Genomic DNA, 57,523 nt, shown 5'->3' on the forward strand with positions numbered 1-57,523 from the left:
ATGGTCTTGTGTGTGTGGGGGAGTACCACGTTCACCCTTCTAGTCATTTCCCTTGAAAATCTTGCGGAATTTGAGGATCCCTAGTCCGTTGATCGCGTATTCGTTGGTCCAGTTTCCTCCCATTTCGATGAAGCCAGCCATCGAATCATGTACATAGTTGCCTAAAAATTCTTCAATTTCCGGTGTCAAGCTCTGCGGACGTATGGCATCTGCCACCGTGTAAAGATGCTGCAACTGCTTCGCTTGCGGACCTTCCAGACGTACCGCCTGTGCCGACTTCCTATGCTGCGCAATGGCCTCAGCAAGGTTGAACTTTTCGTCGGAGGGCGGAATCCGATAACCTTTCAAGTGCTGCATGCGATCATTGAACGTATCGGTTGTGGCCTTGATGAATTTTTTGTGACTGGCGGACGCCCGCTGATAGAAGGGTAGAGAGTCGACGGCATTGCGGTACTTGTACCGATAGCTCAAGTACAGGCCCATATGCTGCCTGTGCATGTCCTCTACTTGACCCGCTTTTATATTAACGGCTTGAACATATGCGTTGAAAGCGGCGGCTGTTTTTGGCGCGACTGTTAGATCCGCCTGCAAGGGCGCCAGTAACTGATCCCAATTCACGAGCGGCATGCCTGCGAGCCGTGCCTCGCGGTACATCTGCGCTCCGGGGATTCTTGCCATCTCGTTTGCGTTTTCCGGTGCAATGCCGAGTGCATTGGACGCGTAGCCGCCCCCAAGGTCGGAATGGGCCCCTGGATACATCACCTCCCTTGCATTTCCCGGATAAACGCCACCTACCCTTACAGAATCGAGTGGAAACGACGCACGCACTTCGTGCCCAGCTACGAAGTGCATGCATTGCTCGACCGCTGGATGGATCTGCATATTGTTGTCCGCCCAGGACTGGTGCCCTTCTACAATTGAATTGCTGAAGGAATTCGGGATGCCAACAGAAGCCACCGTGTCGAATATCCCAAGAAAACTCAACCGAATCGGCATCCCTGCAAACTCCCATCCGCCACCAACTTGTTCGCATACCTCGAACAGCCAGTTGCAGAAGGCTCTGGCCTCTGCGGCTCCACGGGAAAAGCCAAACACCGATAAATTGATGAGCTCTATGCGTGGCTTTTTCCCTTTGAGATTGGATGCGAGAGCTTCCTGCCAGTGTCGCAACCCCTTGCGACGCATCGAGGCGAGATTCGTGATCGATGCCATGTTGTTGGATATACGTGCGGAGAGTTCGTCATCCAATAGAACGCTGTTGAGTACATATCGTTGTGGAGAGTTGAGTAGGCGAGTAAATGCCCATATGATGCGGTTTTCCCCATTCCAGCCAAACGCTCCACCTGCAGCAGGTCCCGAGTCGCCAATTTCAGGAAACGGCGTTCCCACACCTGGGATATAGTGGGAAAAATATCCATCACCGTTTCGATCGGGATATGTATTGAAAAGCTTCACAATATTGCTGTGCTTTCGGTCTGCAAGCTTGGGTTTCTTGTAATCGGCGATTAGATTATTCCCAGTGCCGTCAAAAAAAACTCCGACATTTAGCTGTCCCGTACAAGACGGTCGTCCTTTATTGACCAGCATACAATTCGACGCCTTGGCGCGTTGAATAATCTCCTTCGAGCTAAGTTTGCGAAGGCCGTTCTCTGGGAGTGGTTGCGGTGGAAGAGTGCTCATTATTTTGGCCTCGGGTACGGGTAACCGGGATAACGTGTCGTTTTTGATGTGACAAGTACTTTGACGCTGTCATCAGGGTAAAAATGAACAGCAAAGGCCCCGATATCTTCTTTTGTGTACTTTGGTATTTCTACAACGCGCTCTTTCCATGAATCCGGTAGGCGCTCATCGCCAGTCCACCGCACGGTGACTTTCATACCAGCATGCCATTTGCGCGGTATCGTAATGCAGCATACGAACGCTCCACCACCGCCGTTTGGTGAAATCCCATGCCCACCGTAATCATCGACAGCGAACATCGTTATCCACGCATTCGTGTAATTCAATCCCGATAACTCAATGCTGGTGTTGTCTGTACCGGAACATCCGGTTACCAATAAGGCCATAAGACAAATTGAAGTCCATGATCTCGTATTCACGAAACCTCCATTGATGTGCTGGTTTAAGATATTTGAAGGCCGTATCCAGCGGCAAGCTGTTGAAATGGCGCGGTGGAGGCGTGGACATCACTCTATTTGGGTCTCGGGTAGGGATAGTCCGGATGGCCTTCTATTTTCGAAGTTACAAGAACTTTGACTGTATCATCAGGATAAAAATGAACGGCAAATGCCCCCATATCCTCCTTCGTGTATTTGGGTATTTCTACCACGCGTTCCTTCCACGAATCAGGTATGCGCTCATCTTCAGTCCAGCGGACAGTGACTTTCATGCCAGCATGCCATTTTCTTGGCATGCTGATGCAGCATATGAACTTCCCACCTCCGCCATTCGGAAAAATGCTATGTCCACCATAACTATCCACAGCGAACATGGATATTCCCCTATCGGTATAATTTAATCCCGACAGCTCAATACTAATGTTGTCTGTTTCTGAACATCCGGTCAAAGCAAATGCAAGAAACAGAACTGACTTCCATGAATTCATGTTCATGAAAACTCCATCAGCGCGCCGGCTGTTCAGGTTGGTGGAGGAGAAGCGATATGAGATTAAATAGCATTAACGTATTCGCGCCATTTTTGGGAATATTTTCGTGCGCCTGTGTTACGTCCTAGTCAACAAAATTCGCCAAGTCATTGATCAGACTTCCTGCTGTCCATTGGGAGCGCAACAACATGTCGCTCAGCTTTGGATCTCTCAAGCCTTTCCCGTCATCCAAAAGCGCCAAGTAAGCGAGCGCAACAAGGTCAGGAAACGCTCGCACTTTGTGCTTCTCTGCAAAGGCGCAGGAGGTGGTCATCTTGTCGTAGATCGCCGCACGAGGCCCCTCGGGGAGTGCCTCGGGATTAGTTTCCGCGATGGCGTCGATAACGGCATCCGGCTCGCTACTCGTCACCAGACTTGCGAACTCGGACGGCGACAGTCGAAACTCGCCTTTCAATGCCATCCGGTTAGAACGTAGCGGCAGCGCCTGCGCTTTTCCTTCACGATCAATCAGAATCCAGTCGGCCAGCAAGCAGGTCATTCCGTCCCAATACGTCTGTCGCAGGGCATGCGGAAGGCCGGAAAGGACACGCGTGTCTGCAAAGCGAAGAAGAAACGCCTGATCGTCGTCTGTTACCGCATTGGCGAACAGGCGGAAATTCTCGTTGACGGCCGATACCGATGAGGAAGTGCCGATGAAGCTCAGCATCGGCCGTTCTCTCCGGTGTCGCACCAGAGTGGATAATTCAAGCCGTAGCTGGCTTACATCGTGTGTCGTCAGCACGAACAGGAACGGCGACGCGACAAGCAGGTCAGACATGCCGTCGCAGTCATAGAGGACATGCCGTTCGTTAGGCAAGGATAGACCGGCTTGACCATGATCGAATGCGCCGTCGACCAGGGCCAGCCATTGAAGTTCAGGCTGCATGCTGATTTTTTCAAAAAGCGCCGTGCATACAGCCGTGGTATGGGACGCGTCGGATGCAAAGTACATTCCATTGCCTCACTTTAGCGACAGGGCGCTCCCTGCCTTTAGCGCCTTCAACAGGCACTCGATGCAGACTTCCCGGGGCAGCTTTGGAAGCAGATATTCCATCTTTTGAGGACCGCTGAAGCTCTTCTTCCCGGCGTGAACCACAATTTTTCCCGGACATTGCACAGTGATGTTCCCGCCTTCGATCGTGATATTGGCGCCGCCGGCAGTTGACAGACTGATGCGCTTGGCGGCCGCCCAATCGATGTGGGCATTGGCGCTGATCACGTTCAGCGCATCACGTGCCTGGACGGCGAGAGTGTCCCGCAGCGCCTGAAACACGTTCGCCTCTTTCGCAGCGATCAACTGCAAGCCAAGCTTGGTTTCGCCAGCCTTCACTGCACCACCGAGGACGCCAATTGCCCGACCGGTGTGAATCTGCATTTGGCCACCTGTGACGAACTGCGTGTCCTCACCGCTCATCACAGTTACTGTTTCTCCATTAGCTAGTTGTAAGCTCTGGCTGGCATTCATTCCGAGGCCGGCCTGTGCAGAGATCGCAATGATTGGATCGCTTACATGTGGCAATTTGCCTTTTCCGGATGCGGTGCACTTTTCCGCAGCGTCGGCTTTTGCTGACTCGACGCTTTCGCCGCTGACCATTCCGGATGCTGCCGTAAGCAATGCCTGCAGCGGTGGCTCCGCAGGATTGAGGGCACTGGCATCCTGCTCGTGGGCGCCCGTATCAGCCGCGAAGGCTACGGTCTGGTGTGTAGCCGCGGCGGTGCTGAGTATCTTGCCAAGCTTGACTGCCTGCTCCAACATCGCGACTCCGGGTGCGTTGTCGCCTGCCGGATCGCGGTATGCCGCGCTATGGTTGACCTTGTAACTGTGAATGAGCAATCCGGCGCGGGCACGGACAGCGCCGTGGGCATCGCTGCGTAACTCGGCGCCACTCCCCCGAAAACTGCCGCGGTAGTTGTCCGGGGCATGGATCAAATGGCCCAGATTGAGCTCACTGGCAGCGTACGTACTTTTTAGCTGAATGCGCCCCTGCGCATCGGTGTCATCGAACAAGAGTTGGTTGTACCCTGAACCGCCAAATTCCTTGCTTCGTATGCCCCACTGAGAGGCGCCGTTACGATGGCCTGCAGTGTCGCTCGAAGCGCCATGCCATACAGGGCTGTTTCCACCCGCGACGTTGCCTTGTCCGGAGGGCATACGGTCATGCGCTACAGCGAAAACCGATGTATTGCTTTCGCCGAGATGGCGTCCACCTGGCGTTGGCGTAACGCCGCCTTCGCCTTGCCCGTTATACAGCGCACCAACAATGATCGGGCGGTCGATATCGCCTTCAAGGAATTTCACCAGCACTTCCGTTCCAATCCGCGGCAGGAACTGGAAGCCCATGCCACCGCCAGCAGATCGTTGCGCTACGCGAACCCAGCAACTGGAGCCATCCTCCTGCCAATGGAAACGAATGCGCACGCGGCCAAGGCGGTCACAATACAGTTCATTGGCCCCGGTCGGGCTGTCATTGCCATCGGCATCCACCACGATGGCAGTTTGCGAGCCCGGCGCGGTAGGGCGGCTATGACTACGGCCATCGCTGCCGGGCATCTGGGGCCGCCAGGGAACCTCGGCTTTTACGGCTTCAAAACAGTTTGCATAACCGGTCTTCAAGGCCTGTTCGACTGCCAGTGTAAAATCCATCGGTTCATTGTCGTGAACGGTTTGTCGCAACAATTCCGGGATGGGACCGAAAAGCTCCGCCAATGCGTGTTGTGCGGGCGTCGGCAGGTTGTTCACGCCCACGCTGACCACACGAAGTACCGTAAATGTCGGCGCACCGCCGAGCTGTTTCAACGGGGTGTCGAGAATTGTCAGACGCGTTCCAGCGCGTAAGGTACGTAAGGTCGAGCTACCACGCCATATCTGGCTGCGCGCTTCACGTCCCTCCATTTGCAGGTCCGCGTAGCGTCGCGCCTGGGATGCGTTGGCGTAGACAGCCTGGCCCGGCGCGTCGAAGGACTCAAGAGCGGGAAGCCTGCGGTTGTCGTGCAGGCGGGACGGCGAAGTCCCCGCCACTACTTTCTTTGACTCGTAGTCATAACTGAGCACTGTCGACAGTGACGGGGCCAGAGTGCGGTTCGACCGTAAAGTCTGTATGGTGTCCTGGCGTTCGCAGGCATGCGCGCCGTGAAAGCGAATGCCACCGTCGGCTTCGCTGCTGGGGTCTTCCGGGATTGCTGTCGGGTGGGTGCTGTCCCCAAACAACACCACGCCAAGACCATCTTCGCCCTGCTCGAAACGCCAGCCAAGGCCTTCTTCGGTCAACAACCTTTGCAAGAAGTCGAAGTCGGACTCCCGGTATTGGCAGCAATAGGCGCGCGGAGCTGCGTCGTTCATGAACTGCCCAACCTCGCGACTCCAGCGCCATCGTGCTAATGGCAAATAAGACTGGAACACCGAATCGACGATGTCGATAACGGTCCTGTCTTGCCATACCCGGCAGTTGTGTACTTGGCTCAACCGCCACAGCCATGGGGACAAGCGCAAACGATAGCGCGCAAACCCGCCATCACTGCCCAGCATCTCGATCCCGATGATGTCGCCAGCAAAGCTGGTGCGGCTGCCATTCGCCAAACTCACTTCCAGCGAGGCATACTGGCCGAGCAGCGGCTCGAGCTGAATATGCGCATTGGTCGATAGCACAATGATGTCGCGCCCGCCAATGCCCTGTACCTCGTCGTCAGCGGCAAAAGCTTCAACAAGCAGGGCATTCAAATTCAGGTTTGCATCGTCGATCTTGAGTTCGTATAGCCTGGACTCACTGAAAAATTGCGCCAATGTGGTAGTGATCTGTTCGATCAGGACAGCGCTCATACATGTCTTCAATACAGTTGAGTAATTAGACAGGACTTCTTCGAGGGAAGTCAGCGGTTGCCGGTTTTAAAAATCGGCAACCTGAACAGCTTACGAGCTTGCTCGTAAGCATTGTTGAGCTTGATTAAGACGCAGGTTCTGAGCTGCCATGTTCACGGTAGGCATGTGAACCATGCGGTGTTGCCGATCGCGTTCCAGAACCAGTAATTTTATTTACGGCTGCGATGGAGCGCATCCGTTGGTCCCGCCATAGTCAGCTGGCGGGACGGAAGTTTGATCGCTTGATCCTCCGCATGATCTTGACGATCTGGCTCAGCAGCGCTGGCAGGAAGCCGCGGCGCTGCTCGTTTTCCAGTAACTTCCATTTTTGCCGCTGAACCAGGTTGTCCAGCGCATTCCTGCCGACACGCTTGAAATACCGGCAGTAAAGCAAACGCGACCGGTAAACGTCCAGATTCGCCACATCACGCGCCACCCCCAGCAGCTTGAACTTGTACTGGTTCCGCCCCCACAGCAGATGCGCCTCCCTGGCGCCACGCTGGATCTTTTCGGTCATGGCCAGATAGCAGCACAGCATGCCCAGGCTGTATTTCGCGAACCGCGCATCGTAGCCGTTCAGCAGCGCGAAATAATGATCGCCAAGGCGAAAGCTCAAACTGCCGCCGCATACTTTGCCGTCCAGCAGGGCAAGGACCAGCAGCCCATTGGTCTTTGCCAGTTCGGTCAACCATGACGCTTCTTCCGGCTTGATGCCGAACTTGATGCGCTTTTCATTCATGTTGGCCCTTTTCAGCTCGATGAGGGCTGCCACATGGTGTGCGGCAATTGCATCGTTCTCATAGGTCTGGAAGGAAAACCCGGGAAAATCGGTGGCGATCGCTTTCATCTGGTACCGGATGTTGCGACGCGTCTTGGCGCCGAGGCCGGAAAAATAGGCGTCCAGGGTCTCGGGCAGACGCACCACGATATCCTCGGCCTGTCCGTATTGTTGCCAGGGCAGCGAAAGTGCCCCGATCTCCTTGCCGATCTTGGAAAAGGAGACCCGTGCGACGGACGGAAAGCGCTTGAAAATGTAGCTTGCAAACCGTTCGATTTCTTCGGGGGGAAGCTGCATCATTTCATTGAAGACCTCGACGCTTCGGTCTTCGCGCTGGAACAGGAAAATCGCCAGGGGCTCCGCACCCCGCCGCGCCACATAGGCATAGGCATTCCGCGCCCGGCGTGCCACGGCATGGTGGCAGAGCGAGGAGTTGATGTGGTGATATAACTGTTCGAGCTCCGCTTCAAGGGACGGCGGCACGGTGTCGTCGCATGAAATGACGACCTCGCCCTCCGGTGCCGGCTGATCGGATGGCTGCGGTGCCGGCGAGCGCTTCGCTTCAATGGGAACAGACGCATTCGACATGAAGTTTCACCTCGAAAGTGACAACACGAACGGCCGTCAAGCCCGCCGCGCCACGGATATTGGCGCGCCCGGCGTGCCGTCCACCTGACAGGCATATCCTCCGCCCTTTCCCGCCGCGGTGACTTCGACGTTATCAAGGACGAGGTGAACGAAGGCCCCCATCGTGACCGAACCTTCAGCCCCAGGCACCGCTCTAACACCTGCCCCGGAAATCACCCGGCGCCAGGAGCGAGCATGGCAGGCATCGTGCGTATCGACGACGAAGTCATCACCACCGACGACTTCATCCGTACACTGAAACTGAGCGGGCAATTCGAAGGCCTGGTCGAGCAGATGGTGCGCGACCGCCTGACCGCGCGCGCTGCGCGACAAGCCGGCGTGCAACTACAAGCCGAACAGATCCAGGAACGCGCCGACGCATTCCGCCGCGCCCTCGGCCTGCACCGCGCCGCCGACACCAATCACTACCTCGACGCGCTCGGCGTCTCGCTGGACGAGTTCGAAGCCTGGATCGTCGACGGCCTGTACCAGGAAAAGATGATGGAACAGGTTTGCAGCGAGCAAGCCGTCGCCCAATATTTCTCGCTCAACTCGCCGCGCTTCGACAGCGTCGAAGTCAGCCACATCGTGCTCGACAGCGAAGGCGCCGCGCGCGAGATGATGTCGGTGCTGGAGGAAGAGCCGGAATCCTTTGCCGAGATGGCGCGCGAACATTCGATCGACGATGGCACCCGCCAGCAGGGGGGCGTGATCGGCAAGGTGCTGCGCGGCGCGCTCAAGGGCGATATCGAGGCACGCGTGTTCCATGCGCGCGAAGGCGAACTGCTGGGTCCCTTTCCTTCACCCGACGGTGCCTGCTACGAGATCTTCTGCGTCAACGCCAGGCACCCGGCGGCCCTCGATGCCGACACTTCTGCCGAGGTGCGCCGCCTGCTGCGCGAGGAATGGCTGATGGCGCGCGCCCAGGAGCACGTGATCGAAGCGTGCGCACTGCCCTAAGCGGGCCTGGCCACGACGATGGAAACCCAGTCGCAAGCGCAGTCGCCGGCCCGCTTCCTGTCCTCGGTCGACATCTTGTCCCCCTTCACCGAAGAAGAGCTGGAGCAGCTGGCGGAGGCGATCCAGGTGCGCCATTACGCCTTCGGCGACACGGTCTGCAAGGCCGGCGAACCCGCCGAGGGCCTGTTTGTCGTGAAGGCCGGTTCGGTGCGCGTGTTCGCCGATGAGAACGGCAAAGAAGTCAGCATCGGCGTCAGGAAGAGCGGCGAGGTCATCGGCGACATCGCCATGTTGCGCGACGTCCACCACGAACTGTCGGCGCGCGCCTCCCTCAAAACCGAACTGTGGTTCATCCCGCGCAGCGCGATCGAGCCGGTGCTGGCGCGCAACCAGGTGGCGCGCGACTTCGTTACCAGCTATGTCGCGATCAGTTCGGCCGGCGGCCTGGTGGCGCGCCTGTTCGATTTGCGCGGCAAGGTCGGCAAGGAGGAGCTGGAAGAATTCGTGCGCAGCGTCGGCGTCAAGCGGGTCGCGGCCGGCAAGGAGATCCTTGCGCAGGATGGGCGCGAAGACCGCCGCCTGTACGTGCTGCGCCAGGGGCAGGTCAAACTGACTTACCGCGATGGCACCGAAGAATACACGCTGGCGACCCTGCAGGCGGGCGAGACCTTCGGCGAAAAAGCCTGTCTGATGCGCCAGGAACAGATGGCCTCGGCGGTGGCCGTCACACCCGCCACCCTGCTGGTGATTCCGGAAAAGACCGCGCACGCCATCCTCGAGCGCAACGCCGGCCTGCGCGAGGTGCTGGAAGACCGCATCCGTTTTATCGAACGGGAACTGGAGCGCCAGAAAAAGCTGGCCGAGCGCCGCAAGCGCCCGCTGCGCCTGGACCTCGATGCGAAGCCGGAATTCGGCGAAAAGGTGATCCGCCGCTTCGCCCTGGTCGAGCAGGCCGAGGAGATGGATTGCGGGGCCGCCTGCCTGGCCATGCTGTGCCGCCACTACGGCCTGCAGATCACCCTGGGTAAATTGCGCGAACTGGCGAATGTGACGACCCAGGGCGCGACCCTGGACAGCCTGGCGCGCGCCGGCGAGACCCTCGGCTTTTCCAGCCGCGGCGTGCAATGCACCTTCGACGCGCTGCAGGGTTTCGAGCTGCCCTTCATCGTGCACTGGGAGGGCTACCACTACGTGATCGTGTACGGCGTGTCGAAACGCCAGGTGTGGGTGGCCGATCCGGCACTCGGTTTCCGCAAGCTGTCGGTCGAGGCCTTCGAGCGCGGCTGGAGCGGCACCTGCCTAATCTTTACCCCCAGCCAGGACATGGCGCAGGCCGCCGTCGAACGTTCGCCCTGGCTGCGCTTCGTCGCCTATCTGCGGCCTTACCGCAGCATCCTGCTGCACCTGTTCCTGGCCACCTTCGTGATCCAGATGCTGGGCATCGTGCCGCCCCTGATCATCCAGAACATCCTCGACGGCGTGGTGGTGCACCAGAACGTGAGCCTGCTGCACTTGCTGATTACCGGCCTGATCATCGCCAACGTGTTCTCGCAGCTGATGGCCACCGTGCGCGCCTACCTGGCCAACTACATGGTGCGCAACCTCGACTTCTCGATGATGGCAGGCTTTTTCAAGCACACGATGTCGCTGCCCTTTTCCTTCTTCGCCAAACGTAAGACCGGCGACATCATCGCGCGCTTCCAGGAAAACCAGACCATCCGCGCCTTCCTGACGGAGTCGACCGTCACCACGATGCTGAACCTGCTGATGGTGTTCATCTATTTCAGCATCCTGTTCGTCTACAACGTCAAGCTGACCCTGCTGCTGATCGCCTTCGTCATCCCGATCATGGCGCTGACGATCCTGACCACCCCGCACATCAAGCAGTACGCGCGCGAGGTCTTCAATGCCTCGACCGATGCGCACGCTTTCCTGATGGAGGCGCTGGGCGGCGTCGAGACCATCAAGGGCATGGGCAGCGAGCGGCCGGTGCGCCTGAAATGGGAAAAGAAATACGTCAAGGCACTCGATACGCAATACCGTGCGCAGCAATTCAATATCCTGGTGGGCCTGGCCAGCCAGTTGCTGAATGCCGGCACCACGATCGCCATCCTGTGGGCCGGCGCCAGCCTGGTGCTCGAGCACGAACTGACAATCGGCCAGCTGATCGCCTTCAATGCGCTGATGGGCAGCGTGCTCGCACCGCTGATGGGCCTGGTCGCGCTGTGGAGCCGGCTGGCCGACGCCGGCGTGGCGATGGAGCGACTCGGGGACGTGCTCGACATCGAGCCGGAACAAAAGCCGCTTGATGCCGCCAGCCGGGTGGTGCTGCCCGACCTGCAGGGCGATTTGAAACTCGAGAACGTGTATTTCCGCTACGGCGGCGACGACACCGCCTACGTGCTGGACAACATCAACATCGACATCCGGCGCGGCGAGCTGATTGCGATCGTCGGGCGCAGCGGTTCCGGTAAAACCACGCTGGCCAAGCTGCTGGTCGGCTTTTATATGCCCAGCGACGGCAAGATTCTTATCGACGGCTACGACATGGCCGCCATCGACAAGGATTATTATCGCGCCCAGGTCGGCTACGTCATGCAGAGCAACCTGCTGTTTTCGGGGACGGTTGCCGAGAACATTGCCAGCGGCGACGAGAGCCCGGACCGCCGCCGCATCGAGCAGGTAGCGAAAATGGCGGATGCGCACGCCTTCATCAGCAAGATGCCGCTCGGCTACGAGCAAGTCGTGGGCGAGCGCGGCGTCGGCTTATCCGGGGGCCAGGTGCAGCGCCTGTGCATTGCGCGCGCCCTGTATCACGACCCGAGATTGCTGGTATTCGACGAAGCCACCTCGGCCTTGGACACCCAGTCCGAGAGCAATATCATCGCCAACATGCACGACATCCTGGCCGGGCGCACGGCCGTGATCATTGCGCACCGGCTCAGCACCATCATGCGCGCCGACAAGATTGTGGTGCTGTACGAGGGGCACATCGCCGAGCAGGGCCGGCATGAGGAATTGCTGGCGCGGCGCGGCATGTACTACGAACTCGTGCAGAAGCAATTGGCGGCTGCATGAAACTGTTCAACCAGAACCTGCCGCCGCGCGGCACCATGATGTCCTATGCCGGCCTGCTGGAGCGGCTCGAGATCCTGCGCTCGACGCTGCGCTGGGCGAACAGCCTGGACCGGCCGGAAATCGAGAAGCTGCTGCGCCAGGCGAATGCCGTGCGCGACGAGGTGATGCAGTTGTCGCACAAGGAGCGTTTCATTCAAGCGCTCGGCAGTCAGCCCGACAGGCAGCCTGACAGGCAGCCCGACCGGCAGCCTGCGGAACCGCTCGAACCGGCGCCGGGCGAACGCAAGCAGGCGCTGCTGGCGCGCAGCTTCGTATTCGAGGGCACTTTCGGCGACAACCCACGTCTGCTCGACGCGCTCGAGATCGCGGAAAAGGCGGCGCCGACCGACTTGCCGGTGCTGATCGACGGCGAGAGCGGCACCGGCAAGGAATTGATGGCCAAGGTTGTCCACGCCAACGGTTCGCGCGCCGATAAACCGTATATCTCCGTCAACTGCGGCGCGATTCCCGAAAGCCTGATCGAGTCCGAACTGTTCGGCCACAAACGCGGCGCTTTCACGGGCGCGGCCACCGACCGCAAGGGCAAGTTCGAAAGCGCGCATAAAGGCACGATCTTCCTCGACGAGATCGGCGAATTGCCGCTGCAGGGACAAGTCAAATTGCTGCGCGTGCTGCAGTCGCACGAGATCCAGCGTGTCGGCTCCGACGAGACCATTGCCGTCGATGCGCGCATCGTCGCCGCCACCAACAAAAACCTGCGCAAGCTGATCGAACAGGGACAGTTCCGCGAAGACCTGTTTTATCGCCTCAGCGTGATCCACGTGAGCCTGCCGCCGCTGCGCGAACGCAAGGACGAGATCCCGCTGCTGCTGGCGTATTACGGTGATGAGGCGGCCGAAGCACTCAAGCGGCGTCCGGTGGTGCTCAGTCCGCGCCTGCGCGACTTCCTGCTCACGTACGCCTACCCCGGCAACATCCGCGAGTTGCGCAACCTGATGTACCGCCTGTCCTGCCTGGCGGGCGAGGTCGCCGACCTGGCGCAGCTGCCGGAAGACATCCGCCCCGCCGCGCCGGCGCCGGCGCCGGTCTCCACCGCATCGATCGCAGTGCCGGTTTCAACTGCGATGGCGGCCCCGGCTGCCCCGCCGCCCTCGCTGGCCGAAGCCAAGCGCCAGGCGAGCGACGAAGCCGAGCGCGCCTGCCTGGAGCGTGGCCTGAAGGATGTCGGCGGCACCGTGGCCGAACTGGCGCGGCGCTGGGACATGAACCGCTCCCACCTGCAGATCTTGCTTAAGAAACATGGCCTGCATTCGAAGGATTTTCGGCAGCGCGACCCGAATGCCCATTGAGCTCATAGCGAAGGATTGAGCACCGTCTGGTCCGGCTCCACATCGTCCGCCCGCACCACCACCACCGAAATATTGTCGCGCCCGCCCGCGGCCAGGGCCAGCCGGATCAGCATATCGGCCGCCTGTGCGCAATCGCCGCCGGTCAAGGCACCGAACATGGCATCCACGCCGACCGCATTGCTCAAGCCATCGCTGCATAGCAAAAACATGTCGCCATCGCTGACCTGCACCTGCACCTCGTCCAGCTCCAGCGTCGTCGCCGCGCCGAGCGCGCGGGTGATCATGTTCGCGCCCGGATACGCAGACGCTTCCTCGCGCGACAAGTGGTTTTTGGCTTGCAGTTCCTCGAACTGGTTGTGGTCGCGCGTGAGCTGGTGCAGGCTGCCGCCGCGGCACAGATAAATGCGGCTGTCGCCGGCCCAGAGGCAGACGCCGGTGCGGCCGGATGCCAGCAGCAGCACCAGGGTGGTGCCGATCACCGGCACGTTGCGGGCGATCGCTTCAGTCACCAGCGCGCTGTTCACGCCAAGCAGGCACACGCGCGCCTGCGCGACCGCCTGCTGCAGCGGCTCGCCGGCCGGCAGCGCGTCCAGCGCCTCGACCGTCATCCGGCTTGCCACTTCGCCGTAGGCGTGTCCGCCCATGCCGTCGGCCACGGCCCACAGGCGCCGTTCCGGCCGGTTCAACAACATATCCTCGTTATTGCTGCGCACCAGGCCGATGTCGGTGCGCGCCGCCGAGGTCCAGCGAAGTTGCGCTTCTTCGCTCATGCCATCAAAGGGTTCCGTTATTGGTACTGCGCTCGTCCACGCCGACGGTGATGACCGCATTCGGCGCCGTGTTGCTGACCTTGACCGACTGGAACTGGTTGATCATCTGGTCGGCGTAATTGTTGATCTGGTAAAAATTGATGACCGGCTGTGCGCTGCGCGATTGGGCCGGCAGGTAGGGCTGGATCCAGCCGAAACACCAGCCCGCGCCATCGCCGCCGCGGATGCGGGCCATCGCTGGCGCATCCAGGGTCTGGTCGCAGCGAAGATCGTTGATGCGGATGTAAGCCATGATGGGAAGACAAGTCGAATGCAGCTTTGGTTCAATGTTTGGTGGAGGCCGCGAGGCGTGTCCGGCCTTCGGCCTCCACCGGTCAGGTTCAGCCAACCAGCAGGTTGTTCTGGCCGTACTGGTGGGTGTTGTTCTTCACATCCACGCAATCGATGAAGGCCGAGCCGTTGGCGGTCGCGTTGACGACCTTCTGCAGCTGGGTCAGGTCCTGGGATGCGTCCAGCGACGAGCTGACGTGCGCCGGTTGGGGCGACGGGAACCAGGGGCCGTAGCCGCCTTTGCCGCTGCCGTGACCGCCGCGTACGGCCGCCATGCCGGCATGGTCGAGTTCCTGGGTGCAGGCCAGATCTTTGATGCTCAGGTTTTTCATGATAATGCTCCTTGATAAATAAACGGTATAAACGATTTACAGCGGGATGGCAGCGTTGTTGGCTGCCCATTGCAGCGGGCTCAGGGTCACGTCGGGACCGACGAAGCCGGGACCGATCACGCCGTTGTTGTTCAGGACGTTGACCTTGATGTCCTGCACCTGGCCGATGCGCTGGTCGAGGTTCAGGTTGACGTTGACGTTGGGGCCGAAGCTGCCGACGCCTTTGGTACCGCCGCGCACCACGGACATCGAACGCTTGTCCAGTTCGCGTGTACGGGCCAGGTCTTGAATCACGATCGATGACATGCTGTTCTCCTTGCGTGGCCGGGTCAGCCGACCAGCAGGTTGTTCTGGCCGAACTGCGAGGTGTTGTTGGTCACATGCACGCCGGAGATGAAGGCCGAGCCGTCGGCAGTCTCGTTGACCACTTGCTGGGCCTGGCGCAAATCCTGCGAGGCATCGATCGATTTGTTATACGAAGGCGCCGTGAACAGCGCATACGAAGGCATCCCCATGTAGCCGCCGGCTTTGTGGCCGCCGCGCACGCCGGACATTTCTTGATGGCTGAGTTCGGCGGTGCAAGCCAGGTCTTTGATGGTCAAGGTGTTCATGTCGTTCTCCTAGGATGGGTTGAAGTGGGGCTGTTACAGCACGGCGATGTTGTTCTGGCCGAATTGATCGGTGTTGTTGGTGACGTGAACGCCGGACACGAAGGCCGAGCCGTTGGCGGTCAGGTTCTGCACGTCCTGCAGTTGCATCAGGCTCTGGTCGGTCTTGATCGACGAGTTATACGAGGGGCTGTAGACCGGCATCCACGGCATGCTCATGCTCTTGCCATGGCCGCCGCGCACGGCAGCCATGTCGTTGCGGTCCAGTTCGGCGGTACGGGACAGGTCTTTGATGATCAGGGTTTTCATTGCGTTTCTCCTTGCAGTGTGTATCGAGGTTTGGTTGGAAGAGCGCTTTGTTTTGCGCTCGATTAGGTATGAGCAGAATGCGTGCCAGGCCCTGAATCGCCTTGTCAGCGGCCTTTTGTTGACGGGCTGTCTTCGTTTTCGCACTGTGGACCGGCGATCTGGTGGGACAAGACCAACAGCCGTTTGCTGACTGTATGACGGGGCCCAACACCAGGCTGGAGCAGCGCAAAAAAAACGCCCGGTCTTGCGGACCGGGCGGCTTGGATGCAGCGGGCTAAACAATATAAACGGTTTATTTGTTTTGTTTGGTAGTGGCGTCGCGAGGCATGGCGCCGGTCTTGAAGTCGACGATGCGTGGCGCGGATGCCGGCGCAGTTCCGGCCGCCCGCACCTGCGAACGCAGCCGCGAACCGCCGCTGATCGCCTGCATTGCCTTGCGATCCAGTTCCAGGTTGTCCGATAAATCCTTGATGACGATGGTGGCCATGATGTTCTCCTTGAAAACGGGTGCCAGCCCGGCCATCGCAAGGATGGCCGGGCTGGCAGGGATGTGGGGCGAGATATCAGAAGCGCGGCAGGCTCGCCTCGTTCTTCGCCCACTGTAGCGGGCTCAGTTCGATACTGGGACCCGTGAAACCGGCGCCGATCACGCCGTTGTTGTTCAGCACGTTCACGCCGATGTCCTGGAACTGCGCGATCTGCTGGTTGAGCGCAATCTTGACGTTGACATTCGGTGCGCCCAGCACGCCGCCGCGGACCGCCGCCATCGCATGGCGGTCGAGACGGCTTGCATGCGCGAGGTCGTGGATCTGGATGGAAGACATAAAATTTCTCCTTTGGTTCGGTGTCTTCTTCAGCGGAGCACGGCGATGTTGTTCTGGCCGAACTGGTCGGTGTTGTTGGTGGCGTGCACGCCATCGATGAAGGCCGAGCCGTTGGCGGTCGCGTTCACCACGTCCTGCAGCTGTTGCAGGCCCTGGCGGGCGTCGATCGACGAGCTGTAGGTCGGGCTGTAGCTCGGCATCGGCACCAGCGAATGCGATTGCTGCTGCATCTGGTAGCCGCCGCGCACACGCGCCATGGCGCCACGGTCCAGTTCGCAGGTCAGGGCCAGGTCTTTGATGGTCAGGGTTTTCATGTCGCTTCTCCTCGAGAGTGGTTAAGTTGGTGAGCCGGATTCGTCGTGCTCACCCTATGCTTTGCGAGAAGCGTGCCAGGCCCGAAAACCCGCGTTTGAAGGGGTTTTCTTGCGCTTGCGCCATCGGAACTCGCCTGCACAGCCGGGTTTTCCCCAACAGGTTTCGTGCGACTGTTTGGCCGCTCACAACACCATGCATCTGCGGTGAATTCGCAGCGCTTGCCACTGTCAGAGGATGGACATGGAAAGCCTCGCCGACACCCTTCGCCTGTTCCAGAGCGGCTCCCTTGGGCAGGCCGAGATGTTTGCACGCATCGACCGCCTGCTGATCAGTACGCCGGAAAGCGTGTCGAACCTGCTCAAGACGCTCAACGAGGCGCACCGCCGTTCGCCGCTGCCGGCCGAGGTCTATGGCGAGGTCGAGCGCCGCATCGCGCACGCGATCGAGGCGCGCCAGCGCATGCGCCAGCGCCTCGGCGACGAGGAAACCTTTGTCCAGACCAAGCCCATGCAGCCGACCCAGCCCGGCGCCGGGGCCGGCGGCGGTGCGGGCGCGAACACCAGCGCCGAAGCGCCGGCCGAGCGCATGAAAGGCGTCGGCGACACGCTCAACGGCCGCTTCGTGCTGGAGGAATGCATCGGCTTCGGCGGCATGGGCACCGTTTATAAAGCGCTCGACCTGCGCAAGCTGGAGGCTGCCGACCGCCATCCGTATATCGCGATCAAGGTGCTGAACGTGCAGTTCCAGGGGCATCCGAAGTCGCTGATCGCCCTGCAGCGCGAAGCGCGCAAGGCGCAGACCCTGGCCCACGCCAACATCGTGTCGGTGTACGACTTCGACCGCGACGGTTCGATGGTCTACGTGACCATGGAATACCTGCCCGGCAAATCGCTGGGCCAGCTGTTGCGCGCGCCGGACTTTCGCGCCCTGTCCTTCGAGGAAGCGATGAAGATCGTGCGCGGCATGGGCAAGGCCCTGGCTTATGCGCACGAGCGCGGCTTCGTGCATTGCGACTTCAAGCCGGCCAACGTGATCCTGCTAGATGCCGGCGGCGTCAAGGTGATCGACTTCGGCATCGCGCGCGTGTTCCAGAAGGCGGAAGAGGCGCCCGACGTCACGGTCTTCGATCCCGGCAGCCTGGGGGCGTTGACCCCGGCCTATGCCAGCCCGGAGATGCTGGAAAACCGCGAGCCCGATCCGCGCGACGATATCTATGCGCTTGGCTGCATCACCTACGAGCTCTTGACCGGGCGTCATCCGTTCAACCGCCTGTCGGCCACCCAGGCGCGCGATGGCGGCCTGCGTCCGCAGCGTCCGCCCGGTCTCGGCCACAAACAATGGCGGGCGCTGCGCTGTGCCCTGTCCTTCCAGCGCGAGCAGCGCACCCCCAGCGTCAACCAGTTCCTGCACGACATCGGCGCGGAAGAGACCTGGCACCGCCCGCCGGCGCTGATGGGCGTGGCGGTTGCCGGCGCCGCGGCCCTGGTCGTGTTCGTGGCGCTGCGCCTGTTCCTGCGGTCTTCGTCCGAGGAGGCCGTGCCGCCATCGACTGTGCCGGCCGCGACGGTGGACAATCCCGCTGATGCCGCCCGTGCCCAGGCGCCGCCCGCCGCCGCAGCAGGCGCGCCCAGCCTGCCTGCGGTCTCGGCGGCGCTGGCGAAGCTTCCTTGCTCGGCACTGGTGCCGGCGTTCAAGGGCAGTATCGTGCATGTGCAGGGCTATCTGGCGCGCAGCGTCGGGCCGGCGCGCCTGAAAAGCACGCTGGCCGCGCTGCCGGGCGTGAGCGGGGTCGAGCTGGCGCTGCAGGAAGTCAACGAGGACAAATGTGCGCTGCTGCGCGTGCTCGGCCGCTACTGGAGCGCCTATCACATGCGTGCCGACGGCGGCAGCTCGCTGCGCCTGAACCCGGCCAGCGGCCGCGGCACCGAACTGCGGGAAGGCGATACCTTGATGGTCGACGTGACCACGCCGAATATCCAGTCCCATATCGCGGTCGATTACTTCGTGCTCGACGGGAACGTCGTGCACCTGCTGCCGAACGCGGCGGAGCGCGAAACCCTGGCGCCGCCGCGCCATACGGTCACCGTCGGCAACCTGGGCAACTGGATGATCGGCGCGCCTTTCGGTACCGAGATGCTGGTGTTATTGGCCACGCCGGCGCCGCTGTTCGACAAGCCGCGCCCGGATGCGGAAGCCGGGGCCGACTATCTGCGGGCGCTGGAAACCCGGCTGGACGGGATCGCGAAAGCACATGGCGCGGGCTCGATTGCGGTCGAGTTTTTACAGATCACCACGCACCCCAAACGCTAGAGCATGCTCTAGTTTATTTAAGCGTGCGCGCCACCCGAAAACCGTTCTGCGACTGGCGCACGCTGGCGTCGTATTTGAAGCGCGTGGTGGACAGCATGTAGCTGCCGTTTTCGCGCCAGGAGCCGCCGCGGATCACGCGCGACTGGCAATTCGCGTCGGCCCAGGCGCTGCCGTCGGCCGGCGCGCCCTTGTACGAGCTGTGCCAGCAATCCTGGACCCATTCCCAGACGCTGCCGTTCATGTCGGCCAGGCCGAAAGGGTTGGCGACGAAGCTGCCGACCGGCGGCGGGCCGTCGGCCTTCCACGGCTCGCCGCAGCCCTGGCAGCTGGCATTCCCGCCTTTCATCTGCTCGCCCCACCAGTAGCGTGTGCTGGTGCCGCCGCGCGCCGCGTATTCCCACTCGGCTTCGGTCGGCAGCCGGTAGGGCCGCCGGCTGACCGTGCTCAACCATTTGAGATAGAGCTGGGCTTCGTCCCAGCTGACGTCGCGCATCGGCAGGTTCTCGGCCGCGTTGGCCGCCGACGGCACGCTCGGGCACACGCTGGCCTTGACGCATTGCGTCCACTGGCCGACCGTGACTTCGTACTTGCCGATCGCGAAGGGCGTGCGCAGCGCCACCTTGTGCGCCGGCCGTTCGCTGGGGTCGCTGCCGTTGCTGCCCATCGTGAACGGTTGCGGGTACAGCGCCACCATCAGCGGGCAGGCGTCGCAATCCTTGACCGCCGCCACGGCGCCGGCCACGCCTGGTGCGGGCTGGTCTTCCTGGCCGGCGCCGGCCGCCGCCGATGCCGTTGCCGGGCGACCCTTGCCTTGCTGCGGCCTGGCGCTTGCCGTGTTGGCAGGATTGGCAGGATTGGCAGGGTTAGCATTGTTTGCCGGCGCCCTGGCCGCAGCTGCCGGGGCCGAAGCTGGAGGAGCCGCAGCGGCGGGCGGCGGCTTGCCGACGGCCGGGCTGGCAGGCGGTGCGGCTGCCTGCTGCGCCGGGGCCGGCGCCTGCTGCGGTGCGCTCTTGAGCTGCTGGATGCGGGCCCGCGCCAGCGCCGCGAAGCGCCCCTTGGGATAGGTGTGCAGATAGGCTTCGTAATCGCTGACCTGCTTGCTGTCCTTGACGGAATTCCAGAATGCCAGCTCGAACTGCTCGGCGCTGTTCTTGGGCACCACGCCGGCGAGCTGCAGATCCCTCGGTGGCGCCTGGGCCGGGACGACCGCCGCACTGGCCCACGTGCCCAACAGCGCCATGGATGCCATTGCGGCCAGCGCAGCCAGGCTGCACAGGATCGAGAGTCTGCTCCGCACAAGGCCTCCCCGGTTTTCGCGACAATCCATTTAGACCACCGGGCGCCGCGATTGTGCCCGTTCACTCTTTGTGCTGCCACAGGGGGCGAGAACCACGCTCGGTGGATGCTGCCGGAATGCGTAAATCACTGATCCTGCTGCTCGGCGCGGTGCTGCTGGCATCGATGCCGGTGCTGGCCCGCACGCCGGCACCGCAAAACGCCCAGGTGTACTTCATCTGGCCCAGCGAAGGCATGGTCGTCGGCCAGGCCTTCTGGCTGCGCATGGGCCTGCGCAACATGGGGGTGGCGCCCAAGGGCACGGACATTGCCAACACCGGTCATCACCACGTGCTGATCGACGTCGACCTGCCCGCGAACATGAACGAGCCGGTCGCCAACGATCGCCAGCACCTGCACTTCGGCGCCGGCGAAACGGAAGCGCGCATCGAATTGCCGCCCGGCCGCCACACATTGCAACTGCTGCTGGCCGACAAGGACCATATCCCGCACGACCCGCCCATCTATTCGAAGAAGATCACCGTCACGGTCAAGTGAGCCAGGAGGATCCCATGCGCAAACCGCTCGCTGCCGCCGCCCTTGCCGCCCTGCTCGGCAGCGCCGCCTTGACGGTCACGGCGGCGACGCCCGCTCCGCCCCATGCCTACCTGTACATCGGCTGGCCCAACGATGGCCAGGTGGTCTCGTCCGGCAAACCGATCCGGGTCTGGTTCGGCCTGCGCAACATGGGCATCGCACCGAAGGGCGTGAAATACCCGAATACCGGCCACCACCACCTGTTGATCGACGCCGACACCCCCGGCCCCGGCGTCGAGATCCCGAACGACCGCCAGCACCTGCACTTCGGCACCGGCGAGACCGAAACCACGATCGAGCTCCCGCCCGGGCGCCACACGCTGCAGCTGGTGATGGGCGACGACCAGCACATCACCTTCGAACCTTCGGTGCAGTCGAAAAAGATCACCATCATGGTTAAATGAGCAGTCAAATGAGCAGTCAAATGAGCGGTTAAATGAGCCGTCAAATGCGCGGTCAAATTCGCGATAAAGACACCCAGCCGCGAACTGCGGCCCCGCGCCGCTGTCTTATCCATTCGGCGATGCGCGCGTTCGGGAGGGCGCATGACGGGACAAGCAGCACCTGCACAAGCCAATGGCGGGGTCAGCGCCTATCTCGAGCTGCTCGGCAACCGGGCGGCCAAGCCCCAGCTGTTTCCGCTGCATGAAGAAGTCGTGATCGGCCGCGACCGCCAGGATGCGCTGCCCTCGAGCCAGTTCGTGTGCATTCCACTGCACACGATCAGCCGCCGCCATGTGCGCCTGCGCCGCCGCGGCAGCACCTGGTCGGTCGAGGATCTGCATTCGTCGAACGGCACCTTCGTCAACGGCGAGCGCCTGCTGCCCGGCGCCTGGCGCGCGCTCGAGGATGGCGACGAGCTGGCGCTGGCCTCCACCCAGCTGCTGTTCCGTTCGCTGGTGGCGCCGGGCGCCGCCAGCATGCCGACCGTGATCAGGAAAAGCGTCGACGCCACCCAGTACGCCCCGGTCGCCTTGTCGGCGCCGGCCGCGCACGAGGCCAGCCGCAGCGAACTCGAACAGTCGGTGCTGAAGCTGCATGCGATGGCCCAGGTCAGCATCGCGCTGGGCGTCGTGACCGACCGCGAGACGCTCAGCGAGAAGATCATGAATTTCATCTTCGACCTGTTCCCGCTGGCCGAGCGCGCCTTCATCCTGCTGCGCCAGAGCGAGCGCGACCCGCCGGAACCGGTGGCGGCGCGGCGCCGCGACGGGACCGCCGAGGATCCGCGCCAGGTCCGGCTGTCGCACACCATCGTCGATGAGGTGTTGGGCAAGAAGCGTGCGATCCTGTCCACCGATACCTTGTCGGACCGCCACTTCGCGGCCCAGGATTCGATCGTCGCCCAGTCGATACGCAGCGCCATGTGTGCGCCGCTGATCGTCGGCGATGAAGTGCTGGGGCTGATCCAGGTCGACAGCTCATCCGACCCCTACGCCTTCGAGGAAGCCGATCTCGAACTGCTGACCGGGGTGTGCGCCGAAACCGCGGTGGCGCTGAAGAATTTCCAGCTGTATTCCGATATCCAGCGCCTGCTCGACGGCTTCGTGCGCGCCTCGGTGCAGGCGATCGAGGAGCGCGATCCGGTTACCGCCGGCCACTCCTTCCGCGTGGCGACCTATGCCGAATCGCTGGCCGTCGCGCTCGATCGCGCCGACGATCCGGTATTGCGCCGCATCGCCTTCAGCAAGGCGCAGTTGCGCGAAATCCGCTACGCCGCCCTGCTGCACGATTTCGGCAAGGTCGGCGTGCGCGAACACGTGCTGCGCAAGGAGAAAAAGCTGCACCACGCCGACATGCGCCTGCTCGAACAGCGCTTCCTGTACGCACGCGCCTGCATGGAGCGGCATGCTTATCACGCGCTGGCCCAGCGCCACCTCGAGGAAGGCTGGAGCAGTCACCGCTTTCGCGCCGAGAAGGAAGGCATCGAGGCCTGGCTGCGCGAGGAAAGCGGCCGGCTCGACGGCTTCCTGGCGACGATCCGCAGCGCCAACGAGCCGGCGGTTTCGCGCGGCAGCGCGCTGCCCGACCTGCGCGACATCGTCCACTACGGCTGCCACGACCCGGACGGGCTGGCCCTGCCGCTGCTCGAAGAGCATGAAGTGGCGGCGCTGAGCCTGGCCAAAGGCTGCCTGACGCCCGACGAGCGGCGTCAGATCGAGGAGCACGTGGTCGATTCCTATTCCTTCCTGGTGCTGATCCCGTGGACGCGCGATCTGAGCGGCGTGCCGGCGATCGCCCATGGCCACCACGAAAAGCTCGACGGCTCGGGCTACCCGATGGGTTTGAAGGGGCCGCAGATCAGCGTGCAGACGCGGATTTTGACCATCTGCGACATCTACGATGCGCTGACGGCGGGCGACCGGCCGTACAAGAAGGCGGTGCCGGTCGAGCAGGCACTCGGCCTGATGCAGGAAGAGTGCGATGCCGGGCATATCGACGGCGATCTGTTCCAGGTGTTCGTCGACGCCCGGGCCTGGACGGCCCAGCCGGCGGGGTGAGGCATGGGCTCCCAGCGCCTTCCCGCACGCCTGGCTGGCGCCAGCGCTGTCGCCGGCACGCTGCTGCTGGGCGCCTGCGCCGACGTCGGCATGCGGCCCTACCAGCGCCCCGATACCCCGGCCAAGGCCGCCTGGTCGAATTCGGCGAACGTGCCCTTCTCCCGCACCGAATGGATCGTACCGGACTGGTGGCGCGGCTTCGGCGACCCGACCCTCGATCAGCTGGTTCAGCGTGCGATCGCCGGCAATGTCGACCTGGCGGTGCTGGCGGCGCGCATCGGCGTGGCGAATGCGCAGATCGGCGAAGCGCGTGCCGGCGCCCTGCCGACCCTGGATGCCGGCGCCGGCGCCAGTTTCGAAAAGAGCACCGGGCAAAAATTCACCAAGCAGTTCAACCTCGCCACCCAGACCAATTGGGACATCGACATCTGGGGCAAGGTCGAAAAAGGGGTACAAGCGCAAAAGGCCGAGTTTTCCGCCACCGAGGCCGACTGGCGCGCCGGTTACCTAAAACTGGTGGCGGACGTGTCGACGACCTATTTCCAGATCCTGCAATTCGACGAGCAGATCGCCCAGCAGCAGAAGGCGCTGGAGAAAAACCGCGAGATCCTGGCCACTTACCAGGCGATGGAGCAGAACGGCCTGATTCCGCACACGCGCGTGCTGCAGCAATCGGCCGAGGTCAACCGCCTGAGCACGGACCTGATCGAACTGGGGCGCCTGCGCGCGCTGGCCGGCAACGCTCTCGCCACCCTGCTCGGCGTGCCGGCCGGCGATTACCGGTTGCCGGCCGGACGCCTGCAGGAGCGCGTCAAGGTGCCCGAGGTGCCGGGTGGCCTGCCCTCGCAGCTGCTCAAGCGCCGGCCCGACGTCGTCGCCGCTGAATACCGGGTATTGGAAGCGTATAACCTGACCGGCCAGGCCAAGCTGGCGCAGCTGCCGTCGATCAGCCTGACCGGACGCGGCGGCACCTCGAGCTTCGCGCTCGGCTCCCTGCTCAAGTCGTTTACGTTTGGCCTGCTCCCCAGCATCAATTTCCCCATCCTCGACCCGAGCGTGAAGGCGCGCGTCAAGACCAGCGAGGCGCAGACCAAAGTGGCCGAACAGGAGTACCGCAGCACCGTGATGGCCGCCTTCGAGGATGTCGAGAATGCGCTGGTCAATCTCGATGCGCACAAGAAGCAGAGAAGCGAGCTGCAACAGCAGGTCGACCAGTTGCAGCTGGTGGCCAGCACCACCGATGCCCAGCGCAAGGAGGGCGTGGTGTCGCAGCTGGAAGTGTTCGAGACCGAGCGTTCGCTGCTGTCCGCGCAGCTGGCGCTGCTGGCCAACCAGCAGCAGATCCTGTCGGACACGGTGACTTTGTACAAAGCCCTGGGCGGCGGCTGGCCTCCGGACGTCGTGCGCGATGTGGCGGGCAAATGATGGGGACTGAAGAAGCATTGGCCGGCAACAGCCAGGCGGCGATGGCGGCAGCGGCGAGCCAGCGCGTGGCGATCGTGCTGGAACCGCTGACCCATCCGGAACTGGGACCGGTCGCCATCGACGACAGCCTGTTCGCCATCGGCCGTACCGAACAACCCTTCGCCGGCTACCCGCCCGACATCGTCGGCGATCTGTCGCGCCGCCATGCGCGCATCTTCACGGAAAACGGTGGTGCCTGGCTGGCGGACCTGGACAGCAAGAACGGCACCACCGTCAACGGCAAGCCGGTGCGCGACAGCATCGTGCGCCTGCGCGACGGCGACGAGATCGATTTTGCGCATGTGCTGGCCTACCGCGTGCGCCTGCAGGCGGCAGCGGCGCCGGCCACCCCGCCGGCGCGCCTCAGCGGACTGAGCTTGACGCCTGAGCGTCCCGAACTGGGACTGGAAACCATCGTCGTCACCAGCTTCCCTTTCCTGATCAGCAAGGTCGACGATACCTTTGCGCGCTATCGCGACAAGGAGCCGCACCAGGTCGGCTATTTGTCGCGCCGCCATGCCCACATCTTCCTGAAAGGCGGCCAGCCCTGGATCGAAGACCTGGGCAGCACCAACGGCACCTTCATCGGCGCGGTGCGGCTGGACGAGCATGCGCATGCGCTCGAGGATGGCGATGTGCTGGCCTTCGGCGGCCACCATTTCGTGTACCGCGTCGGCCTGCAGTGGGAGCAGCCGCCGGCGCAGGCCGCCGCCGATCCGACCGTCACCCGGATTGCGCATGGCGCTTCGGCCGCCAGCACGGGCGCGGGCGCGCCGCCAGCGCCGGCGGGGGAGGCCGACCACACCACTTTCGTCGCCTCGGCCGGCTCCTTTCTCGACATCTTCTGCGTCGACCGCGCCGCCGCCCAGGAGGACGAGGTGAATCCGGCGCAGGCACCAGCCGCGGCCGAGGAAGCGGGCAAGCGCCCGCGCGGCAAGTTCACGATGATGGCGGCCGGCCTGCTGGAAGCGCTGGGCGCGGCCGGCGATGCCGAGCAGGCGAAGCTCAGGCGCTGGCTGATGCTCGCCAGCGCACTGGTGCTGGGCGCGGTGCTGGTGCTGCATCAGGCCGGCGCACCGCAGCGCCACTTGCAGGAACTGCTCGACCGCGGCGATGCCGCCACCGCCAGTACGCTGGCCGCCGAACAGCTCGCGCGCGACCCCGACAATGCCGAGCTGCGCGCGCTGGGCACCGAGGCGCTGTTGAAAGCCCGATTGCCGGCCTGGATGGCACAGCTGCAGGCCGGCCGCTTCGCTCCTGCCGCGCAGCTGCTGGCCGACATGCGCCGCCTGAGCCGGAACAATGCCGATGCCGCGCCGCTGGTGGCGGAGATCGCGTGGATCGGCGAGGTCGAGCAGTTCATCGCCGCGCGCGGCGGGGCCGAGGCGCCGGTGCGCAACCCGGCGGATCTCGCCCGCATCCGCCGCATCCTCGGCCAATGGCAGGATGAGCAGCAGGCGCACCAGCGCGCCGCCGCCACCATCGCCGCCTGGGTGCCGGCGTTCCGCGACACCTGGGCCCGGCTGGCGAGCGACCTGCGCAAGCTGGCGCTGACCGGAGGCAGCAATGGCAACGAATAGCAAGGCAGGCAAGCTGCTGGGCAGCGGCGCATTGCGGCCCCTGATCGGCACGCTGGAAGACCACAGCGACGAGGGCATCAGCATCCTGACCGCCGAGCCCTGGCGCTACACGCGGCTGGCGATCCAGGTCATGGTCGCGCTGGTGCTGGCGGGGCTGCTATGGTCCTTCTTCGGCCGCGCCGACGTGCTGGTCACTGCGCCCGGTACCCTGGTGCCGGCGTCCGAGGTGCGGCGCCTGTATGCGCCGATCGACGGCGAGCTGGCCAACATCTACATCGCCGAGGGCCAGCCGGTGCTGAAGGGCGACGTGGTGGCGCGCCTGTACGCGCGCGGCGCGATCGAGGCCGCGCGCAATGCGCTGGAGGCGCGCTTGAAACTCGAGGATGCCGAACGCGAATGGAAGGAATTCCCGCAAAAGAAGGCGCTGCTGGACCAGCGCGTGGCGGCGCTGAAGGAAGCGATGGAGACCGAAGAAAGGCAGCACCAGCGCCGCCTGGCCGAGGGCACCAGCCAGCTCGCCCAGGGCCAGCGCGCGCAGACCCAGGAAGCGCGCGCCAACCTCGAGGATGCGCAGCGCGCCGTCGCTGCCGCCCGCGACGAAGCCGCCAAGTACGAACGCCTGTTCGCGCTGCCGGGCGGCGGCGGGGTCTCGCAGCTGCAGGTCGAGGGCAAGAAGAACGCGCTGCAGGCCGCCGAGAACGCGCTGCGGGTGGCGCAATCGCGGGTGAACGAGCTGAGTGCGCGCCAGAGCCTGGAAACCACGCAGGCGCAGTCGCAGCTGGAAACCAGCGGCCAGCAGCTGGCGTCGCTGCGCCTGCAGTACGAGGCGGCCACGCGCGAAGCCACCAATGTCGAGGAAAAGCTGCGCCTGCAGGTGCAGACGGCGCGCCTGGTGGCCGACGCCGCCTCGCGCATCCAGTTCGAGAACATCGACAAGGATAATTTCTTGCGCATCCAGGCGCCGGTGGATGGCGTGATCACCGAGGTGACCTCGACCCAGCCGGGCGACAAGATCCAGGCCAACACGCCGCTGGGCGGCATCGCGCCGAAGAACACGAAACCCATCCTGAAAGTCGAGATCGCCGAGCAGGACCGCGCCTTCCTGCGCGAAGGCCAGCCGGTGCAGTTGAAATTCAATGCCTTTCCCTACCAGCGCTACGGCATCATCGGCGGGACGCTGCAGACGATCTCGCCGGCCACCAAGCTGTCCAGCGTGACCAAGCAGCCGGTCTACGAAGGCCGCATCGCGCTCGAGCGCGACCACTACACGGTCGGCGACACCGCCTATCCGCTGCGCTACGGCATGACGGCGGCGGCCGAGATCGTGGTGCGCAAGCGGCGGCTGATCGATATGGCGCTGGACCCGTTCCGGCAAATCAGTGGATAAGCCTATTCGGTGAACTTGAAGCGCAGCGTGTAATTGTCCAGCGTCCCCGGCAGGCGGGCCGGATCGAGGCGCCGGCCGGGCGCCAGTTCGACCGCGCGGCCGTCGAGCAGGGCCGCCAGCATGCTGCTGGCCAGCAGCAGCACCAGGTTGCGGCCCGGGCAGCCGGCAGCGCCTTCGCTGAAGGGCACCAGCGGCCAGTCCTTGTCGCTGCGCTCCTTCAGCCACAGCTCCGGCGTGAACAGGTCGGCATGCGGCAGGCGTTGATCGTCGCGGTGGAAGAAGGGGGCGTAGACCAGCACCCCGGTGTCGGCCGGCATCGTGCCATTGTCCCAGTGCGTCGCGCGGGTGCTCTGGCGCAGGATCATCGGCGTGGTCGGCCATAGGCGCACCGCCTCCAGCACGGTGGCGCGCAGGAAGGGTAGGTGCTGGCGCGCCGGGTCGCTGCGCATGTCCTTGCGCGCGCGCGCCGCCTGGTCCGGGTGCGTGGCCAGCAGGGCCAGCGCGCGGAAGGTCGTCATGCCGGCGGCATCGAAGGCGAACAGCCATTGCGGCACCTGCTGTACGGGTTCGGTCCTGGGCGTGGTGGGCATGCCGGCCATCATGCCGGCCAGGCTGCCGGGTTCGGCGCGCGCCAGATAGCCGGCGATACGCTCGAAGAAGCGCTCGCGGGCTTGCCTGTCCTTCGGGTGGAAGATGGCCCAGTTGGCGTTGCGGCGCAATTTGACGGTCAGGTCGTTCAGTTCCTGGTCGTCCGCGGCGCTTTCGCCGAACACCACGCGCCGCACCAGCCGGTACCAGCCGCGGGCGAAGGCGTCCCAGTCCAGTTCTCCCCTGCGGCGCGCGATGGCGAGCATCCGCCCCACCTCTTCCTCGACCTTCGGCAGGAAGCTGTCCACCAAACTATGCACGGCCTGGCGGTGGTCGAGCACGGCTTCGTTGTAGGCGCGCCGCTCGGTGCGCTCCTCGCCCTGCGAGATCAGCACGCCCTTGGGTTCGAAATGCGACAGTGCCGCCCGCTTTTCGGTGCTGGCGGGCGAAAACGGATCGGGCGATTCGTTCAGCACGCGGTGCACATGCGCGGGGGCGAGCACGACCGCCTGCTTGCGGATCGGCAGGCGCAACATCAGCGGTCCCTCGCCATATTTGTTGCGCAGTTTTTGCATGCGCTGCACGGCGCGCCGGTCCAGGGCGAAGCGTTCGGCCAGGCCGACCACCTTGGGTCTGCGGATGATGGCGCCCTTGGCCACAGCCGGGGCGAAGACGTCGAGGCCGAGGGCGATCGTGTCGAGGAGGCTGGCCTGGGGCAGCGCGTCGTCTGACGCCGGGGTCGAGCGGACCAGGGCTTTTCCCGTTACCAGGCCGACGCCGAATGCGCCAAGCACGCCGGCGGCGAGCAAGAGGTTGTCGTTGCGTTTCGTCATCGTCATCTCGCACTTGCAGTAGATATCGAACACTCTACGTCAAGCGCTCATCCGGGCGCGCCCGCCTTATTGGCTTACCTTATTGGCCGCGTACGACTTTCCAGATTCCGTTTCCAGCCAGCACATACAGCTCGCCCTGGCCGTCGCGGCCGAAGGACACGACCTGCCCCGGTTTGGCGACGTTCCAGTCGCGCTGTTCGGTGGCGCTGCCGTCGGCAGCCAGGAAACTGCGCAGGAAGCCGGCGCAGTAGTCCGAATAGAAATAACGGCCGGCCAGTTCCGGGATCGCCGCGCCGCGGTACACATAACCGCCGGTGATCGAACAGGGATTGCCGGCATCGCTGTGGCTGTATTCGAGTATCGGCAGCACCAGGCCGTTCCGGTCGCAGCTCTGGGCGCCGTAGCAGCTGCTGCCCTCCATCCTGTTCCAGCCGTAGTTCAGCCCGCCCTGGGTGCTGGACGCCAGGTCGATTTCCTCGCGCTGGGCCTGGCCTACGTCGGCGATATACAGCCGGTCGGCATCGAAGCTGAAACGCCAGGGGTTGCGCAGGCCATATGCCCAGATCTCGGGCCTGGCGCCGGCCTGGCCGCGGTAGGGATTGGTGGCCGGGATCGTGTAGGGGACCGTCGCACTGGCATTGCTCACGTCCAGGCGCAGCATCTTGCCGAGCAGGGAATTCAGGTTCTGCGCATTGCCGGGCGGGTCGCCGGCCGAGCCGCCGTCGCCGGTGCCGAGGTAGAGGTAGCCGTCCGGACCGAAGGCCACCAGCCCGCCGAAGTGGTTCGTGAAGGTCGGGTGCGGAATGCGGATGATGGTGATGCCTGAACCGGCATCGGCCCGGTTCGGATCGGCGGACACCGTGTAGCGCTCCACCACGATGTCGAGATCGGCGTTCGTGCGGTAGACGTAGAAGCGGCCGTTGGTCGCGTAGTTCGGGTCGAAAGCGAGCGACAGCAGGCCGCCTTCGCCGGTGACATTGGTCAGCGCACGGAGGTCGAGGAAGGGCTGGGCCAGCAGCGCGCCGTTCTGCAGCAGCAGGATGCGGCCGGCGCGCTCGACGATGAACTGGCGGGCGTCGCCCGGCGGCGCGGTGAGGAAGGTCGGGCTGGCCAGGTTGCTGGCGACCGGCGCCAGGGCCAGCGTCAGGGGCGTGGGCGCGGGCGGCTGGGCAACCGGTGGCGGTGGAGGAGGCGAGCCTGGCGCACCGGTAGCGGGCGCACTGCCGCCGCCACCGCAAGCGGCCAGCAGGGCGCCGCTCAGGCCGGCGAGGTAGATCGGCAAGGAAAACGGCAAGGGCAAACGCAAGCGCATGGACAGCATTTCCGCCTCCGGACTGGTTGCCAGACTGGTGTCGAGGAGAATGCGCCAGGCCGGCGGGCTGTGGCGCGCGATTGGCTTCGCGTGCGAAAAGGTGGTGTCTGCTCGAAAAGCGGTGCATAATATGGCGCTTGTCTTCTGTCTTATATAAGACTTGGCCGCTTAGCAAGGTATTTGAAACAGTCGCTACGCGGCGAAAAGCGCCTCGCATCGGGTTAGATCGGTTAGGATCATCGCCTAACGGCCTGCGTGACCCGCGAGCCTTCAGACAGTCGATGTCATTTTTTTATCAGTTTCCCTACCTTCGCGAACACCGAGGAAAAAGCGTATGAGCAGCGATCCGACCATCATCTACACCTTAACCGACGAGGCGCCCCTGCTGGCCACTCACGCCTTCCTGCCCGTCGTCAGCACGTTTACCAAACCTGCCGGCATCAAGATCCAGGAAAGCGACATTTCGGTTGCAGCCCGTATTCTGGCCCAGTTCCCTGAGCGCCTGAGCCCGGAACAGCGCGTCCCCGACGCCCTGTCCGAACTGGGCAAGAAGACCCTCGAGGCCGATGCCAACATCATCAAGCTGCCGAACATCAGCGCCTCGGTCGCCCAGCTGGTCAATGCAATCAAGGAACTGCAGGGCAAGGGCTACAACCTGCCCGACTACCCGGCCAACCCGACCACCGACGAAGAAAAAGAAATCAAGGCCCGCTACGGCAAGTGCATCGGCTCGGCCGTGAACCCGGTCCTGCGCGAAGGTAACTCCGACCGCCGCGCCCCGAAGGCCGTCAAGGAATACGCCCGCAAGAACCCGCACTCGATGGGCGAATGGTCGCAGGCATCGCGCACCCACGTGTCGCACATGACCCACGGCGACTTCTACCACGGCGAAAAGTCGATGACGCTGGACCGCGCGCGCGACGTCAAGATGGAACTGCTGACCAAGAGCGGCCAGACCCTGGTGCTGAAGCAGAAGGTGTCGCTGCAGGACGGCGAGATCATCGATTCGATGTTCATGAGCCGTAAGGCCCTGCTCGACTTCTACGAGAAGCAGATCGAAGACGCGAAGAACAGCGGCGTGATGTTCTCGCTGCACGTCAAGGCGACCATGATGAAGGTTTCGCACCCGATCGTGTTCGGCCACTGCGTCCGCACCTTCTACAAGGAAGCCTTCGAAAAGCACGGCGAACTGTTCGACAGCCTGGGCGTGAACGTCAACAACGGCATGGCCGATCTGTACAACAAGATCGCCACCCTGCCGGAATCGCAGCGTGAAGAAATCATCCGCGACATCCACGCCTGCCAGGAACATCGTCCGGCGCTGGCCATGGTCGATTCGGCCAAGGGCATCACCAACTTCCATTCGCCGAACGACGTGATCGTCGACGCGTCGATGCCGGCCATGATCCGTGCCGGCGGCAAGATGTACGGCGCCGATGGCCGCCTGAAGGAAGTCAAGGCCGTCATTCCGGAATCGACCTTCGCCCGTATCTACCAGGAGATCATCAACTTCTGCAAATGGCACGGCGCCTTCGATCCGAAGACCATGGGCACCGTTCCGAACGTGGGCCTGATGGCGCAGCAAGCCGAAGAATACGGTTCGCACGACAAGACCTTCGAGATCCCGGAAGACGGCGTCGCCAACATCACCGACATCGCCACCGGCGAAGTGCTGATGAGCCAGAACGTCGAGAAGGGCGATATCTGGCGCATGTGCCAGGTGAAGGACGCCCCGATCCGCGACTGGGTCAAGCTGGCCGTCACCCGCGCCCGCAACTCCGGCATGCCGGCCGTGTTCTGGCTGGACCCGTACCGTCCGCACGAGAATGAACTGATCAAGAAGGTCAAGACCTACCTGAAGGATCACGACACCACCGGCCTGGACATCCAGATCATGTCGCAGGTGCGCGCAATGCGCTACACCCTGGAGCGCGTGGCCCGCGGCCTGGACACCATCTCGGTGACCGGCAACATCCTGCGCGACTACCTGACCGACCTGTTCCCGATCCTGGAACTGGGCACCAGCGCCAAGATGCTGTCGATCGTGCCGCTGATGGCGGGCGGCGGCATGTACGAAACCGGCGCCGGCGGCTCGGCACCGAAGCACGTGCAGCAGCTGGTCGAAGAGAACCACCTGCGCTGGGATTCGCTGGGCGAGTTCCTGGCGCTGGCCGTCAGCCTGGAAGACCTGGGCCTGAAGACCGGTTCGAACAAGGCCAAGATCCTGGCCCAGACCCTGGACGCCGCCACCGGCAAGCTGCTGGACAACCGCAAGTCGCCGTCGCCGAAGACCGGTGAACTCGACAACCGCGGCAGCCAGTTCTACCTGTCGATGTACTGGGCCCAGGAACTGGCCGCGCAGACCGAGGATGCCGAACTGGCCGCCTACTTCGCGCCGCTGGCCAAGAACCTGGCCGAGAACGAGCAGAAGATCGTTTCGGAACTGCTGGAAATCCAGGGCAAGCCGGTCGACATCGGCGGCTACTACCAGCCGGACAACGCCAAGGTGAAAGCCGTGATGCGTCCGAGCGCGACCTTCAACCAGGCGCTGGCTTCGGTGGCCTGATAGAAGCGCGGGCCTCTGCACGGAGGCCCCTGCTCTGTAATACGTCGTCCCCGCGCAGGCGGGGACCCAAGTTGGCAAGCGTTCCGGTAACGCCAGCAGTACTTGGGTCCCCGCCTTCGCGGGGACGACGTTTTTGGGCTTCGTTTTTGTATGCTAGTCTTGCAGGATGAACAAGCCCATCCGCCACCTTGCCGCCGGAGTAGCGCTCGCGCTGCTGTCCCTCACCGCCCAGGCCCAGCAGGCCGCCCCCTTCAAGACCCAGGTCGCCGGCCGCGTCGACGCCATGTACCCGTGGCTGGACACGATTTACAAGGACCTGCACGCGCATCCGGAAACCGCATTCCAGGAAGTGCGTACCGCGAATAAACTGGCGGGCGAGATGCGCAAGCTCGGCTTCGAGGTGACGGAAAAGGTCGGCAAGACCGGCATCGTCGCGGTGCTGCGCAACGGCGCCGGGCCGACGGTACTGGTGCGCACCGAGCTCGATGGCCTGCCGATGGAAGAGAAGACCGGCCTGCCCTACGCCAGCCGCGGCCCCGCCACCCATAGCTGCGGGCACGATGTGCACATGGCCAGCTGGCTGGGTGCGGCGCGCACGCTGGTCGAGCTGAAAGCGCAGTGGAAGGGCACGCTGGTGTTCATCGGCCAGCCGGCCGAGGAGACGGTATCGGGCGCGAAGGCCATGCTGGACGATGGTCTGTTCAAGCGCTTTCCGAAGCCGGACTATGCGTTCGCGCTGCATTCCTGGCCGCTGGCGTATGGGTCGGTCGGTTTCAACGACGGCCCGGTGTCGTCGAATTCGGACGCCATCGAGATCGTCTTCAAGGGCCGCGGCGGGCACGGCTCGGCACCGGACAAGGCGCTCGATCCGATCGCGATCGCGGCGCGCTTCGTGACCGACGTGCAGACCGTGATCAGCCGCGAGAAGGATCCGAAGGAATTCGGCGTGGTGACGATCGGCGCGATCCACGGCGGCACGGTCGGCAACATTATCCCGGACACGGTGCAGGTACGCGGCACCATCCGCTCCTACAGCCCGGAAGTACGGGCGAAACTGCTGGACGGCGTGCGCCGGGTGGCGAATGCCTCGGCCGCCATGGCCGGCGCCCCGGCGCCCGACGTGCAGCTGATCGCGGGCGGTGCCGCCATCGTCAACAACGAGGAACTGGTACGCAAGACCGAGGCGGTGTTCAAGGATGCCTTCGGCGCCGCCAACGCCCAGCGCATGCCGGCGATGACGGCCAGCGAGGATTTTTCGCTGTACGCGCTGCAGGGTGTGCCGGCGATGTTCTTCTTCACCGGCGTCTACGAGCCGAAGGCGGTGGCGGAGGCCCAGCGTCCCGGCGGCACGCCGATCGCCTTCAACCACTCGCCCTTCTATGCGCCGGTGCCGGAACCGTCGATCAAGACCGCCGCGCAGGCGATGAGCCTGGCCGTGCTGAACGTGCTGTCGCGCTGAGGCGCTTCGGTAGGCGCTTCAGTACGACTCCACATTCACCGCCAGCAGCTCGACCGGGTTGTCCATCGCCATGTCATGGTGGCCCATCATGGCATGCAGCGGCAGCACGCGCAGCTTGAGTGCCCCATCCGCCGCCAGCGCCTGGACATTCGCGGCGTGGCCCAGCTTGTCGGCGAGCGGCAGCGCATACGACAGCGTGCCGCAGGTGCCGTGGCCGCCGATCATGGTGATGGTCGCCAGGTAGAACGGGCTGCCCGGCTCGATACCGGAGGGATCGTCGGGACCGTTCAGGAGAACCACGAAGGCGTCGCAGGCCCGCTCCGAAAAATTCAGCGTGATGTTGGCGACCAGCGTACTGCCCGCGCCGGCGCTCTGGCTGGCGACGCTGGATGGCAACTGCACCGTCGCACTGGCCGCCCTGGTCATCGCCACCAGGCGGTTCTGCACCTTGCCGGTGTACACGCGCCGCGCCGCCAGCCTGGGCCGCGGCTGGCTCGCAGCACGCCGCACCACGTCCTCGCCGGTGCCGGGTTCGTAGTCGTAGTCGAAGGCGCTGGTCCAGGCGTAATCCTCGGTGCGCGTCCTGGTGACTGGCCGGCCCTGGCTGTCGACGAAGAACAGCACCGGTTCGCGCGCCCAGCGGTAGTAATCGGTGTTCTTCTCTTCGGCCGATTTCTGCTCGTCCGGCAAATCGGTGCGCAGCTCGACGCCGCTGGGCAGCACCGGCAGGCCGAGCAGCTGCTGCTTGCGGGTCCAGACATCCCACAAGCGGTCCAGGTTCGCATGGTGCAGGAAGAAGACCGGGTCGACCGGCGACAGGAAGTTGTTCATGAAGCCCTGCGCATCCATGAAGTTGCAGTCGCGCGAACCGACGCAGCGGTGGATCGAATTGTGCGGCCTGCCTTCGATCACGCTGAAGCCGGCCATGGTGTGGTGATTGGCGCTCTTCAGGCTGCCGAAGGTCTGGAAGTCCGGCGCGGCCAGCGCGGCGTCGATGGTGGATCGCGACACCGCGTCGATCGTGGCGGCGGATAGGGCCGGCTGCTCGCGCCGGATGCCGCGGGCCCTGGTCTGGTCGTAGAACAGCGGGCCGGAGGGATCGCCGACGATGTCGAACATGATGTCTTCGGCGAAGCGGAATTTGCGGATCAGGAGCTGGCCGTAGCGGGTATTGCGGTCGAAGGCGCCGCCGGGCGCGGTCCAGTAGTCGGTGTTGGCAAGCGCCGTCTTGAGGCGGGCTTCGAATTCCTGGGCGTTTGCGATGTAGGCGGCGTTGGTCGGGTCGAGCACGTCGTTGAACATGCCGCTGGGGACTCTTTGTTCGGCGGTCCAGTCCCAGTAGGGCAGCGCGAATTGCGGGTCGCCGCTCAGCTCGCGGCAGATCTGTTCGAACCAGCCCAGATAGCCGCGGTGCCAGGGCAGCAGCCACCAGTTACCGTGCGGGCAGTCGAGCGTGTGCACCATGGCGATCCGGTACCAGTTGCGCGGATCCTCGGGCGGCAGCGCCAGCATCGCCCGCACGGCGCGCGCATAGCTCTCCAGCATCCGCGCCCCCGTCTTCGAACCCGACGCGTTGTATCGTCGGTAGCGCGCCGGCCTGGCCGTGGTTTGCGCGAACGGGGCGCCGAACGGCAGCATGCCGGCGCCTGCAGCCAGGCCGGCGGTTTTGAGAAGGGTGCGGCGGGACGGACTGAACGCATGCTGTACTGGTCGATTCATGACGTGCTCTCCGGGAAAGATATGCCGGTCGTGCATCCAGGAAAGATGCGAACCCAACGGGCATACCCGATCAGACTAGCTCGTCTGTTTCGGTGAGTTGATGGCAAAACTCAAGTAAAACCAGCCTAGGTCGCGATGCTAGAATTGCATCATCGATAAGCCAAGGAACATGTGATGGGCGCTTTTTCCGGCAACAGCCTGCGTCGAGCCGGCGCAGTCGCAGTCGCAGGCCTCGCGTGGGCGCTCTTCTCCCCGGCAGCTCTTGCACAGTCAACGATGGACAAGGACGTGACCGTCCTCGCGGCCGGCAGTCTGCGCGAGGTGATGAAGGATCTGGGCGACGCTTTCCGCAAGCAGTCGGGGATCGGGTTGTCCGCCAACTTCGGCCCCTCCGGTGGGCTGCGCAAGGACATCGAGGGCGGGCGCCAGATCGACGTCTTCGCCTCCGCCGACCTGGCCCATACGGACGCACTGGCGGCGCGCAAGCTGCTGGTGCAGTCGCAAACCTTCGCCTACAACGATTTATGTGTGGTGGCCATGCCTGCACTGGGCCTGAATGAAGCGAACCTGCTGGACGTCCTGTTGCGGCCCACGGTGCGCCTTGCCACCTCGACCCCGGTATCCGATCCGATGGGCGACTACACCTGGCAGTTCTTCAGGAATGCGGACAAGCTGCGGCCGGGCACCTTTGCCGTCTTCGACGCCAAGGCCTTGAAGCTGTCGGGGGCCAGCGCGCCCCTGCCCGGCCAGAAGCTGCCTTACGTGACGGCCTTCGAGGACGGCAAGACGGATGCTTACATCATGTACTGCACGAATGCGGCCAGCACCCTGAAAGCCCTGCCGCAGCTGGACGTGGTGCGTATTCCGGAAGCGCTGAACGTGCGCAGCAGCTACGGCATCGGCGCCGCTCCAGGTTCGCGCCAGGGCGAGCAATTCGTCCGCTTCGTGCTGGGCGAGGAAGGCCGGCGCATCCTGCGCGCACACGGTTTTAACTGATTCAGTTGGCGACCTTCCTGACTTCCAGGTCGCGCAACCCTTTGACGTGGCGCGGCCCGAAGTTCGTGTCCTTCAGCGAGACCAGCGCGATCTGCCCCTGGTCCGCGCCGGACACGGTAAGCTGGGTGCTGACATACTGCGCGGGATCGGCCGGCTTGTGTTCGGCGATGGCGGCCCGACCGGCGCCCATGCAGGCGGCCAGCAGCAGCAGACGGACGGATTGGCGCATGAGGACTCCTTGATCGACGAACATCTGATAACTGGCGCCGGCGGCGGACAAGTGCTGGCGCTGGCTTTGCGCGCGCCGCACAGCGCTGCGTCTACTTTGGTGGCGCAACTTGATGCCATCGCCGGCACCGGCATCGACGGCGACCGCCATGCCGACCCCCTGTCGCCGCGCCAGGTGCTGCTGGCCAGTGCGGCCGTGTATGCCGACCTGGCCCTGCCCGCGCACACGCTGGGCGAGAACCTGCTGGTCGACCTCGACACCGCGCAGCTGGCGTCCGGCACCGTGCTGCAGATCGGCGATGCGGTCCGCCTGCGGCTGATGTTCCAGTGCGAGGCCTGCGGCCATCTCGATGCCTTTCAAGCCGGCGTCTCGGGACGAATCGGCAGGCGCCGCGGCGTGCTGGCACGGGTGCTGGCCGGCGGCATCGTCCGGCCCGGCGACCGCATCCGCGACCTCGGCCGCATCCTGCCCGCCTGGGACGACGACTGGCGCGCACGGGTGGCGCAGGTGCTGCGTGCCCTGCCCGACGGGATGGTGCTGAGCTATGCCCAACTGGCGCGCCTGGCCGGCGTGCAGTCCAGCTACTGCCGCGCCTTTCCGCGCCTGGTAAAAGGATTGGGGTATGCCGGCAAGGCGGTGCCGGCGCAGGCGGCGGTGGGATTGCGCTGCTGGCAGGGGGAGGGCTTGTTCGACGATGATGCCGGCTAGAGTGCGTGCAGTTCGTAGCGCACGTCGCGCCGGTGCCGTTCCTGTTCGCCTTCGACCAGATAGGCATCCCAGCCCAGACGGCCGATGTTCGAACCCTCCCGCAATGTCACCTCGCGCACGTCGGCTGCGCGCAGCACCAGTTCCACTTCGTATTCGAGCGTCACGCCCGTAAACAGGGTCAGGATCGCGTGCAGCGCACGCGCCGCCAGGCCGCCGGGCAGAAATGCGTCGAAGCTGGCGCGGTCCAGCGGCCCGACCACGAGGCGCAGGCGCAGGTCGCGCTGCCACACGCGCACGCCCGTCATCGCGCCGGCGCCGAGGACGGCGGTGGCCTGGCCGAGTATGGTCTGCTGCTCGAATGGCACGTCGTACCACTGGCCGACGAACTGCTCCGCCGCCACCGACTGGCCGAAGTACTCGCTCAGCACGCGCGCGATCTGGGCGCTGGAGGCCGGTCGGTGCCGGATCGCGGCGGCAAAGTAACCGATCGATTCGTCCAGCACCTCGCCGCACCTGCCCTGCGACAGGCGTTCACGCAGTCCGGTGTTGCCGAAGCCGGCCAGGCCGAGCAGCAGCGGCAGGAAGCGGTCCTTGCCGTCGATCTGGTACTTGAAGGGCAGCCGGTACTTGCGCCAGGCTTCGTAGAACAGGGCCAGCGAGCGGTTCGAGAAGGTGTCGAGGAAGGCGCGCGGGCCTTCGTCCTTGTGCCGCGCTTCATGCTCGGCGATGCGTTCGTTGTAGTGGGCTGGCAGCACGCCGCCACAGCCCAGCAGGCCCATGAAGGCGGGCGTGACGTGGACGTAGCGGAGACCTTCGTCGTCCTGGGTTTCAAGGTCGATGGCTTCGAGCTGGCTGGCCGGAAAGCGGTGCGAGGTCGAATTCCGGAAGCGCAGCACGCCCGTCAGCGGGTCCGGTCTGGCTTTGCCATGGCGCCCGAGCCAGAGCTCGAGCAGGCGTACCGCCTGGAAGTAGTCGAAGCGCCAGGGCTCCTTGAGCAGACGCTCGATTACAGCAGGCTCGAATCGCCGCTTCTTGGCGAACATGCGAGTAACTCCTCTCCAGTCTTGTGCGAGACAATGGTCAGCTTGGTAAAACTGTTGGCGTGAACGTAGAGGGCCAGGAAGCGTTCGATCAGGTGGGCAAAGGCGTGGATGCCGCTGCCGATGAAGGCTTCCTCGTCGATCGTCAGGCGTACCTCGACCCCTCGCACCAGGCAGGTGAACGGGTTCCCCGGCAGCCAGGCGCTGGCCGGTTTCTGTTCGATGCCGACGATGCCCGCGATCTGGCGCTGCGAGGAGGCCGAGCGCGGCAGGTCGTACAGCGCCAGCATCTCGCGGAAAGCGTCGATCCCGTCCGTGGTCAGGGACAGGTGGTTCAGCGACAAGTGCGAGATCAGACGCCAGTGGGTGCCGCGTCCGTGCTCGAAGCGCCAGGAGTTGGTGGGCTTGCGCAGAAAAGCGATCGACTTCACGCTGGAGCCGCCATCGAGGAACAAGTCGCCGCCGGGCTGACCGTAGGTGAGCTGCGACGGCAGATCGCGGTTGGTGCAGGTGAGTTCCAGGTTCAGTGTGTCCGTCTCTACTGCCGCCGGGTCGAAGTCGACGTCGACGATCGTGATCTGGGTCTCGAAACCCGGGCTCTTGTCGATCATGGTCTCGTCGCGCCGCATGGCCCAGTAATGGCCGCTGCTGTCCGGCGCCTGCGCATGCTTGAGCGAATAGAAGGGTTGATAGGCGATGATCGATTCGCCCTGGGGCGTCTGCCGCACCAGCGAAACCGAATCGATCGCTTGCACCTCGTAGGCGAAAGCGCGGCGCGCGTCGGCCAGCACCGGATAGCTGGCGCTGGTATGGGTCAGGCGGATCGGCTCGCCCTTCTGCTTGAACAAATTCACGACCGGCGTGCAGCCGAGCAGCAGGTTGTTGGTCGACAGCGTCTCCAGCATGCGCGCCGTGTTCGAGTCCGCGCGTAGCCCGGACATGGCCAGGTGCAGAGTGAGCGTCCTGGTCCCCGGCGGCAGGCTGGCAGCCAACTGCGCCAGGTCGATGTCGAAGAAGTTGAATTTCTCGGGAAAGCAGAAGTACTCGGTCAGCAGCCGGTAGGCGGGATGCGAACGTGCCGGAAAATCGATCAGCGCATCCTCGTCGTCGAAGCCGGCACTATGGATCGGCACCGGGTCCAGGGGCACCCAGCGCCCGCTGCGGTCGGCCTCGGCCCAGGCGGCCACGGTACGCATGAATAGCGCATCGCGCAGCGCCGCGCAGAACGAGGGTTCGCCGTCGATGAACACGCGTAGCCGCGGCAACTGCAGCTGGCCCGGCGTCTGCTCGCCGGTGGCGGCGATGGTGAGCTTCAGGCCGGCGCCGGCGCCACCCGGCAGGCGCACCGCTTCCGGGCAGCGGATAATGGCGGAAAACGCGGCATCGACGATGGCCAGTGGCGCCACGCTGATCGGGTACACGGTGCGGAAAGTGCAGGCCGCGCCGCGCACCGGCCGCGTCGTCAACTGGGTGCCGCGCGGGATGGTGCTGGCGCCGGTCTGCTGCCTGGCGGCGGCGCCGACATCCATGTGCGCGATCGAGCACGAGGGAAAAGGCCGCAGGTAGTGCGGGTACAACACCTCGAACAGTGCTTCGGTGAATTCCGGGTAATCGTCGTCGAGGCGCTTGGCGATGCGTGCGTTGAGCAGCGCGAAGGACTCGATCATGCGTTCGATGTGCGGGTCTTCGCAGACCTCGCCGCTGATCAGAAGGCGTCCGGCGATTTTCGGATAGCGTTCGGCGAAGTCGCGCAGATTGCGGCGCAGGTAGCCCAGCTCGCGCTCGTAGTAGGGCAGCAGCTGCTCCACGTCAGGCTCCTCGGCCGGCTTTGCTGATGCTGTACTGGAGCGTCGAGCGCTGCAGCACCGCATCGAAGTTGACTGGCTCCTGCGAAGTGCTGGCCACCAGCATGGCTGTGATCGAGAAATTCAGGCGGTTGACGGCGCCCTCCCGCATCTCAAGCGAGGCCTTGACGTCTCGTAGACGCGGCTCGTGGCGTGCGATGACCTCTTCCAGGCTGGCGCAGATGTGGGCACGGTCGGCAGGACTGGATAGCGAGCGGTCGGCGAAGTCGTTCAGGCCGTAGTTCAGGATCGAGCTGCTGCATTCCGGATAGTCGCCGAGCAGCGCCTCGTCGACCACCGCGCGGGTGTTCAGCAGGGCTTCGAGGTCGCGCGCCACCGCATCCTTCAGATCTTCGGCCGAGATCCGCGACACCGTGGCGCCGCTCGCGCCGCCTGTCGCGCCACGCAGCGGCACCCCGAGCAGGCGGTCGAATAAACCAGGCGTGAACCCCTTCATCGACATCTCCTCGCGTGATCGAGCCGAAAGTCTTACATAGACGGGGCCGAAAAAATAGTTCAGTTGGGAAGCAGCCACCCAAAACTTGACCGAGAGCAAGACAGCACGGGATTGCAATAAAAAGGCCGCCACGAAAAAGCTATGGTGGTGGACTCGACAGGAGGGAACGCAACATGAACAGCAAGGTACTGTGGGGTGAAGGCCTGCTGCTGCGTCCGCAGCATTTCCAGCGACAAGACCAATACCATGAGCATCGCCTGCACAAGAGCATCGATGCAGTGCATCCGTATGCATGGGGCGTGGAGCGCCTGGAGATCGACCGCGATGCCCTCGGCAGCAATGTGCTGCGCATCCTGGCGCTGTCACTGCGCTTCCAGGACGGCGAACTGGTCGATGCGCCCGGTCCGGACGAGCTGCCGCCAACGGTCGACCTGGGTCAGCTGCAGGCGCCGCAGCAGCAGAGCGTGACGTATTACGCCGCCCTGCCGGGCCTGAAACCCTTCAGCGGCAACTTCGCCCAGCCCGGCCAGGACAGCAACACGGCGCGCTTCGTGCAGGCCAACCAGGAGACGCCCGACCTCTACACCCAGGCCTCGCCTGCCCAGCTGGCCTACCTGAAGAAAACGGTGCGCCTGGTGGCCGAGTTCGAGCCGCGCGACGCCTACACCTGCTTCCCGCTGCTGCGCCTGCGCCGCGCCGCCACCGGCGGCTTCGAGCTCGATCCTTCCTTCGTGCCGCCCAGCCTGTCGATAGGATCGGCACCGATGATCTTCCTGCAGCTGCGCCGCCTGCTGGACGCGCTGCAGGCCAAGGTCAGCGCCCTGTATGGCCACCACCGCGAGCCGAGCCGCAACGTGATCGAATTCCGCTCCGGCGACATGTCCTCGTTCTGGCTGCTGCACACGGCCAGCACCGCCTGCGCCGCGCTGACGCACTACCTGCACCACCCGGACCTGCATCCGGAGCGCCTCTACGAACAGCTGCTCGCCACCGCCGGTGCTCTGATGACTTTCTCGAAGAGCTGGACCCTGGCCGACCTGCCGCCCTACCAGCACGGCGACCCCGGCCCGGCCTTTTTGAGAGTCCACCAGATCATCCGCGAACTGCTCGACACCGTGATCTCGTCGAAGTACTTCGCGATCGTGTTGAACGAGGTGCGGCCCAGCTACCACCACGGCATGCTCGACTCCGGAAAAATCGACGACAAGACAGCCTTCTACATCGCGGTATCGGCCGATATCCCGGCGCTGGAGCTGGTCGACACGGTGCCCTTGCGCTTCAAGGTCGGGGCCCCGGACGACGTCGAGAAATGCGTGCTGTCCGCCCTGCCCGGCGTGCGCCTGCAGTACGCGCCGCAGCTGCCGGCGGCGGTGCCGGTGCGGCCCGACACCTGTTATTTCGTGCTCGACGCGAAAGGGCAGATGTACGAGCGCATGCTGCAGGCGCAGTCGGTGGCGATCTACGTGCCGTCGGGGATGAAGGAGCTCAAGCTCGAACTTCTGGCAGTGGCGGCCTGAGATGGGCAGCCTCTTTGCTGAAGGACTACGCCAGCATGCGCGCTTGATCACGCTCACCAGCAGCCAGGACGGCGAACTGCCGGAATCGCTGGTGGTGGAGCGTTTTACAGGCCGCGAAGGTGTGAATGCACTGTTTTGCTTCGAGATCGATGCGCTGAGCGTGTCGACCGATCTCGATGTGGCCGACTTCATCGGCGACGAACTGACCCTGCAGCTGCTGCAGCCGGACGGCAGCCGGCGCGCCTGGCATGGCCTGTGCACCCGGGCGGCCTGGCTCGGCGCGGACGGCGGCGTGGCGCGCTACCGCCTGCGGCTGGAGCCTGCCCTATCGCTGCTGGCACTGCGCCGCGACAGCTACATCTTCCAGGACAAGAACGCACGCGACATCCTCACCGAGCTGCTGATGGATTATCCACAGCTGCGCTTTGAATTCGATCTGACGCAGGCGCTCGACGTGCGCCCCATCTGCACCCAGTACCGCGAGAGCGACCTGGCCTTCTTCACGCGGCTGCTGGCATCGGAGGGACTGAGCTGGCGCTTCGTGCATGACGAGACCGGGCACCGGCTGGTCATCTTCGACACGCGCGCCCTGGCACCTGCGACACCAGGCGGCGCGACGATTCGCTTTCATGGCGTGCGCGCGACCGAGCAGGACGACAGCATCGACATGTTCAGTGCGCGGCGCCGAATTGCGGCAAATAGCGTAAGCATAAGTAGCTGGGACCCGGCGCAGCTGATGGCGCCGAGCGCCGAGCAGCAATCGCAGCTGGATGCGGGCGAGCTGCCTGTCCTGGGCATCTACGACGGCAGCGGTGAACGCATCGCCGCCGATGGCGATGGCGCTGACCGCCACAGCGGGCTGATGCTGCAGGCGCTGGAACTGGACAACAAGCACTTCGAGGGCGCCGGCGCGGTGCGGCGGCTGGCGGCCGGTCATGCCTTCACACTGACGCAGCACGAGCACTATCCGAAAGGAGAGAATGCCTTCGTTGTGCTGTGGGTGCAGCATGAAGGCCGCAACAACCTGCAGGCCGCCGGCATCGCCGGTACTGTGAAGGCAGAGGGTGACATCTACCGCAATACCTTTGCCTGCGTGCGCGACACGGTAGCCATCGTTCCCGACACGATTGTCGCGCCCCGGCCGTGCACCGCACCCGGGCCGCAGACGGCGCTGGTGGTCGGCCTGCCCGACGCGGCCATCACCACCACGCGCGACCATCAGGTAAGGATCCAGTTTCCCTGGCAGCGTGGACGCAACCCGAACCCCGGCGGCATGGCGCACAACAGCGATGACCAAGGCAGCGCACCCGGCGACGATACCGCCGGTACCTGGGTACGCGTGGCCGAAGCGCTGGCGGGACCCAATTGGGGCACGCAGTTCACGCCGCGCATCGGCACCGAAGTGCTGGTCGACTTCATCGAGGGCGACATCGACCGCCCCGTGATCGTCGCCCAGCTGTACACAGGCTCGGACCCGCCGCCGTTCGCCGCCGGTGTCGATTCCGGCATCGAACATGCCGGCGTGCTGTCCGGGATCCACACCCACACCCTCGACCGCGGTGGCTGGAACCAGTGGCAGATCGACGACACGCAAAACCAGCTACGCATGCGTTTGGCGACCAGCAGCGCGAACACCCAGCTGAATCTCGGCTACCTGGTTGACCAGCCACCCGGCTCGGCCCAGCGCGGCCGCTACCGCGGCAGCGGTTTCGAGCTGCGCACGGACGCCTGGGCCGTGCTGCGCGGCGCCGAAGGCGTGTTGCTGTCGACCAGCGCGCGACATGACGCGGTATCGACGCAGATGGACACAGCGGAAGCGCTGGCGATGTTCAAGGGTGCGCGTGCGCTGAACGACGCGCTGTCCGGTGCGGCTTCGCAACAGCAGGCTTTGTTCAGCGCGGAAGCGACTAAGGCGCAGACAGCGTTCATTGGACAGATCGATCCGCAGTCCAACGGCAAATATGCCGGCCCGGTGGGTGGCCAGGCGGCGCTGAAACCTGCGGCAGGCACCCGCGAACTGGATGCGTCGCAACCAGTCGAGAAATTCGGATCGGCGCTCGTCCTGATGGATTCAGCCGCCAGCATCAATTGGGCGACACCGGCATCGACGCTGCTCTACGCCGGGCAGCAACTGCACTGGACCACGCAGTCGGATCTGCACATGACGGCGGCGCATACGGTGTCGTCGGTGGCCGGCGGCGCTGCCGGCTTTTTCGCACACGGTGGCGGCATTCAAGCGATCGCCGGGAACGGGCCGGTGTCGCTGCAGGCGCATACAGATCAACTGGAGATCCTGGCGGACGGCGCGGTGACGGTCATTTCGGTCAACGACGGTATCGAGATCAAGGCGAAACAGAAGATCGTGCTGCAGGCAGGGCAGGCGGCGGTGACGCTGGAGGGTAGGGATATTACGTTTGCCTGTCCGGGGAATTTTAGCGTGAAAGGTGGGCAGCATTTGTTTGAGGGTGGGGCCAGTCAGGCTGCGGAATTGGCGCCCTTACCGGATGGGGCCAGCGAAATCAAAAACTTTATCGCCCTTAACTACCGTAGTGTGGACGGTGAGCCGATGGCGGGCGTCGGCTACAAGATCCGGTTTGAAGATGGCGCCGTCATCAGCGGCAAGCTCGATCAGGATGGCAACGCGCGACACGAGAACGTACCTGACGGGCCAATCCGTGCCGAATACGAAGAGCGCGAGCCTTTGAAAGACAAGCCATGGGACCCGATGGCAGCAATGCTCGCTAAAGCGAATGGCATGTTCGGCGATTGAAACCTTGGTTCACTATCTGGGACGTCACATGACCGATGAATTCGAGAATGCATTGGCGTGGTTCTGTTCAGCGCCCGGCGACTGGATTGAAAGCGGCAGGAAAAACCTGGCTGCCGGTGCTGAATGGGTATGGGAGGTGTTGCAGGGTGACTTCAATGATAGCGCCAGTACGGCGCAGGTCGTGACCGGGACCATTATCTCGATGATTCCTTTTGTTGACCAGATTTGCGATGTACGGGATTTGGTTGCGAACTGCAAAAGCATTAAACACGAGCCGGATAACACCTGGCGGTGGGTGGCGCTTGTACTGAGCCTGATTGGTTTGTTTCCGGGCCTGGGATCGCTTTTCAAAGGCTGCTTCAAAGTTGCTTTCGCCTCCATGCGCAAAGTCGGCACAGCGAGCGGTGTCACACCACGGCTTGCGCTGCACGCGGATGAGGCGGTGGCGCAGTTGAACCGCTTTCTCGAGCGTCCCGAGATCGTCAAGTCACTCAAGGCGCTCAAATGGGACAACCCCTACAAGGTTCTTGCTGCCAACTTGCGCACGCTTGCTGCAAAGGTCAACACAGGGGCGCTTCTACGTGCATTCAACGAGGCACAGAATGCTGCCGAGAGCTTGCTGAATCTGGTGAAACGGTGGGGCGGCAGTTCATTGGCTGCCAAGGCAGACGAATTGATCGCAATGATCTCAGGGGTTCATCGCAAGGCAGATCGGAAGTTGGCGGAGGCAGTGAAGCCAGTTCAAGACTTTTTGAACCAGCTGGCCCGGCGGCTCGATATCGAGGCAGATGTGGCACATCGGGCTTATCTGGATACCGTCAACTCGCATGCTTTTAAGAAGTTGGCGGAGGCAGAGGAAGTGGCAGCCTTTGGGAAGGCGAAGCCCGGCTGGGTGGACACGACAGGAAAAGAAACTTATCAGGCCCTTCGTAAAGCTCCGTCGGCGCAACCTGGATGGCCAAGTATTAAGGACTATCACACTTTCCATACCATGCATCCTGTAACCATTCCTCCCAATAATAAGCTGTATCGGATCATCGATCCTAAATCAAAGGACAACAGTATTTGTTGGATGAGCGAAAGCGAGTTTAAGAAATTGAAGTCGAAAGATGATTGGCGCCGGAAATTCGCTGTATGGGCGAACTGGAATAGCAACGGAGAATTTATCACTTACACGGTTCCGTCTGGCTCCGGATTAAACGTTTGGGAAGGCATAACAGCGTCGCAAAGACTAAAAAACACAAACTATGTACTAGAAGGCGGAGCTATTCAAATCGTTGTTGACCCCACCCATATGGAAAAGGTACATATTTCTCCTAGGCAGAAGACAGGGTGGGGATATGACGACTTAGGTACAGACAATGACCTCGTAGGTGTGCCTGTACAAATGAATAACTGGGCGGAATAGGAGCGAGATATGCCAGTCAAAGTCAATCCACAGGAAATATATCTACTGGAGCGTTATAGTTCATTGGCATATTTTGGTGAGCTGCGAGACACGTGGGAAAAAGTGGTCAAGCATGTTGAATCATGTTTGCAATATTATTTATCCGATCTTCCCGCAAATTATCGGTCAATGCCACTGCCAGCACAGGCAGACATCGTTTGGGAAGAGCGGATTCTACCGAACTTTCGCCACACATTGCAGAGCCTGTACACAGGCTTCATTGAGCTCAGTCATGGTGATATTTCTGCTCTTGAATATGCGAATGGTCCAGTAAATGACGTTATAGGCCAGCGCCGAGACTATTCGCCAGATTGGATGTCGAAAGAAGACCAGGAAATATACGAAAAGCTTTTGATGAAAGCGGCAACGATGGCAGGGTACCTTACGGGAACAAGCGGTGCTTACTGGAGGCCCTTGGATCTGTCGAATTATTCAAGCGAATTCGAACCATTTGATTCACCAGCTCGATGGCCACTCTATCGTATTAATCAAAAAATATCGGTTCGGAGCGGCATAAAAACACCGCAAAATGGTATATACGTACCGGACCTGGATAATAGCTGTGCCCAGTTCCTGAGCACCTATTACAACGAGGCGCCACAAACTGTTGTTATTGTTGGTTATAGAGATCTTCTCGATCTAAGAACCCGGGAGAAATACGGCGAAGAGCCAATTCTTGAAAAAAAGGATTGCACCTGGTATTTGGTGGAGCGTGCATCGGATTCGGACAGTGCGCAGCAAGTAGAGCACTCCAAGTCTTCCCAACTCAAGCGCGTAACGGGCGGGCAGCCATGCCCAGAAGATGGATATTATTTCACTCCTGCGCGTGCCGATTCGCGAAGACTATTCAAGCGAGGAGAAATGATGCCTGATTTAGGGGCCAATTATGGAGTGAAAATAGGGCAGTGGGATGTAAAGCAAGAGTGACGGAAGCTATGATGCGATTTTCGGCAATGGTTTGTATCAGCTTGGCTTTGCAGGGGTAGTACATGCCAACGATTATAAAGAAATGAAAATGCAGGGCGATACACATCCTAATTCTTGCAGTGCGGAACAAAAAAAGGATTTTGTGGGAAAGGGTCGCTAAAGCTAAGGTGTCTGATGATTATCAAGCCCTAAAAATAATTAAACTAATTCTTTGCGTTTCAAATGCCAAAGAAAATCGTAATGCTCTAATGTCATTATTTGGAAAAAGGGGCTGTGAAGAGGTCGAAGCGACAGGAAAAATCCGCGTGTTAAACCATTGCACTAATGGAAATAGTTGTTACCGACACTATGGCATCAGGTAACGTGTGGAATACAACGCTTTCTGCCGAACGAAAGAAAATCAGTTGGCGGTACTTTGCAAACGAAGCATGCGTGAAGGGAGCAACGCTTGCTTACAGCCATTCGAAGTGGACTATTTGTGAAATCGGGGAAGCATGTGAATAGAACATATGAGAGGACAACTTCATCGCCAAACCACTAAAAGGCTCAGTAACAAGATTTCCCAAGGCGGCAGTGTCATCGAAGCCTCTCCGCACAGCGATATCGACGGGGCGACACTGCCCGCCTGGGCGATAAGGTCAGATGCTCAAGCACAGCATGGTTACCATCGCCAACGGCGATTCAACCTTGATCATCGGCGGCAAATTTGGCCAGCACCGTTAAGCCGGCCTTATCTTTAGTCAATTGGTCTTCGTTAGCTCAATTCCATCGACAACCATTTTCTGCATGCCTCCATCTTGATAAGGTGGTTTGCTTACCACAAAAGTTGTTTTAACAGGTCCTACCCCTACGTCGAAATTGTCTCCGCTAAATCCTTGGAGCGGAGCATCAACCGACGTCGTTCCACCCTCTTTCAATCGTTTGTACTTGACCGAGCCAACCTGCGTAATCAGGAGGTACATCGTCTTGCCCTGCCATTCGCCAACATATCCCAGCTTCTCCTGTGGCACAGATTTGCTGCAGCCAGAAAAAGAAGCCAGTAAAGCAAAAAACACTAACCATTTTGAATGCTTCATACGCAACCTCCACATGGAAAATATGTCGTGGGTATGGAATGAACTCGCCGATTGATGGCTTTGGAAAGATACAAGATACGACAGGTGGAGAGAAACATTTGCGCAACGTCATCTCGGTAAAGCCGCATCATTATTAAATGTTGACTGTTAAGGAAGAGCTTTCTAACGCATTTAGGGAGTTTTCATGGCAGGACCATTAATCAGATTAGGCGACAAAATCTCCCACGGCGGCAGCGTCATCGAAGGCTCGCCGCACAGCGATATCGACGGAGTCGGCATTGCCCGCATGGGCGATAAAGCCAGTTGCTCCAAGCATGGCACGGTCACGATCGCCAGCGGCGATTCAACCTTGATCATCGACGGCAAACCTGCCGCGCGGGATGGCGACAAGACTTCTTGCGGCGCCGTCCTGATCGCCGGCCAACAAAGCACCCTTGACAAGATTTAATCGAAGACGATGTCCACAAATCCTGCCCTGCTTTCCCACGAGCGTGTCATCCCTGACTGGCTCAAGTCCGGTGCCCTGGCCACATTCGTCGTAGTGGCATGTTGGGGCTGCGTGATTAGCTATTGGCGTACGACGGGCAGCAATCCCCAAGCGAAGGACATATTTCTCTACATGCTCGGCTTGCCGGCATGCCTGCTTCTTCTGTGCTTCGCCGGCCGCAAGCTTTTCAGTCGAGCTATTCCTGCTGCCGCGGCTACCTCGTGCGCACCTGTACTGGCAAATGCCGCGCCTGCCCGACATATGCCGCTGGCAATCATAGGGGCGTCGCTACGCCTGCCGCATGGTGCGTCGCCGGAAGAGCTGGCATCGGCGATGGCCGGCAATAAGGCGCGCGCCGACCTGGATAAAGAACTGGTCGACGATGATGGCTTCCCGGTCATGACCGCCCGAAGCAGTGAAGCGGTCGACGAAGTGCTGCAAGAGGAAATCGCGGAATGGCTGGCCCTGAATGGCTTGGCCGATGTGCATTTCAACGATGAGCAATGGCGCGCGCTGACGCTGGCAAGTGCCGTGGTCGCCGAACTGGCTGCGCATGCAGCGGGCCCCCTGCTATATCAGGTCGAGACACAGGCGAAACTGCAATTGGTGCCGATCCTGCCGACTGAATGGGAGAGGGAGCACAGGGAGACGGCCAACATATGGCTCAAGCACACGGTGGCACGCTACGGCTGGCCCGCAGACCGGATCGTTTTGGCTATGGAAGACAAGAGCCCATCCGCAGCGCTCAAGCAACTCGCGCATGGCGCTGCGCCGGTGGATGAACCGGTGATCGCTATGGTTGTGGCGTGTGCTTCTGATATCGGTGACGAAACAGTGGCCCGATGGGCTGCCGGCAAGTTCTTGTTCACTGCATCGCACCCACAAGGGCAAATTCCTGGGGAAGGTGCAGTCGGGCTGTCGGTGACGAACCGGAGCAGCTTGGCCCAGGCCTCAACTGTTGTGCTGCTGGATGGCGTCGAGGAGGCGAACCGGAATAGCTCAGCCGATGAGGTCAAACGCAGCGAGCCGGGCATATTCAAGGAGCTGATCGAGCGCGCTTGCAAGGGGAGCGGCATCGTAGCATCCGAGGTGGCGATGCTGCTTGCCGACACTGGGCATCGCTCCAGCCGTGTGCTGGAACTGATGGAACAGGTTTCGGTAGGTTGCCCTCAACTCGATGAAACGGATGATGTGCTACGTGTCGGTGTGGCCAGCGGCACCTGCGGGGCTGTGCCTTTCATGGCTGCGCTGGCCTTGGGGCGGTACTACGTGACCGAGCGTGGCGCGCCCGTGCTTTGTGTCAGCAATGAGGACCCTTACCGCCGAGTGGTCGCAGTGGTCCGGTCTTCGGATACGCCTTCCACTGCTGAATGAGCGTTGGTTCTGCCATCACCTTTGAAAGGTTCGCTCATGAAAAATAGTTTTGTGTTCATCGGCGCGCTGGCCGTCATCGCGAGCCTGCAAAGCACTGCGGTTTGGGCAGAGCCTGGCCCGAAGACAGGGCCGTCAACCCCGAACGTCGATCTCGATGGGCGTATCAAGGCATTGGTCGTGAAAGTGAAAGCTTCCTTGCGTCCGCTAAAAGGTGGAACGTTCGAGATGGGAGACTGGGGTACGGCATCCGGGCAGCATTACGATCTCGATACCTGGTCCCGGCCTTTGCATAAGGTAACGCTCGATGGGTTTTCGATGATGGCGTACAAAGTGGCTTATGAAGACTTCGATGTGTTCACGGATGCCACAGGAAATGAGCGCATCAATATGGATAAGTTGAGTATCAAAGACCGGCAACCGAGGCGTCCTGCCGGAGTCAGTTGGTACGGCGCTAAAGCTTATTGCCAATGGCTCGGTAAAATAACTGGAATGCCATTCGATTTGCCAACAGAAGCGCAATGGGAATATGCAGCTCGATCGGGTGGGACGCGTGTACTATTTTCTACTGATAATGGGAAAATTGAACGGCCTCGAAATTTCCCGAAGGACTGGCGTCATGAAGCGAAACAACCGCCTCCGCCCGAAATAGGTAGTTATCCCGCCAATCCTGCTGGACTATACGGCATGTCAGAAGATAATGGGGAATGGGTAAATGACTGGTTTGATGAGGATTATTATAAGAAATCGCCGGAATTTAATCCTGCAGGGCCGGCTACTGGAAGTAAAAAAGTGCTGCGGGGCAGCGTAGGCGGAATTGCTGAAATGTCGGCAATGGTATTTATGCGAGCTTCAGCAGATCCGCAACCAAAGCACGACACTTATCCCAATGGATTCGATGATGAAAAGCGCATTGAAGTTCCCTTTCCAGGATACTCGGGATATAAAAGCGATAATTTCCGTTGTGTTTCAAATAGCATTCAAAAGCTTATCAAGTGAGGTAGCCCGGGTGGTGAAGCGAAAGTTCAGCAAATTTAATTTCGGGTTCATCGTTTCGGAGAAATGGTCTACCTTTCAGAAAACTGGACTCTGCTAATCGTGTTTCGCAGCGATCGACGCAGTTCTCAAAGATTGTTCCTGCGCTTATCAAGTTGATCGCCCGAACTGCAGAGCTCCGGTCCGATCGCTCACCGATTGTAAAAGTCACCCGTTCCAAAGTCTTCTCAAGGTGTCTGGTGGACTGCGTTGTCGATAGTAATTCGTTAATTAAAAATGCAGCCAGCTTCTGCAAGTCATTACTTGATGAGTTATTATTCTTGGCTGCCTCGATCAGGCTTTTTATCAATGCGCCTCGAGATTCTGGTGGTAGATAGGCATGCCATCCCCAGCCAGAATTTATGTTGTGCTCTAGATGCTTTATAAAATTATCTCCGGATTGTTGAAGTGATGAGATAAGATTTTCATACTTCTCCTCAATTAAAACTAAGCGAGCTCCAACAAAGCTTTCTAGTGAACTGCCCCTGGTGCTGGCTAAATACATTATTTTATTAAAAATATAAAAATGCGCTTCTGCCATCAACTGAGGAATTCTTTTAAAGTCCGATTGTTTCAACTGATGCACAATACACATGAAGAACTGAGCAATCTGCTCTAAACCAACCTTCGCACCGACACTGCCTGAACCGCCCAAACCAAGACAAGCCCCAGCCTTCGCGGCGACCACGAAATTCCCGTTACGATAAGCACACTCAAAGCCAAGGCTAGCCGCAAGCCCTTGAATCAGCGCAGCGTCGGCACTGACAGACGCCACATCCACATACGCCGCAATCGCCTTATTGAGGTCCGCCTTCTTCGGTTTCCCCGGATTCACAAACCCTTCCGGATTCAGCCACTGCAAGGCGCCGGCCAGGCTCACACCCTCCTTTAGCCCGGCGAATATTTTGGCTTCGCCCTTCGCTCCCACCTTTGCCTTGGCACCTGCCTTGTTCTTCGGCGTACCCCTGAGGCCCTGTTTGTCTCCCGTGATCATCAGGGATGCGTCCGCCTCAAGCGCAACGCTTGCACCAGCGAGCGCATACAAGGTCACATCGCCACGCAAACGAAAGTAACCAAGATCGAGCGGATGATCGAGCGCGTTCGTATCCAGATGCCACCCCGCGGCATGCGGCAAGTACATGATGGTCTCGACCTTGGCCTCACCGACGGCAAAGGAAGCCTCTGCATTGGCCTTGACGCTGAACTGCGCCGCCTTGGCTGCGCGCTTGAAGCGCTGGGCCATGTTCTTGTCCCGTTTGTCGAAGAAGTTGCCCTGGCAAGGCATGAACGTCACCTCGGCGCCGGCGCCTGCCGTCCATCGCAGGAGTTGCGCTTCCGGCTTCATGTCGACCATACGGTACGGATTGTCGGGATCACTCTTATCCGTACCAAAGATGCCCTCGATGATTTCCTTTTGCCCACGCTCGAGGAATGACGTGGCCGAAGCACCCATGACTTTGGCCCAATCGGTCAGGATCCCACTGAAATGATCGGCATCCTTTGGCGCGCATTTCCATTTTTTTTCGAATTTGGCCTGGTCCCGAACCTGATTCCCTATACGCTTGCGCACCTCCTTCACATTGAGCGTCATACCGTTGAAGATTTTTTCTTTCGGGTCTTTTTTGCGTTCAGCCGATCCTTCAACCATGTAGACCCGCTTGTCTTCGAGGGCGCTTTTTAGCTTTTTAGCGCTTACATAGATGGGCGTATGCGTCTTCCCCTCGATGCGCTTCATCGTCAATGGAAGCAGCTCCACCAATTTGTTCGGGTCGGTTTTCTGGTCCGTGATTGCTTCGATGCACTTTTTGGCCGCCTCGCTCTTTTGCGACAGCGTGTTCAGCGCTTCATCAAGTTCTTTTCGGGCCTGCGCGATGTCGGCCTTGGCCGAATTCGGCTGTTGCAGCAAATTCTGCAGGATGAGCGATTTTTCTGTGACTGCCCGGTTGGCATCCTGCAGTTCTTCGATGGCCGTCTTGTTCTGATGCCCGTCTGCGCGGCAGTCCCGCCACTCGTCGGGGTAGAGCGCGATGAAGGAATTGTCATCCGGACGGTAGAGCAGGACGCCGTCATCTGGCTGCGCGTGGTCGACTTCGATATAGGTCTCGCGCGGCGTGGTGGTGGAGGCGGATTTGATGACGGCATGTGTTTCGCTCATAGGAACTCCGATGTGATCACTCGTCCTGGGGCAGGTACAGCTTGAGTTCTTCGCTTCTTTTCGTAAAAATGCGTTGCGTGCGTCCCATGGCATCGGTCATGCCCTCAATGCGCACGCCACTGGCCGACTCGAGCCGATAGCGCACGAAGGCCATCGGTTCTTTCGTCTCCTCGTTCCTGATGACGAAAGCTTCGTTATAGATTTCCCTGGCTGTCGGCAGGACAGGCAGCTCGGCGCTGCCATCCTGCGGCCCCGCCAACTCCTTCATGCTCGCCTTAAACTCCACCTTGCCGGGCGCGTGCAGCATGATGTTCCCGCCTTCCAGCTTCAGGCATGCGCCCTGCGCCGTCAGCAACACATGCTGCTTGCCCACTGCCCGGACGCTGGCAGCGATACTGGCCACGCTGATGCCCTTGTCGGCGGTCAGGCGCGTTTCCCCGGCTTGGCTTTGACTGCTCACCTTTCCGCTTGCCGCATGCAAGCGAATCCCGGTTTCCTGGTTCGGCTTTTCCTTTGCGCTTGCTTTCCCATAGGTGAACAGGCTGATCCCGGCCACCGCGGCACGATAGCTGTTTCCTTGTGCAGCAAAATTGATGTCCTGTCCGGCGCAGATCGACGTGGTGGCGCCCGCTACCAGCACCGCGTCTGCAGGCGTGACGGCGACGATGCCGAGGGGACTGGACAACTGCAGCTGTGGCGACGAGTAGGCGGTGGCGTCATCGTGGATGGTGCCAAGCACCGCCGCGCTATCCTGCATGCCAGGGATGGCAAGGGACGCCTCAGGTAGTACCGCATTGTGTTTCTGCGCCGTCGCCGCCAGGCGTTCCTGCAGATCCTTGCTGGCATCGATCTGGACGAGCGCCTCGCGCGAGGCCATGTGCGCACCACCCGCCAATCGATCCGTCGACAACAGCATGCCCTGACCGGCACGCACGGCCAGTCCATGCGCCGTCTTCAGTTCCGCGCCAAAGCCGACCGTCTGCATGCGCGCGTTGTCCACCTGGTGCCGCAAGTGCCCAAGGTTCAGTTCCGCCGTACCTTGGTGAGCGCCGGCATGCCGCTGCAGCGCTACGCGCGCCTGCTCCGGGCTGTCATCGAACACCAGCTGGCTGTAGGCGCCCGTTCCCAACTGGCTGGCCTGCATCGCCTGGCTTTTCAGGCCGGACAGTACGGCCGGATGAGCGTGACCGCCGGCTGCGCCCGGAAACCATGCCGGCGCGTTGCCGGTGACCGGTCCCGCACCGTGGTGGCGGGTGTTGTGTTGCGCATCCTGGGCGCCGGCGCCGTTGTAGAGCGCGCCGATGATCACGGGGCGGTCGATATCGCCTTCCAGGAAGTCGACCAGCACTTCCTGACCTACCCGCGGTAGCGCATGGCTGCCCCAATTCGCGCCGGCGCTGGGGGCCAGCGGCGTGGCGACGCGGATCCAGGTGCCTGCGCTGTCGTCGCCGGGAGCGCCGGTATGACTATCGGGATCGGGATGCAAGAGCCGGCTGTGGCTGTCCGTACCGCGCTGCCAATGGAACTGCACCTTCACTCGGTGATCGCGGTCGGTGTGCACCGTCGAACCGGCAGGGCCGACCACGACGGCGGTCTGTTGGCCTCGTATCGTCGGCCGTGGATGCAGCCTGCAGTCGGCGTGGTATGGCGTGCTGCTGCGGATTGCGTCGATGCGGTTGCGGTACAGCGGCCGCTCGCCCGGTTTGGCGGGCATTTGCACGCTTTCCACCAGGGTCGGCTCGCCGAGATGTTTGCCGATGTGTGCCTTCATCTCGGCGCTCAGATTGTTGTGCATCAGATGACATGCACGGATCACGAGGAAGCTGCGTGCGTTCTCGTCCTCCAGATCGTGCACGGCATGACCGGCGAGCGTGAACGTCGTTCCGGGCGTCAGCGTGCGCACGGTGCCGGCGCCGGTGAAGACTTCACGGCGCGCTTCCAAGGCCTGCAATTGACGGTCGGCGAGGCGCTGCCCTTGTGTGCGGCTGGGATAGGCGTAGGGACCTGGTACGTCGCGAAGCACCAATGCTGGCGTCCTTGTTTGCACAGAAGACGAAGCAACGGAACGCTGGCCGAGCGACCGGTAATCCCAGCTGGACAGCTCGACCGCATTGCTCTGCAGCTTCAGCGCGCAGCGCCAGCGATCCATGCTGTCCTCCTTCATCACCGCACCTGGCTGGGTGTAGCGCACGCAGGACTGCGAGTTGGGATGGAAGCTGCCGTTATGGTCGGCAATGACCATCCGATGGCTGCCCAGGCTGGAACTACTCGGATCGCTCTCGTGCTCGAAGTAGTAAAACAGTCCTTCTTCGCGCATCAGGCGTTCCGCAAATGCCAGGTCGCTTTCCTGGTATTGCGTGGTCAGACTGCGCTTTTCGTAACTGCCTGGATCGGCGAGGTCGAAGCGCCAGCTCGGCATGAGCCGTCCACGCCCCTGCCACGCCCTGAAAACCGCGTCGAGGATGTCGGGCACGCTCAAGTCCTGGAAGATCCGGCTGTCGCGCGTATGGGCGAGAAACGCGCTCCAGGGCTGCAAGGTTAGCGTGTAGCGTGCCATCCCGCCGTTGGCTCCGTTCAGTTCCGCTGCCGTCAGGATGCCGTGGAATGCGCGCGGTGCGCCAGCATTCGCCGTCAGCAGTTCGAGCAGCGCCGGCTGGCCTACCAGCGAGCGCAGCCGGATGCCGGCGTCCAGCGACAGAGCGCGGATGGTGAACGTATAAGCCTCATTGATGGCTTCCTCGCCATGGACGCATTCGGCCAGCAGCCGGTCCGGCCCGAGCGGTGTATGCAGGCGCAGGAGCCGGGTGGTCTGAGTAAAGTCGGAGAAAAAGGATGGAATTTGTGCGGGCATGGGTGAGTTCCTGTCGGCAACCGAAGCATTGGAAGCCAAATCCTTCACCCAGCTATTGACCGCCCACAACAAGCAAATCGAGCCCATCCAACCAACATTGCATAAATGCAACTATGGCTCTACACTCCCATGGTCGCCCAAGCCCAGGAGTACGCCAATGGAGATCACCCTGCAAACCCGCAAACCGGTCGAAGCCCTCACGCGCGAGGACCTCGACGCCTTCAGCATCTGGGAATTCGCCG

48 protein-coding genes (1 of these 48 cut by a window edge) are annotated in these 57,523 nt (G+C 62.2%); 22 read left to right on the forward strand and 26 right to left on the reverse strand.

The features are described 5' to 3' along the window. Nucleotides 1-39 precede the first annotated feature (39 nt). From NX782_RS20650 to NX782_RS20675, 6 genes are all read right to left on the reverse strand, one after another. Nucleotides 40-1,680 (reverse strand): T6SS phospholipase effector Tle1-like catalytic domain-containing protein, encoded by a 1,641-nt coding sequence (locus NX782_RS20650; RefSeq protein ID WP_258847373.1) that lies wholly within the window; start codon nt 1,678-1,680, stop codon nt 40-42. Beyond that, complete coding sequence (locus tag NX782_RS20655; RefSeq protein ID WP_258847455.1) at nt 1,680-2,066, reverse strand: DUF3304 domain-containing protein; 387 nt, start codon at nt 2,064-2,066, stop codon at nt 1,680-1,682. Before NX782_RS20655 ends, NX782_RS20650 begins: the two co-directional genes overlap by 1 nt. Before the next feature lie 125 nt (nt 2,067-2,191). Next, a complete protein-coding gene (locus NX782_RS20660; RefSeq protein ID WP_258847375.1) occupies nt 2,192-2,611 on the reverse strand; it encodes a DUF3304 domain-containing protein in 420 nt (139 codons plus the stop codon). A gap of 118 nt (nt 2,612-2,729) precedes the next feature. Next, nucleotides 2,730-3,596 carry a DUF4123 domain-containing protein gene (locus NX782_RS20665; protein ID WP_258847376.1) on the reverse strand — a complete coding sequence of 289 codons (867 nt, stop codon included), beginning with the start codon at nt 3,594-3,596 and terminating at the stop codon, nt 2,730-2,732. A gap of 9 nt (nt 3,597-3,605) precedes the next feature. Beyond that, entirely contained in the window at nt 3,606-6,461 is a 2,856-nt protein-coding gene (locus NX782_RS20670) for a type VI secretion system Vgr family protein (protein WP_258847377.1), read from the reverse strand. A gap of 253 nt (nt 6,462-6,714) precedes the next feature. Beyond that, nucleotides 6,715-7,866, reverse strand: coding sequence for a GNAT family N-acetyltransferase (locus NX782_RS20675; RefSeq protein ID WP_258847378.1), 1,152 nt, complete (start codon nt 7,864-7,866; stop codon nt 6,715-6,717). Between the two features lie 234 nt (nt 7,867-8,100). Between NX782_RS20675 and NX782_RS20680 the strand changes: the two genes are divergently transcribed. Genes NX782_RS20680 through NX782_RS20690 form a run of 3 tightly spaced genes read left to right on the forward strand, consistent with a single transcriptional unit; the run spans nt 8,101 to nt 13,292 of the window. Continuing rightward, nucleotides 8,101-8,865 (forward strand): peptidylprolyl isomerase, encoded by a 765-nt coding sequence (locus NX782_RS20680; protein WP_258847380.1) that lies wholly within the window; start codon nt 8,101-8,103, stop codon nt 8,863-8,865. Nucleotides 8,866-8,883: 18 nt separating this feature from the next. Further along, the gene (locus NX782_RS20685) at nt 8,884-11,943 is read left to right on the forward strand and encodes an ABC transporter transmembrane domain-containing protein (RefSeq protein ID WP_258847381.1); all 3,060 of its coding nucleotides are present in this window, start codon (nt 8,884-8,886) and stop codon (nt 11,941-11,943) included. Then, a complete protein-coding gene (locus NX782_RS20690) occupies nt 11,940-13,292 on the forward strand; it encodes a sigma-54 interaction domain-containing protein (protein WP_258847382.1) in 1,353 nt (450 codons plus the stop codon). The genes NX782_RS20685 and NX782_RS20690 overlap by 4 nt, the downstream gene beginning before the upstream one ends. Nucleotides 13,293-13,294: 2 nt before the next feature. On the opposite strand, the gene NX782_RS20695 is transcribed toward NX782_RS20690, so the two are convergent. The 9 genes from NX782_RS20695 to NX782_RS20735 all read right to left on the reverse strand — a co-directional run bounded on the left by NX782_RS20695 (nt 13,295) and on the right by NX782_RS20735 (nt 16,779). Beyond that, a complete protein-coding gene (locus tag NX782_RS20695) occupies nt 13,295-14,062 on the reverse strand; it encodes a PP2C family protein-serine/threonine phosphatase (protein ID WP_258847383.1) in 768 nt (255 codons plus the stop codon). Between the two features lie 4 nt (nt 14,063-14,066). Further along, the gene (locus NX782_RS20700; RefSeq protein WP_258847384.1) at nt 14,067-14,354 is read right to left on the reverse strand and encodes a hypothetical protein; all 288 of its coding nucleotides are present in this window, start codon (nt 14,352-14,354) and stop codon (nt 14,067-14,069) included. An 88-nt stretch (nt 14,355-14,442) separates the two neighbouring features. Next, nucleotides 14,443-14,724, reverse strand: coding sequence for a hypothetical protein (locus NX782_RS20705; RefSeq protein WP_258847385.1), 282 nt, complete (start codon nt 14,722-14,724; stop codon nt 14,443-14,445). Between the two features lie 36 nt (nt 14,725-14,760). Continuing rightward, nucleotides 14,761-15,030 (reverse strand): hypothetical protein, encoded by a 270-nt coding sequence (locus NX782_RS20710; RefSeq protein WP_258847386.1) that lies wholly within the window; start codon nt 15,028-15,030, stop codon nt 14,761-14,763. A 23-nt stretch (nt 15,031-15,053) separates the two neighbouring features. Beyond that, a complete protein-coding gene (locus tag NX782_RS20715) occupies nt 15,054-15,335 on the reverse strand; it encodes a hypothetical protein (RefSeq protein WP_258847387.1) in 282 nt (93 codons plus the stop codon). 33 nt (nt 15,336-15,368) lie between these two features. Next, on the reverse strand, nt 15,369-15,641 hold the full coding sequence (locus NX782_RS20720) for a hypothetical protein (protein ID WP_258847388.1): 273 nt from the start codon (nt 15,639-15,641) through the stop codon (nt 15,369-15,371). Nucleotides 15,642-15,933: 292 nt separating this feature from the next. Beyond that, nucleotides 15,934-16,128: a hypothetical protein gene (locus NX782_RS20725; RefSeq protein ID WP_258847389.1), complete on the reverse strand. Its 195-nt coding sequence runs from the start codon at nt 16,126-16,128 to the stop codon at nt 15,934-15,936. Nucleotides 16,129-16,204: 76 nt separating this feature from the next. Beyond that, on the reverse strand, nt 16,205-16,465 hold the full coding sequence (locus NX782_RS20730; protein WP_258847390.1) for a hypothetical protein: 261 nt from the start codon (nt 16,463-16,465) through the stop codon (nt 16,205-16,207). A gap of 29 nt (nt 16,466-16,494) precedes the next feature. After that, entirely contained in the window at nt 16,495-16,779 is a 285-nt protein-coding gene (locus NX782_RS20735) for a hypothetical protein (protein WP_258847391.1), read from the reverse strand. Between the two features lie 241 nt (nt 16,780-17,020). Here NX782_RS20735 and NX782_RS20740 point away from each other — a divergent pair, with 241 nt between their 5' ends. Further along, nucleotides 17,021-19,090, forward strand: coding sequence for a serine/threonine protein kinase (locus tag NX782_RS20740; protein WP_258847392.1), 2,070 nt, complete (start codon nt 17,021-17,023; stop codon nt 19,088-19,090). Between the two features lie 13 nt (nt 19,091-19,103). Here NX782_RS20740 and NX782_RS20745 read toward each other — a convergent pair whose 3' ends face one another. Beyond that, nucleotides 19,104-20,387: a formylglycine-generating enzyme family protein gene (locus tag NX782_RS20745; protein ID WP_258847393.1), complete on the reverse strand. Its 1,284-nt coding sequence runs from the start codon at nt 20,385-20,387 to the stop codon at nt 19,104-19,106. Nucleotides 20,388-20,503: 116 nt separating this feature from the next. Here NX782_RS20745 and NX782_RS20750 point away from each other — a divergent pair, with 116 nt between their 5' ends. The 6 genes from NX782_RS20750 (at nt 20,504) to NX782_RS20775 (ending at nt 27,894) form a co-directional block, all read left to right on the forward strand. Continuing rightward, nucleotides 20,504-20,923 (forward strand): DUF4399 domain-containing protein, encoded by a 420-nt coding sequence (locus tag NX782_RS20750; protein WP_258847394.1) that lies wholly within the window; start codon nt 20,504-20,506, stop codon nt 20,921-20,923. Between the two features lie 14 nt (nt 20,924-20,937). Next, nucleotides 20,938-21,366, forward strand: coding sequence for a DUF4399 domain-containing protein (locus NX782_RS20755; protein WP_258847395.1), 429 nt, complete (start codon nt 20,938-20,940; stop codon nt 21,364-21,366). Between the two features lie 141 nt (nt 21,367-21,507). Next, a complete protein-coding gene (locus tag NX782_RS20760; protein ID WP_258847396.1) occupies nt 21,508-23,463 on the forward strand; it encodes an HD domain-containing phosphohydrolase in 1,956 nt (651 codons plus the stop codon). A gap of 3 nt (nt 23,464-23,466) precedes the next feature. Continuing rightward, nucleotides 23,467-24,888, forward strand: coding sequence for an efflux transporter outer membrane subunit (locus NX782_RS20765; RefSeq protein WP_258847397.1), 1,422 nt, complete (start codon nt 23,467-23,469; stop codon nt 24,886-24,888). Continuing rightward, the gene (locus NX782_RS20770; RefSeq protein ID WP_258847398.1) at nt 24,885-26,507 is read left to right on the forward strand and encodes an FHA domain-containing protein; all 1,623 of its coding nucleotides are present in this window, start codon (nt 24,885-24,887) and stop codon (nt 26,505-26,507) included. Before NX782_RS20765 ends, NX782_RS20770 begins: the two co-directional genes overlap by 4 nt. Beyond that, the gene (locus NX782_RS20775; protein WP_258847399.1) at nt 26,494-27,894 is read left to right on the forward strand and encodes a beta-barrel domain-containing protein; all 1,401 of its coding nucleotides are present in this window, start codon (nt 26,494-26,496) and stop codon (nt 27,892-27,894) included. Before NX782_RS20770 ends, NX782_RS20775 begins: the two co-directional genes overlap by 14 nt. A gap of 2 nt (nt 27,895-27,896) precedes the next feature. On the opposite strand, the gene NX782_RS20780 is transcribed toward NX782_RS20775, so the two are convergent. Both NX782_RS20780 and NX782_RS20785 read right to left on the reverse strand, forming a co-directional pair. Beyond that, on the reverse strand, nt 27,897-29,315 hold the full coding sequence (locus NX782_RS20780) for a cytochrome P450 (RefSeq protein ID WP_258847400.1): 1,419 nt from the start codon (nt 29,313-29,315) through the stop codon (nt 27,897-27,899). A gap of 79 nt (nt 29,316-29,394) precedes the next feature. After that, the gene (locus NX782_RS20785; protein WP_258847401.1) at nt 29,395-30,636 is read right to left on the reverse strand and encodes a PQQ-dependent sugar dehydrogenase; all 1,242 of its coding nucleotides are present in this window, start codon (nt 30,634-30,636) and stop codon (nt 29,395-29,397) included. A gap of 325 nt (nt 30,637-30,961) precedes the next feature. Here NX782_RS20785 and NX782_RS20790 point away from each other — a divergent pair, with 325 nt between their 5' ends. Next, a complete protein-coding gene (locus NX782_RS20790) occupies nt 30,962-33,193 on the forward strand; it encodes an NADP-dependent isocitrate dehydrogenase (protein WP_258847402.1) in 2,232 nt (743 codons plus the stop codon). Between the two features lie 166 nt (nt 33,194-33,359). Beyond that, a complete protein-coding gene (locus NX782_RS20795) occupies nt 33,360-34,652 on the forward strand; it encodes an amidohydrolase (protein ID WP_258847403.1) in 1,293 nt (430 codons plus the stop codon). 18 nt (nt 34,653-34,670) lie between these two features. On the opposite strand, the gene NX782_RS20800 is transcribed toward NX782_RS20795, so the two are convergent. Continuing rightward, nucleotides 34,671-36,371 (reverse strand): tyrosinase family protein, encoded by a 1,701-nt coding sequence (locus NX782_RS20800; RefSeq protein WP_258847404.1) that lies wholly within the window; start codon nt 36,369-36,371, stop codon nt 34,671-34,673. Nucleotides 36,372-36,659: 288 nt separating this feature from the next. Between NX782_RS20800 and NX782_RS20805 the strand changes: the two genes are divergently transcribed. Next, complete coding sequence (locus NX782_RS20805; RefSeq protein WP_258847405.1) at nt 36,660-37,367, forward strand: extracellular solute-binding protein; 708 nt, start codon at nt 36,660-36,662, stop codon at nt 37,365-37,367. A 1-nt stretch (nt 37,368) separates the two neighbouring features. Here NX782_RS20805 and NX782_RS20810 read toward each other — a convergent pair whose 3' ends face one another. Further along, nucleotides 37,369-37,596, reverse strand: coding sequence for a hypothetical protein (locus tag NX782_RS20810; RefSeq protein ID WP_258847406.1), 228 nt, complete (start codon nt 37,594-37,596; stop codon nt 37,369-37,371). 9 nt (nt 37,597-37,605) lie between these two features. On the opposite strand from NX782_RS20810, the gene NX782_RS20815 reads away from it, so the two are divergent. Continuing rightward, entirely contained in the window at nt 37,606-38,304 is a 699-nt protein-coding gene (locus tag NX782_RS20815; protein ID WP_258847407.1) for an MOSC domain-containing protein, read from the forward strand. Here the strand turns inward: NX782_RS20815 and tssG are convergent. From tssG to tssE, 3 genes are read right to left on the reverse strand one after another with little or no spacing between them, the layout of a single operon-like run. Further along, nucleotides 38,301-39,347: a type VI secretion system baseplate subunit TssG gene (tssG, locus tag NX782_RS20820; protein ID WP_258847408.1), complete on the reverse strand. Its 1,047-nt coding sequence runs from the start codon at nt 39,345-39,347 to the stop codon at nt 38,301-38,303. The two genes, NX782_RS20815 and tssG, sit on opposite strands and share 4 nt — an antisense overlap. Next, complete coding sequence (gene tssF / locus NX782_RS20825; protein WP_258847409.1) at nt 39,311-41,152, reverse strand: type VI secretion system baseplate subunit TssF; 1,842 nt, start codon at nt 41,150-41,152, stop codon at nt 39,311-39,313. Before tssF ends, tssG begins: the two co-directional genes overlap by 37 nt. A gap of 1 nt (nt 41,153) precedes the next feature. Next, nucleotides 41,154-41,645 carry a type VI secretion system baseplate subunit TssE gene (gene tssE / locus NX782_RS20830; RefSeq protein WP_258847410.1) on the reverse strand — a complete coding sequence of 164 codons (492 nt, stop codon included), beginning with the start codon at nt 41,643-41,645 and terminating at the stop codon, nt 41,154-41,156. A gap of 173 nt (nt 41,646-41,818) precedes the next feature. Between tssE and tssK the strand changes: the two genes are divergently transcribed. The 4 genes from tssK to NX782_RS20850 are packed head-to-tail and all read left to right on the forward strand — an operon-like array spanning nt 41,819 to nt 48,306. Next, complete coding sequence (gene tssK / locus NX782_RS20835; RefSeq protein ID WP_258847411.1) at nt 41,819-43,162, forward strand: type VI secretion system baseplate subunit TssK; 1,344 nt, start codon at nt 41,819-41,821, stop codon at nt 43,160-43,162. Nucleotide 43,163: 1 nt separating this feature from the next. After that, a complete protein-coding gene (locus NX782_RS20840) occupies nt 43,164-45,932 on the forward strand; it encodes a type VI secretion system Vgr family protein (RefSeq protein WP_258847412.1) in 2,769 nt (922 codons plus the stop codon). Nucleotides 45,933-45,960: 28 nt separating this feature from the next. Next, complete coding sequence (locus NX782_RS20845) at nt 45,961-47,340, forward strand: hypothetical protein (protein WP_258847413.1); 1,380 nt, start codon at nt 45,961-45,963, stop codon at nt 47,338-47,340. Between the two features lie 9 nt (nt 47,341-47,349). After that, nucleotides 47,350-48,306, forward strand: coding sequence for a Tn7 transposase TnsA N-terminal domain-containing protein (locus NX782_RS20850; RefSeq protein ID WP_258847414.1), 957 nt, complete (start codon nt 47,350-47,352; stop codon nt 48,304-48,306). Nucleotides 48,307-49,046: 740 nt separating this feature from the next. Here NX782_RS20850 and NX782_RS20855 read toward each other — a convergent pair. Further along, nucleotides 49,047-49,382 (reverse strand): hypothetical protein, encoded by a 336-nt coding sequence (locus NX782_RS20855; protein WP_258847415.1) that lies wholly within the window; start codon nt 49,380-49,382, stop codon nt 49,047-49,049. A gap of 184 nt (nt 49,383-49,566) precedes the next feature. Between NX782_RS20855 and NX782_RS20860 the strand changes: the two genes are divergently transcribed. The 3 genes from NX782_RS20860 to NX782_RS20870 are packed head-to-tail and all read left to right on the forward strand — an operon-like array spanning nt 49,567 to nt 52,239. Beyond that, complete coding sequence (locus NX782_RS20860; RefSeq protein ID WP_258847416.1) at nt 49,567-49,830, forward strand: PAAR domain-containing protein; 264 nt, start codon at nt 49,567-49,569, stop codon at nt 49,828-49,830. Between the two features lie 9 nt (nt 49,831-49,839). Beyond that, entirely contained in the window at nt 49,840-51,243 is a 1,404-nt protein-coding gene (locus tag NX782_RS20865) for a hypothetical protein (RefSeq protein ID WP_258847417.1), read from the forward strand. A gap of 36 nt (nt 51,244-51,279) precedes the next feature. Next, nucleotides 51,280-52,239 carry a formylglycine-generating enzyme family protein gene (locus tag NX782_RS20870; protein WP_258847418.1) on the forward strand — a complete coding sequence of 320 codons (960 nt, stop codon included), beginning with the start codon at nt 51,280-51,282 and terminating at the stop codon, nt 52,237-52,239. Here the strand turns inward: NX782_RS20870 and NX782_RS20875 are convergent. Continuing rightward, nucleotides 52,232-54,430, reverse strand: coding sequence for a hypothetical protein (locus NX782_RS20875; RefSeq protein ID WP_258847419.1), 2,199 nt, complete (start codon nt 54,428-54,430; stop codon nt 52,232-52,234). The genes NX782_RS20870 and NX782_RS20875 overlap by 8 nt on opposite strands. A gap of 16 nt (nt 54,431-54,446) precedes the next feature. Then, nucleotides 54,447-57,281 (reverse strand): type VI secretion system Vgr family protein, encoded by a 2,835-nt coding sequence (locus tag NX782_RS20880; protein ID WP_258847420.1) that lies wholly within the window; start codon nt 57,279-57,281, stop codon nt 54,447-54,449. Nucleotides 57,282-57,438: 157 nt separating this feature from the next. On the opposite strand from NX782_RS20880, the gene NX782_RS20885 reads away from it, so the two are divergent. Next, a protein-coding gene (locus NX782_RS20885) for a hypothetical protein (RefSeq protein WP_258847421.1) crosses the window boundary here: on the forward strand, nt 57,439-57,523 show its 5' portion. It continues 359 nt past the right edge of the window; only the first 85 of its 444 coding nucleotides appear in the window; its start codon is at nt 57,439-57,441; its stop codon lies beyond the right edge, outside the window.

It is taken from the genome of Massilia norwichensis (assembly GCF_024753245.1).
Classification (GTDB): domain Bacteria; phylum Pseudomonadota; class Gammaproteobacteria; order Burkholderiales; family Burkholderiaceae_D; genus Telluria; species Telluria norwichensis.

What these genes read in the sequence shown, in the direction of transcription:
- NX782_RS20650 (WP_258847373.1), bottom strand. Translation starts at nt 1,680, where the DNA reads ATGAGCACTCTTCCACCGCAACCACTCCCAGAGAACGGCCTTCGCAAA.
- NX782_RS20655 (WP_258847455.1), bottom strand. Translation starts at nt 2,066, where the DNA reads ATGGCCTTATTGGTAACCGGATGTTCCGGTACAGACAACACCAGCATT.
- NX782_RS20660 (WP_258847375.1), bottom strand. Translation starts at nt 2,611, where the DNA reads ATGAACATGAATTCATGGAAGTCAGTTCTGTTTCTTGCATTTGCTTTG.
- NX782_RS20665 (WP_258847376.1), bottom strand. Translation starts at nt 3,596, where the DNA reads ATGTACTTTGCATCCGACGCGTCCCATACCACGGCTGTATGCACGGCG.
- NX782_RS20670 (WP_258847377.1), bottom strand. Translation starts at nt 6,461, where the DNA reads ATGAGCGCTGTCCTGATCGAACAGATCACTACCACATTGGCGCAATTT.
- NX782_RS20675 (WP_258847378.1), bottom strand. Translation starts at nt 7,866, where the DNA reads ATGTCGAATGCGTCTGTTCCCATTGAAGCGAAGCGCTCGCCGGCACCG.
- NX782_RS20680 (WP_258847380.1), top strand. Translation starts at nt 8,101, where the DNA reads ATGGCAGGCATCGTGCGTATCGACGACGAAGTCATCACCACCGACGAC.
- NX782_RS20685 (WP_258847381.1), top strand. Translation starts at nt 8,884, where the DNA reads ATGGAAACCCAGTCGCAAGCGCAGTCGCCGGCCCGCTTCCTGTCCTCG.
- NX782_RS20690 (WP_258847382.1), top strand. Translation starts at nt 11,940, where the DNA reads ATGAAACTGTTCAACCAGAACCTGCCGCCGCGCGGCACCATGATGTCC.
- NX782_RS20695 (WP_258847383.1), bottom strand. Translation starts at nt 14,062, where the DNA reads ATGAGCGAAGAAGCGCAACTTCGCTGGACCTCGGCGGCGCGCACCGAC.
- NX782_RS20700 (WP_258847384.1), bottom strand. Translation starts at nt 14,354, where the DNA reads ATGGCTTACATCCGCATCAACGATCTTCGCTGCGACCAGACCCTGGAT.
- NX782_RS20705 (WP_258847385.1), bottom strand. Translation starts at nt 14,724, where the DNA reads ATGAAAAACCTGAGCATCAAAGATCTGGCCTGCACCCAGGAACTCGAC.
- NX782_RS20710 (WP_258847386.1), bottom strand. Translation starts at nt 15,030, where the DNA reads ATGTCATCGATCGTGATTCAAGACCTGGCCCGTACACGCGAACTGGAC.
- NX782_RS20715 (WP_258847387.1), bottom strand. Translation starts at nt 15,335, where the DNA reads ATGAACACCTTGACCATCAAAGACCTGGCTTGCACCGCCGAACTCAGC.
- NX782_RS20720 (WP_258847388.1), bottom strand. Translation starts at nt 15,641, where the DNA reads ATGAAAACCCTGATCATCAAAGACCTGTCCCGTACCGCCGAACTGGAC.
- NX782_RS20725 (WP_258847389.1), bottom strand. Translation starts at nt 16,128, where the DNA reads ATGGCCACCATCGTCATCAAGGATTTATCGGACAACCTGGAACTGGAT.
- NX782_RS20730 (WP_258847390.1), bottom strand. Translation starts at nt 16,465, where the DNA reads ATGTCTTCCATCCAGATCCACGACCTCGCGCATGCAAGCCGTCTCGAC.
- NX782_RS20735 (WP_258847391.1), bottom strand. Translation starts at nt 16,779, where the DNA reads ATGAAAACCCTGACCATCAAAGACCTGGCCCTGACCTGCGAACTGGAC.
- NX782_RS20740 (WP_258847392.1), top strand. Translation starts at nt 17,021, where the DNA reads ATGGAAAGCCTCGCCGACACCCTTCGCCTGTTCCAGAGCGGCTCCCTT.
- NX782_RS20750 (WP_258847394.1), top strand. Translation starts at nt 20,504, where the DNA reads ATGCGTAAATCACTGATCCTGCTGCTCGGCGCGGTGCTGCTGGCATCG.
- NX782_RS20755 (WP_258847395.1), top strand. Translation starts at nt 20,938, where the DNA reads ATGCGCAAACCGCTCGCTGCCGCCGCCCTTGCCGCCCTGCTCGGCAGC.
- NX782_RS20760 (WP_258847396.1), top strand. Translation starts at nt 21,508, where the DNA reads ATGACGGGACAAGCAGCACCTGCACAAGCCAATGGCGGGGTCAGCGCC.
- NX782_RS20765 (WP_258847397.1), top strand. Translation starts at nt 23,467, where the DNA reads ATGGGCTCCCAGCGCCTTCCCGCACGCCTGGCTGGCGCCAGCGCTGTC.
- NX782_RS20770 (WP_258847398.1), top strand. Translation starts at nt 24,885, where the DNA reads ATGATGGGGACTGAAGAAGCATTGGCCGGCAACAGCCAGGCGGCGATG.
- NX782_RS20775 (WP_258847399.1), top strand. Translation starts at nt 26,494, where the DNA reads ATGGCAACGAATAGCAAGGCAGGCAAGCTGCTGGGCAGCGGCGCATTG.
- NX782_RS20780 (WP_258847400.1), bottom strand. Translation starts at nt 29,315, where the DNA reads ATGACGAAACGCAACGACAACCTCTTGCTCGCCGCCGGCGTGCTTGGC.
- NX782_RS20785 (WP_258847401.1), bottom strand. Translation starts at nt 30,636, where the DNA reads ATGCTGTCCATGCGCTTGCGTTTGCCCTTGCCGTTTTCCTTGCCGATC.
- NX782_RS20790 (WP_258847402.1), top strand. Translation starts at nt 30,962, where the DNA reads ATGAGCAGCGATCCGACCATCATCTACACCTTAACCGACGAGGCGCCC.
- NX782_RS20795 (WP_258847403.1), top strand. Translation starts at nt 33,360, where the DNA reads ATGAACAAGCCCATCCGCCACCTTGCCGCCGGAGTAGCGCTCGCGCTG.
- NX782_RS20800 (WP_258847404.1), bottom strand. Translation starts at nt 36,371, where the DNA reads ATGAATCGACCAGTACAGCATGCGTTCAGTCCGTCCCGCCGCACCCTT.
- NX782_RS20810 (WP_258847406.1), bottom strand. Translation starts at nt 37,596, where the DNA reads ATGCGCCAATCCGTCCGTCTGCTGCTGCTGGCCGCCTGCATGGGCGCC.
- tssG (WP_258847408.1), bottom strand. Translation starts at nt 39,347, where the DNA reads ATGTTCGCCAAGAAGCGGCGATTCGAGCCTGCTGTAATCGAGCGTCTG.
- tssE (WP_258847410.1), bottom strand. Translation starts at nt 41,645, where the DNA reads ATGAAGGGGTTCACGCCTGGTTTATTCGACCGCCTGCTCGGGGTGCCG.
- tssK (WP_258847411.1), top strand. Translation starts at nt 41,819, where the DNA reads ATGAACAGCAAGGTACTGTGGGGTGAAGGCCTGCTGCTGCGTCCGCAG.
- NX782_RS20840 (WP_258847412.1), top strand. Translation starts at nt 43,164, where the DNA reads ATGGGCAGCCTCTTTGCTGAAGGACTACGCCAGCATGCGCGCTTGATC.
- NX782_RS20845 (WP_258847413.1), top strand. Translation starts at nt 45,961, where the DNA reads ATGACCGATGAATTCGAGAATGCATTGGCGTGGTTCTGTTCAGCGCCC.
- NX782_RS20850 (WP_258847414.1), top strand. Translation starts at nt 47,350, where the DNA reads ATGCCAGTCAAAGTCAATCCACAGGAAATATATCTACTGGAGCGTTAT.
- NX782_RS20855 (WP_258847415.1), bottom strand. Translation starts at nt 49,382, where the DNA reads ATGAAGCATTCAAAATGGTTAGTGTTTTTTGCTTTACTGGCTTCTTTT.
- NX782_RS20860 (WP_258847416.1), top strand. Translation starts at nt 49,567, where the DNA reads ATGGCAGGACCATTAATCAGATTAGGCGACAAAATCTCCCACGGCGGC.
- NX782_RS20865 (WP_258847417.1), top strand. Translation starts at nt 49,840, where the DNA reads ATGTCCACAAATCCTGCCCTGCTTTCCCACGAGCGTGTCATCCCTGAC.
- NX782_RS20870 (WP_258847418.1), top strand. Translation starts at nt 51,280, where the DNA reads ATGAAAAATAGTTTTGTGTTCATCGGCGCGCTGGCCGTCATCGCGAGC.
- NX782_RS20875 (WP_258847419.1), bottom strand. Translation starts at nt 54,430, where the DNA reads ATGAGCGAAACACATGCCGTCATCAAATCCGCCTCCACCACCACGCCG.
- NX782_RS20880 (WP_258847420.1), bottom strand. Translation starts at nt 57,281, where the DNA reads ATGCCCGCACAAATTCCATCCTTTTTCTCCGACTTTACTCAGACCACC.